This is a genomic window from Streptococcus sp. HMSC057G03, from assembly GCF_001808745.1.
Lineage (GTDB): Bacteria > Bacillota > Bacilli > Lactobacillales > Streptococcaceae > Streptococcus > Streptococcus parasanguinis_Z.
The window spans coordinates 126,212-183,882 of record NZ_KV794418.1 but is presented as its reverse complement, the minus strand read 5'-3'; the positions used below and the strand labels follow the sequence as shown (position 1 = coordinate 183,882).

Sequence of the window (57,671 nt, the reverse complement as noted above, 5' to 3'; positions counted from 1 at the left end):
AGAAGGATAGAGGATCGGTCTAAGTCTTGCTGGATCTTCTGCTGGATAGCCTTTAGGAAGTCTGCACACTCTGCGGTCTGATTCTTTTTGAAGAGGCAGAGGTAGCGATCGGTCTGGCTTTCGATTTTACTGAGGGCGCAGTAGTTGACAGGGAAATCTAGGGAGAGATCCTTGATACAATGGCGGAGCTGCAAGCGCCAAGAAGGTACGCTGGGGTGAAAGTCTTCTTCACCTAAGTGGAGAGTGATGAGGACTAAGAGGTAGTCTTCATGCGGTTTGGGGCTATAGCCTCGTTTTGTTACTTCTTGAAGGAGCAGTTCTGCTTGAGATGGACGCGGTTTTCTCAAGTAGTCATGCCAAAATTCAGCTTCTTTTTGCCCTTGCTGGGCTAATTGGGTCGCACTCTTGTGGCGCTTGATCTTATTGAGGGCTTTTTGAATGATAAATTCTAAGCGATCTGGGTCAATCGGCTTGAGGTAGTATTCAAAACTTTGGAGTTCAATGGCTTTTTGGGCATAATTGAAATCAGCATAATTGGTGAGGAAGATCGTTTGAATGTCATATTTTTCTGACCGGACCCAGGCTAGGAGATCTAACCCACTGCCTTGTGGCATCTCGATATCACTGATCATGAGGGCAATCGGGTGACTTTGAATGATGGCTTGGGCTTGGCTCAGACTGGAGGCAGTATATACCTGCTCAATGCCCAAGGCTTCCCAATGGATGGTTTCCTGTAGGGCTTTAATGATAAAACGATCATCGTCAACGAGTAGGATATTCATGTGTGTCTCCTTTGTAGGGTTCGTAAGGAAGGCTCAGTTGGATGCGGGCCCCTCCTTGGGATCCATTTGAAAATTGAAGGGTGTAGTGATCTGGATAGAGGAGATCTAGTCGCTCCCGTGCATTGGTCAAACCAATGTGGTGGCCATCTTCTGTGACTAAGGATTTTTTCTCTGCTAGATCTTGTAAGATAGCGGAGCTAAAACCAGGACCATTATCCTGAAGGGAAATGGCAAGGTGTTGGTTTGCTTCTTCATGAATGGAAAGCTGGACGTGGAAGGAATCTTGGAAAGAAAAGCCGTGTTTGATGGCATTTTCCACAAAGGTTTGTAAAAGCAGAGGGGGAATAGCCGCATCTTTCAGACCAGGATCCCAGTCCAGGTCAAAGTGGATGCTGTCCCCATAGCGGATTTTCTGGATTTCTAGGTAATTTCGGATATGTTGGATTTCATCTGCTAAGCGATTGAAATCTTGATTGGCTTGAAAGAGGTGGCGCAAGTAGTTGGAAGTCACCTTGGTCAATTCCTCGATTTCCTTATAGTCCTTGGTCTGGAGCATGCTGTGAATCATGGAAAGCATGTTGAGGTAAAAATGGGGTCGGACTTGATTTTTGAGGTAATTGAGTTCGACTTTTTTGAGGTTGAGTTGCGCGTGGTAGGCTCGAATTTGAAGGTCTTTCATATGGATCAGAACCTGATTGAGTTTGTGATTGGCCTGATCGATCTCTAAAATCCCTTGGTCTTCGATCACATCTAGCTTGGTAGAAGCAGCATCTAGCTGAGAAAGACGCTGGGTGAGTCGTTTCATCGGTTGGATCATCCGTTGACGAATATAAAGGATCAGAATGGTAGAGAGAACGGCGATGATCAAAGGGACCAAGGAGAGAAGGGTTTCAAGTACGATATTTGTACGGAAAACGTCCCCGTAATCGACCGTCACATACAGATCAAAAGGCAGGTGGGTTTGATTGCTATCGGCTTGAATGACGGAATCTGTAGCATGGATCTGGTTGGGGCGTTCGATGGATAAGCGCCCTTTTTTTCCAATATTGAGCTTTTGCAAGGGTTTTAAAATATCCTGGGTAGAAATGATAGCATAGATAGCCTTGCCTTTGTAATGGAGGGATTTTAAGAGATAATCATGCTGGTTCAGGCTGATTCGTTGCCATTTTTGACTAGTCTTGTCTGTTTCTTTGTCATAGGTTTTAAGATGATCTTTCAATTGTACATAGTCCAGGTAGGGCAGTTGAAGACTGGAGGCATTGAAAAAATGGGGGATATCTCTTGTCTCTATGAAAAAGGTAATGGGGCTATCCATCTGGTACTGAAACTCCGTAAAATCGATCCGCAATTTTTTTAGATTTTCATGAAAATCCGTGAAATCAAGCGGGGTATTGAGCTCTGTCAAGTAGTCATTGTGACTAATAGTACTGTACATAAAACGCTCAACGGAGTGAAGCTCTGTGTTTAAGGAATCCGCATAGATATGAATCGAGTCCTCTAAATGGAGCATATTTTGGTGTTTAATAAAATTTCGGCTAATCCCACCAATCAAAAGGTTGATCAAGGTATTGACGACTAAGAGGAGAAAGAGTAGGCGCGAAAAAAATTGGATCGAGTGATCTCGTGTACTTCTGTGAATAGCTTTCATAATGAGCACCTCACATATATTATAGCACTATTTGAAAACGGATTCATGAACAAAACCGATAATAAAGTAAAAAAAATCGGGAAAGTGCATGTTTTTGTGTGGAGAAAACGGAAAAGTGGATGAAGATGCACGAAAAAGTTCTATAAAGATGGAAAGGATTCCTATAAAATAGAGGAGAAAGAAAAGGAGGGCCTTATGAAAAGCGAAGTAAATGCGAAGCAGAGCAAATTTAAGAAAAATATTCCTTTATATGTGCTGCTCCTGCCATCGATTATTTTATTGATTTTATTTGCCTATATCCCTATGGCGGGTCTAGTCATCGCTTTTAAAGATTACTCTCCCGCTACTGGGATATTTGGAAGTCCTTGGGCTGGTCTCAAGTATTTTAACCAGTTCTTCTCATCCTTCCAATTTGCAACAACCATGAAGAATACCTTGAAAATTTCTATTTACAGTATTCTGGTTGGTTTTCCCTTGCCGATTGTTCTAGCCATCATTTGCAACCAGATTCGTGTGGGCAAGTTCAAAAAAATCTTTCAAGTAACAACTTATTTGCCTCATTTTATCTCGACCATGGTCATGTGTGGGATGATTATTCTCTTTCTCTCTCCAAGTAGTGGATTGTTAGCCAATGTCCTCAAATTGGTCGGTTTAAAGATGCCTGCCCTCTTATCTAAACCAGGTAGCTTTGCGGGTGTCTATGTCTGGAGCGATGTTTGGCAACATATCGGTTGGGATAGTATCATCTATCTAGCCGCTCTATCGGCCATTGATCCGACCTTTTATGAAGCTGCGACCATGGACGGGGCGAGTCGATTGCAAAAGATTCGTCATATTGACTTACCCTTACTGTTACCAACGGCGATGATTCTCTTGATTCTCAGAGCGGGCAGTCTACTCAGTGTTGGTTTTGAAAAGGTCTTGCTCTTGCAAAATCCACTCAATCTAGCTGGAAGTGAAATCATTTCGACTTATGTCTACAAAGTGGGGATGATTAATTTTCAATATAGTTACTCGACAGCGATCGGTCTCTTTAATACCTTGGTTAACTTGATCATCTTACTGTCGGTCAACTGGTTTGCGAAACACTATACCAAGACAGGATTGTTCTAGGAAGGAGGAGAAATTGTGAAATTGTTTCAACATGCGAGAAAGACCAAGTCAGAAATCCTCTTTGATATTTTTATCTATGGTCTAGCGATTTGCTTGATTCTGTTGATTGTCTACCCTTTGTGGTTTGTCATTATAGCCTCCTTCAGTAATCCGTCTGATGTGGCAACTGGTAAGGTTTGGTTTATCCCGAGGGAATGGCGACTAGATGGCTATCAACGCTTGATTGAGCAACCTTTGTTTCTAAAGAGCTATCTCAACACCATCCTCTACACGGTTGTAGGGACCATCGTTGCCCTGGTCATTAATATCCCGGCTGGTTACGCCTTGTCGCGAAAGGACCTCTTTGCTAAGAAATGGGTCAGTGTCTTCTTTATCGTTCCCATGTTTGTCTCTGGGGGCTTGATTCCCATTTATTTGACAGTGAAACAATTGGGCTTGGTCGACACCTTCTGGGTAATGGTCGTACCATTTGCAGTATCTCCTTACAATATCGTTGTAGCTCGGACTTTCTTTAACAATAGTATTCCAGAAGGGATGTGGGAAGCCGCCCAGATCGATGGTTGCGGAACCATTCATTACTTCAGAAAGATCGTGCTCCCCTTGTCCAAGGCTATTATTGCCGTTATTGGACTTTGGACAGCAGTAGGGATCTGGAATTCTTGGTTCAATGCCCTGATTTATTTGACCAATGAAAATCTCCAACCCCTACAACTGATCCTGCGCCGTCTCTTAATTAGTAATCAAATGTTGCAATCGCAAGCAACAGGGGAGGTAGCTTCTGACCTCCGTATTAAGGCTGATATGATGAAATATGCAGCCATCGTTATCTCAACAGCACCGATTATGATGCTGTATCCATTCGTCCAAAAATACTTTAATCAAGGTGTCATGATAGGGGCCTTGAAAGAATAGGAGAAGATCATGAAAAACAGGAAATTTGCCTATCTGCTCCTGGGAGCAGCTGCATTAGCTGGCTTGACGGCTTGTGGAGCTTCCACAAATAAATCAAGCAATGACAAGAATGATGGAAATACCTTCAAGATCACGACCGTTCGTTGGTCGGATTGGGGGGAAGACTATCACAAAGGTTTTCTAGATGATTCAGCCAAGGAATCAGGTATCAAGATCAAATGGGATACCATGGTGGCTGCAGACTGGTCGGATAAGAAATCTGTCCTTGTTGCCAGTGGGGATTTACCAGACGCTTTCTTGGGATCCAATGCCTTCACGGATTCTGAAATCGCTCAGAACCAAAACATGTTCATTCCATTGGAAGACTTGATCAAGGATAATATGCCAAACTTGAACAAGGCCTTTGAAAAAGAACCAAAATTAAAAGCCATGGTGACCAACCCAGATGGTCATATTTACAGTCTGCCTAAGAAATTGCCAATGCGGCCAATCGTCGGCAACCAGCTCTTTATTAATAAGAAATGGTTGGATAACCTTGGCTTGAAGATGCCGGAAACCTATGATGAATTGGTGACTGTTTTACAAGCCTTCAAGGATAAGGATGCCAATGGCAATGGCGATGTCAATGATGAAATTCCATTTGGTTCTGGTAACTTTGATCCGACCTTCTCTTATATCTTGCCATTCAACAACCGTCTGGGTGGAGATAATACCTATGAAATGTCCGTCAAAGATGGCAAACCGGTCTACCTCCGGACGGAAGAAAGTTATAAACAAGGGATAGCGGCGATGCATGAAGCCTACAAGAAAGGCTTGATCGACCCTGAACTCTTTACAGAAGATACTTCTATGTCTGTTGCTAAACGGATGGACAAGGGCGTGGCGCGTGTCGGTGTGTCAAGTGGTTGGACAGCAGATGCAACCTTTGGCCAACATGCCAGCGAATATGCTCCTCTTCCAGCATTGAAAGGCCCTGATGGCAAACAATATGTCATTTCTGATCCAGATCATTTGAACTATGGACGCAATGAAATCTTGATCACGAATAAGTGCAAGGACCCTGCAAAATTGCTCAAATGGTTGGATAAATTCTACACGGATGATGCCAGCATCCAAAACTTCTATGGCTCCTTTGGCATTGCGACTGAAAAAGATGGTGACAAGTACAAGGTTTTGGCTCCAAAAGATGGTAAATCAGCCGATGAATGGGCTTGGATTAATTCCCTTCGTGACTTTGGACCAAAATATGTGTCAGATGATATCAATAGCCATGTCGACATCGACCAAACACAGGGTGATGGCCTCAAATTGAAGATGGACAAAGAATTAAAACAATACGCTTTGCCAGCATATCCAAATGTCATCTACTCTCAAGAAGAATTGAACAAATTGTCCTCTATTTATGTCGATATCAACTCCTATGTTACCCAACAAGCTTCTAAATGGGTAGTCGAAGGGGGCGTCGAAAAGGATTGGGACGATTACAAAGCAACATTGAAGAAGATGGGCATTGATGACTTTATGAAGATTCAACAGGATGCCTATGATCGTTACCAAAAAGAAGTGAAGTAACAGGAGTCTAAATGGATTCAAGTAAGTAACTCAGGGGCCTAAAGCCCCTGAGTGCTTCCTTGGAGGAAGTGGAAGAAAATAGAGATGAAGAACAAGGAGAAGAAGATGCAAAAATTATTTTCATTGGATGGACGCTTGGTCAAGACCTTGACCCGGTTGACAGACATCATTATCTTGAACACCTTGTTTATCGTTTGCTGCCTTCCGATTTTCACGATCGGTGCATCGCTTACCGCTTTAGCAACCATGTGGCACCGCTTGTTGAAAGGGGTAGATACGGATCTCGTCTTTCATTTTTTCCGAATCTTTCGAGCTAATTTCAAGCAAGCGACGGTGATTTGGTTGACTTGCCTAGGACTATCAGCCCTTCTTTATTTGGATTACTGTCTTTTTTCAAATACGGCGCTCTTAAGTGAGTATGGGATTTGGATTTTGCTTCCCTTTATCGTTCTTCTATGTGGAGGGATGACCTTGATCTTCCCTTATATCGGCCTCTTTGAAGACCCTACAAGAAAGGTCTGTCTGAATAGTTTCCTCATTGCTCTTTTAAATCCAATTCAAACCATCTTTCTTATCTTCTTCAATCTGGCAGTAGTTTATATCAGTCTTAGTAGTCCTGAACGGTTACTGACAGCTATTTATCTCTTTACCTTTGGTGGTTTCGCCTTGTGGAGCTTCTTAAATGTTCGACTGACCAATCAGATCTTTTCAAAGATCCAAGAAGGAGGAGTCTTTGAAAAATAAGGTCAAGCAAGTGGGACGCATATTTTCCTAATATTATTTAAATCGAATAAAGTTTCCTAGAAAATCTAGGAAATTTTTTCTATTTCATAAACATTTCACATTTCTTTTCTATAATAACTATAACAAATGATGAAAGCGCCCATATTGCATTGCTGTGGGCTTTGAAATGGAGGGTGAGTTCATGCTCTTACAACAGGCAATCGCCTATATTTCTCGAAAAAGAACGAGGAATCTGGTTCTCTTTCTGATTCTCCTCTTGATCCTCTCTTGCTTGTATTTCTGTTTTTCACTGATGCAAGTGGGAGGAAGACTGGAGGAACATATCAAGCAGTCGGCTGGGACCAGCTTTGCCCTGACCAGTAAGCAGGGGGATAGGCCCTTTGCTCTAAAGGAAGCTGAAAAGGTGCAGCAGCTAGCTGGGGTGGGAGCCATGGTTCCCCAATATGAAAGTCCCGTTCGTATTCTTGGTAAAGAAGCGGTGACGGGACAGCAGTCGGTAGAACGGGATGATCTGGGGCAGGAAGCCAAGCAAGCGCTAGGCGCTGTCTTTACCCAGAAGACAAACCAGCACCTGGATTTCCGCAGTGGCAGTTTTCAACTGGTGCAAGGCAAGCACTTATCCGACAAGGCTCGCGGCCAGATCTTGATCCACGAAGAGTTGGCTAAGAAGAATAAGCTAAAGGTCGGAGATTCCTTGACCTTATCCAGCTTTCAGATGGGAGAGACTCCTGCCAAAGAGCAAACCTTTAAAATCGTTGGGATCTTTTCGGGTAAGAAACAGGAAAAATTCACAGGAATGACCTCTGATCTGAGTGAGAATCAAGTCTACCTCCCTTATGAGGATGCGACCAAGCTTCTTGGTCTCAGTCAGCAAGAAGTGACCCAGGTCACCTTTGGCGTCAAAGATCCTGAGAAAATCGATGCCCTCTTGAAGCAAGTCAAAAGCTTGGATCTGGATTGGCAATCGCTACGCGTGGTCGAAGATCGCAAGGCCTTTGACCAGATGAAGGAATCCTCTCAGACCCTAGAAGGCCTGGTGCGGATCATGATGATCGTCCTCCTAGTGACGGGAGCCGGTGCCCTATCGCTCTTACTCAGTCTTTGGACACGGGAGCGGATCCACGAAATCGGGGTCCTCTTATCCATTGGGAAGAGCAAGGGCCGGATCTTTAGACAGTTCCTCTTGGAAGTGGTGCTGGTATCCTTACTAGCGGTGATCCCAGCCTTTCTCATCGGGCGGATGGTCAGCCATCGTTTCTTAGAGCAGTTTGTCGGACAGACCGGTCAACAGCAGACCCTAGAATTACTCAACCAAATCCCTCAAGGCCTTTCCTTAGGAATCGCTTATGCTAGCCTCTTGTGCTTGATCCTTCTGTCGCTCGGTGTAACGACCAGCATGATCTGGCGCAAGAGTCCAAAAGAAATATTAACAAAAATGAGTTAAGGAGAAATGACACCTATGTTAGAACTCAAACATGTATCCTATAGTTACCAAAGCTACCAAGAAGAGATCTTCTCAGACGTGAACTATCAGTTCGCAAATGGGACTTTTTACAGCATTATCGGTCAATCTGGAGCAGGGAAATCAACCCTCCTCTCCCTCTTGGCCGGACTGGATAATCCTAAGAAGGGGCAGGTTCTCTTTGATGGGGAGGACATCCAAACCAAAGGTTCTAGCTACCACCGCAAGCACCATGTCTCCCTAGTCTTTCAGAATTACAATTTGATTGATTATTTGACGCCACTGGAAAATGTCCGCCTGGTCAACAAACAAGCTGGGAAAGACATTCTCTTGGAATTGGGGCTGGACGAAACGCAAATCAAACGCAATGTTCTTCAATTGTCTGGAGGGCAACAGCAACGGGTGGCTATTGCGCGTGCGCTCGTTTCAGAAGCACCAGTCATCTTGGCAGATGAGCCGACAGGAAACTTAGATGAACAGACAGCGGGTGACATCATTGCCATTTTGAAGAAGTTGGCCAAGGAACGCCAAAAATGTGTCATCGTCGTCACCCACAGTAAGGAAGTGGCAGAGGCCTCCGATGTGGTCTTGGAATTGAGTCGCCGTAGCCTCGTTGAGAAGAGCAAGTAAGGAGGGAATGCTATGTTGCGAAATGCTTTTGCTTATATCACACGTAAATGGCCCAAGTCTCTCTTGCTCTTTGCCATCATTCTCCTCATGGGGACCTTGAGCTTGATCGGACTCTCGATGAAGGGTGCAACCCAAAAAGCTTCATCGGAAAGCTTGGGATCCATCACCAATAGCTTCTCCATGCAGATCAACCGCCGGACCAATCCAGGAACCCCTCGGGGAGCTGGGAATCTCAGAGGAGAAGATATCGAAAAAATCAGCCAGGTAGAGGGGATCACCTCCTCCATCAAGCGGATCAATGCTATCGCGGATATCCTAGACCACGAGATTATTGAGACCGAAGAAACCTTACAAAACCAATCTCCAGAGCGGGCTAAACACTTCAAGAATACCTTGATGGTGACAGGGGTCAATGACTCTTCAAAAGAAGATAAGTTTGTCTCTGGAGCCTACAAACTGGTCCAAGGGGAGCATTTGACGGATAAAGACAAAAACCAAATCCTCATGCATGAAGATTTGGCGAAAAAGAATGGTCTCAAGGTAGGCGATAAGGTGCGCCTCAAGTCCAACCTCTATGATGCTGACAATGAAAAAGGGGCCAATGAAACCGTTGAAGTGACCATCAAGGGTCTGTTCTCAGGAAAAAACCAAGCTCCTCTAACTTACGCCCAAGAATTGTACGAAGATACACTCATTTCTGACTTGGATACAGCTGCCAAACTCTATGGCAATACTGTTCAAACAGCTACCTATGAGGACGCAACCTTCTTTGCCAAAGGGGATCAGGATCTGGATGCCTTGATCGAAAAAATCAAAGCCTTGGATATCCCATGGAATTACTTTGACTTGGTTAAGAGCTCTTCCAACTACCCAGCCTTGCAAAAATCCATCAGCAGTATGTTCCAAGTGGCGGACTACTTGTTTATCGGCAGCCTCGTCTTTGCTAGCTTGCTTCTCACCCTTCTCCTTGTCTTGTGGCTCAATGCCCGTCGCAGAGAAGTGGGTATCTTGCTGGCTCTAGGGCTTTCCAAAGTGCAGATTGCAGGGCAATTTGTGGCAGAATTGGTCATGATTTCCATTCCAGCCTTCCTCCTCTCCTATGGAGTCGCAGGTCTTCTTGCCAAAGCCGTGGGAGATACGGTGCTTAAAAACGTCACCAGTGGCATTGCCAAACAAATGGCTCAAGAATCCTCTGCAGCCAACCTTGGTGGAGGAGCTGAGGCGGAAAGCTTCAGTAAGACCCTGACAGATCTCCATATGGACATCCAACCGAGCCAATTGCTGGTGATTGTTTTGGTCGGTGGGCTTCTCTTGATTTTGGTATCCATCCTTTCTTCACAATGGCTCTTGCATAAGAAACCAAAGGAACTTTTGGTGGATGTCGAATAAGAGATTGTTTCCTAAAATAGAAATAGGGTATAATAGGAGGTAGAAGTTTCTTAGATAAAAAGGAAAGTGTATGAAGATACTAATCGTAGAAGATGAAGTCCTGATTCGAGAAGGGATGAGCGACTATCTCATGGAATGTGGCTATGAGGTCTTTGAAGCAGGCGATGGACAGGAGGCCCTGGACCTCTTTCACAGAGAAGCGCCAGATCTAGTCTTACTGGATATCCAACTCCCCATTCTCAATGGCTTGGAAGTCCTCAAGACCATTCGCAAGACCAGCTCAGTCCCTGTCCTCATGTTGACGGCCTTCCATGACGAGGACTATAAGTTGACGGCTTTTGGAGAGTTGGCAGATGGCTACCTGGAAAAACCCTTTTCCTTGTCCCTCTTGAAGGTCCGTATCGAAGCTATTTTTAAAAAGCTCCAGCCTTCCCGAGTCTTCACCTATGGAGAGGCACGGGTGGATTTTGAGAGCTACACAGCCAGCCTAGCAGGGCAAGCCATCTCCATGAATGCCAAGGAGTTGGAAATCTTGGAATACTTGCTCCAGCATGAAGGCAAAGCCCGGACCCGCTCTCAGATCCTCGATGCCGTCTGGAAGGAGACAGAGGAGATTCCTTTTGACCGGGTGATCGATGTCTATATCAAGGAACTACGAAAAAAACTAGAGCTAGACTGTATCGTCACGGTACGCAATGTCGGCTATAAATTGGAGAGACCATGACCAAACGGAGTATCTTTGCAAAGATCTTTCTGATCACCTTTGCCCTTTTCAGTAGCTTAGTCATCCTTCTACATGCTTCGGTTTACTTTATTTTTCCATCGACCTATATCGAGTCTCAGCGCCAGACGATTTTGAAGAAATCACAGGCCTTGGCTAAGAGTTTTCAAGGCCAGGAAGAAGGAGCCATTGAGTCGGTCATCGACCTATATTCCAAGACCAATGATATCAAGGTCTCAATCAAGGGCAAGGAAAAACAAAATGCCCTAGAGGTCAAGGATGACTTGCTCCTAAACCCTGACAGCCAGAACAATTCTCTGGTTATTGAAGAGCGAAAAATTCAGACCAAAGAGGGGAAGGACTTGACCTTGCAATTCTTAGCAACTGTCGATTCCCAAAAGGAAGCGCGGGACATCAGTCTGGGCTTTCTTCCCTATAGTCTCCTCGCTTCCTTTGTTCTGTCATTGCTTGCCTCCTATCTCTATGCCCGCATGATTTCCGCTCCGATCCTTGAGATCAAGCAGATGACCAAGCGGATGAAACGGCTGGATCGGACAGCTAGTCTTCCCATTCATTCGCAGGATGAGATTGGCGTTCTCAAGCAACAGATCAACGACCTCTATCACCATCTCCTAGAGGTAATCGACAATCTAGAGCAGCAGAAACAGGAAAATCTGAAGTTGGAGCAGATGAAGGTGGAATTCCTACGTGGGGCTTCGCATGAGCTCAAGACGCCTCTGGCCAGCTTGAAGATTATCCTAGAAAATATGCGGGATAAGATTGGCCGCTACAAGGACCGGGACCGCTACCTGGCGGTCTCCCTCGATATCGTCGATGAGATGAACCAGATCGTCCTAGAAATCCTGTCCCTGTCCTCTGTCCAAGAATTGGCGGGTGACAAGGAGTGGATCCAGTTGGATCAAGTTTTAGAGCAGATCCTCGACCAGTACAAGGTCTTGGCTCAATCCCGCGCGCTCACGATTGACAATCAAATCCCTGATAAAGCAGTTTATATGGACCCAGCCATTCTGAAATTGGTCCTCTCAAATGTCATCAGCAATGCCGTTAAGCATTCGGATGAAGGTGGAGAGATCCAGCTCCGGCTCGAAGAGGAAGGGACGCACTTGGCGGTTGAAAATACCAGCCAGGAAATGGTAGAGACCGCTGAGCTGCCAATGACCGCTAGTCGCCAGAAGAAGGAAGGTGGTCTGGGACTCTTTGTGGTCCAACACTTGTTAGACCATGAAGAACTGGCCTACCAATTTGATAAAACGGCTATGGGCCTACGCTTCCGTATGGAACTGCCCAAAGATCCATAAGAATAAAAAGAGGCTGGGACATAAGTCCTAGCCTCTCAATTATTTTTGAATTGTCGAGCAAGACGCAGCGGTTGAGTGGGCTCTACTACGCTGATTTCATCAGCTGTTACAGCCCTACACAACTGTGCGGAGGTGGGGCGACGAAATCGAATTCTAACGAATTACCGATTTCTGTCCCACTCTCTTGTATTTAATCAACCTTTTCTACCTTTAGCAGTTGGCCGTGTTTTAATTCATAAATGGTATCCACATAGGTCAGGATGGAGCGGTCATGGGTCACCATAATGGCGCTCTTGTTTTTGGATTTGACTTCTTTCCGGATCAATTGGGCGATTTCTTGCCCTCGATCTGGGTCTAGACTAGCCGTTGGTTCATCAGCTAAGATGACCTGCGGATTTCCGATGAAGGCGCGAGCGATGGCTGCCCGTTGTTTTTGCCCACCGGACATCTGATTTGGGTATTGGTGGTAGCAAGCTTCAATACCCAGATCTGCCAACAAGGCTTTGACTTCCTCTTGGCGTTTTTTCTTGTCCTTTTCCCCCTTCAATTTGGCCACCAGCTCTAACTGGTCACCGATTTTCATATAGGAGAGGAGCTGGTGATCTTGAAAGATAAAGCCGAGTAATTCCAGCCGTTTTTGTGTCCACTGGCCTTGGTTGAGTCCAGTCAAGTCTTGGCCGGCGATGCGAATCTGCCCCTCATCCGCTGATAAAAGCAAGCCAGCGATTGCTAAAAGCGTGGACTTACCAGATCCTGAAGGGCCCAAGATGGCGACGAATTCGTTGGGTTCGACGCTTAAATTAAGCTTGTTGAGGACATGGTGCATCTGGCTACCATCGGCGTAGGATTTTTTGATATTTTCTAATGCAATAATGGCCATCTTATTCTCCATTTCCACCAATGACTTCGATTGGATCTACTTTTTTGATTTTAACAAGGGATAAGGCACCACACAAGATAGAGGTCAGGATAAAGCTAACCGAGATGGTGAGATTGTCTTTCAGGGTCATAAAGGAAGGGACGCTATTAGGTAAAAATGGTGCCATTATGGTTGCAAAGCCAAGTCCCAGCAGCACTCCGATGAGGGAGATGATGGTGAGCTGGGATAGTTGGACATAGGTAATCTGGCTCATGGACATGCCAATGGCCTTCAAGACGCCGAACTGTTTCAACTTCTGCAAGGTGAGGATATAGAAGAAAACCCCAAGGATAGCTGAAGAAGCGAGTAAGAGCACCCACGTGATCATCCGTAGCGTCAGGTTTTGAGCCTTGTAGCCAGGGATTTTATCGATTACTTGCTTCTTATCCGCCACCATTAAGTTGCTGGCTAGATCACTAGAAGGGATGCTTTTCTTGGTCACAAGGGTTTGGGCTTGCCATTGATAGCTTGGATCTGTTTTTTGCCGCATGCCTGTGTAGGTCTCCGAGCTGATAAAGCCAATCTCGCTATAGCCGTATTTGGCATTTTTCGCGAAGGCCACGACCTTGAGTTTTTGCTTAGAGGTTTTATCGATCACTTGATCGCCGACTTGGATCCCTTCATCCTCTTTGAAAGAACTGTCCAAAATGACCTCGTTTTTCTTTAAGTCGGAGATCTTGAGGTCGGTATCTTCTATGATTGGATTGAGGATTTCCTCTTCATTGTGATCGGTCGCGAAGTAGGTGATATCCAGAGTGTTGGAATCCTCTGTTTTTGAGACGGTTGCTCGCTGGATGGACAAGCCCGAATAGTCCATCCCCTCTATCTTTTGGACCTCATCTAAATCCTTCACCTTAATAGTTGAAAAGGGGATAATCCCTTCTGAATCCGTCGAAAGGATGTAGTGCAGCGACCCATAGTTATCGATTTGGGCCGATACCGACCGGCCCAGTCCATTTGTCAGACCGGACAAGAATACCACCATAAACATGAGGATGGTAATGAGGAGTTCAATCAGGATAAACTTCTTGGGTTGGTATTTCATTTCATTCCATGCGATTTTCATATTCGTTCTCCTTTTAGCACGGAGGTACTCAAGTAGCTTGGCACCTAAACATACTCTACTATCATACCACAAGTGGGGGGATAATAGGGGGATGGTGTTTGGTAGAGTATGAAGGTATCAAAAATTATTGAATGATAAATAATGAAATTATATTTTTCTAAAAAAAGAAACGATTTCCGAAAAGTTGAGAGTTTGTTATGATGAATATTCAAGACTTAATTTAAGATTTTTAAAATTTTATTATTTTTCAAATTACTAGTTTTAGGGAATTTCGCAATCGATAAATAAACAATTGATAGATAAGTCAGATTGTATTTGACATTAAATGGACATTGGCAATGTTTTGGAAGAAAATAAGTAGAGGAGTAAGTGCCTCTGTTGTTATAAAAAAATGTGAGAATTTTTTTAGTTTGTCCTTAAATTCATTGATAGTAGCTCTCCTTATATTCACACATTATTTGATTTAGAGAAATAAACATGCTACAATGAAAGCGTATACAAAAATCATAAGGAGGAAATGAAAATGAAAAAAACAACTAAGTTTTTGCTAGGTGGTTCATTAGTAATATTGTTTTTAACTCCAGTATCTCAAGTTAAGGCTGATTGGCATCAAGATAATGTTGGTTGGTGGTATTCACTAAACGATGGTTCTTATTATAAAAACACGGAAGCTAAGATTAACGAGAAGTGGTATAAATTTGATGATAGAGGCTATATGATGACCGGCTGGCAGCTAATATGGGAGCGTAATGATAGTAATTATGGGATTATCAAAAACTGGTCTTATTTTGATCCAGTAAATGGTGATAAAAAACTAGGCTGGCAAAATATAGATGGAAAGTGGTATTATCTTACTAAAGACGGGGCACTTATGGGTGATCAAAACATAGATGGGAAAAAATATTATTTTGATCCTGTTAATGGTGATATGAAAACGGGTTGGCGATCCGAACAACAAAATTCAAATACAATTTGGAATTATTTTGACCCTGAAAGTGGAGCCAAAGTAGAAGGTTGGAAAAATATAGATGGTAAATGGTATTACTTTCCTAAATATTACCATGCAGTAACTGGTTTCTGGAGTATAGATGGAAAAGATTATTATTTCGACCCGATTAATTGTGATATGCAAACAGGATGGGTATCTAAACAATACCATTATGGGACAGAAAAGTTGTATTTCGACCCTGTAAGTGGAGCCAAAGTAGAAGGTTGGCAAGAAATAGATGGGAAAAAGTATTACTTTGGTTGGAATGGGGCATTGAGAAATCATAGAAAAATAGATGGAAAAGATTATTATTTTGATCCAGATACTTGTGAATTGAAGATAGGCTGGTTTGAGGCGTTGGGAAACAAATATTATGCAGATCCTAACGATGGTGGGGCACTTGCATCAAATAAAACTTTAATTATAGATGGTATTTCATACACATTCGATTACAATTGCATTCTTATCAATAATGCGCCTTAAATGGTCAACACCTCAAAAGTCAATTTTTTCTAACTTTTGAGGTGTTTTTAACTATGAAAAAGAATTACGTTATACAATAGAGTGAGTTATTTGGTAGTTAAGAAGCTTCATTTAGATCCTTACTTATAGCTAGTTTTTGATAAAACTAGTTGCTAAACTTTTGATAATTTCTAAATACGTAGGGAACGTTATTTTTTAAACTAACTTTTGAGTTCTATTCCAGATGACATTTTCTCTTGTTTTATTTAAAAACGTACAGTGACAGACTTTATATTTTATTTTGGTGATTATGACCTCACTCTATCCACACATTATTTGATTTAAAGTAATAAAGATGCTACAATGAAAGCGTATACATCTGGTGATATAAGGAGGAAAAAAATGAAAAAAATAACTAAGCTTTTGTTAGGTGGTGCATTAGTAATATTGCTTTTAGCTCTACCATCTCAAGTTAAGGCTGATTGGCATCAAGATAATATTGGTTGGTGGTATTCAACAAATAATGGATCTTATTATAAAGATACATTAGCTTATATTGACAACAATATTTATAGATTTGATGAAAGAGGTTATATGATAACCGGCTGGTATTTAGAGGAGCATAGGAATACTAATGGTAGTCTATACAAAGAATGGTCTTATTTTGATCCAGTGAGTGGAGCCCGATTAGAGGGGTGGCAACAGATAGATGGAAAATGGTATTATTTTAATTCAGGTTGGATGGCTCAAGGTAAGCAAAATATTGATGGAAAAGATTATTATTTTGACCTAGTTAATGGTGATATGAAAACAGGTTGGATATCTACGCCAGGACTTAATGGTACAGATTGGTCTTATTACGATCCTGTAAGTGGAGCCCGATTAAAGGGGTGGCAACAGATAGATGGTAAATGGTATTACTTTATAGACTATTCTACTTATAATTATGCATTAAAAGGTTTCAATAAGATAGATGGAAAAGAATATTATTTCGACCCAGTTAATGCCGATATGAAGACAGGTTGGATATCCCAACAAGTTGATGTTAAAAAATGGTATTATTATGATCCAAAAAGTGGAGAACGACTGTTAGGTTGGCAAGACATAGATGGGAAGAAGTATTACCTTACATCAGAAGGGGCATATTGTGGTTATACTTATACTATAGATGGAAAAGAATATTATTTCGATCCAGTTACTTGTGAATTAATAACAGGATGGTTTGAATATAACGGAACAAAACGTTATGCAGACCCAAATGATGGTGGAGCACTTGCATTAAATAAAACTTTAATAATAAACGGTGTTTCATACTCTTTCTCTGATAATGGGGCACTTATTACTAATAAGCCTTAATATATCAACACCCCAAAAGCTAAATTTTTCTAACTTTTGGGGTGTTTTTAATTATGATAATAACAGACCACCCTCGCGGTGGTTTGTTCTATACTAGACATACATCGAAGCGGAGCTAGAAAAGAAGTGAGGAAAGGAGGATGTCTGTGCTAAAAAAAGGATTGATCTTTCTATTATTAGGAATGACTGTGTTAGTAGCTTGGCTTCTCTTTGTTCCGGATGAACAACCAACTCCAAATTTTTCATCTAAAAATAAAATTGAATTGCTGGCAAGAATACTTGATCATCGTAATGCCAATACCATTAGAGAAGCTGGCTATGGGATTCCTTCAGACGCAGAGATCAGACGTGTGGGTGGCATAGACCAACTGGAAATGGATGGGGATTTGAAATGGATGGTACGAGTTCCTAGTCCAGATGACAATAAAATCTTGATTACCTCTTCAACGATCATTGAGGGTGAAAAAATAGATGTAGCCTTTTCATTAGATAAAAAGTGGGTATTACTACATGCTAGTTATTTCCATACGGAGAAAGATGGGATCACTAACCAAGTTGAGGTCAGTGATTCTCAGCAAACAGAGCACCTAGAAAAAGTGCAAACAGCATTAAATCGCTTTGTAGAAAAAATGGAGCAAGAGCTAAAGACGTAACAAGTTTTGGATATCTTAAAAAGAATGAAGTTCCGTAGTCTTTGGTTAGAAGGAGCTTTCAAAATAGATCAAAAAAACCACCTTCGGGTGGCTTTTTTCTATACTCGTTCTCACCATTTCGTCAAAGAGATTTCGCCGCTATTGAGCCAGATTTCTTCTTGATTGTCTAATTGGACCAAGAGTTGGCCGGTATCAGAGATATCTTTGGCGAGGCCCTGATAGGTTTGCTGATTCTGCTCAAAAGTGACAGTTCTTCCTAGGACCAGGGAGCGTTCTTTATAGAGATAGACCAGTTCATCGACATCCGTTTGGAGAAATTCTTTCCAGATCTCGCTGATGAGGTCATTGCGGGTGATGGGACAAGGTCCTTCAAATAAGGAACCAGCCTTGCTTTCTAGCTCTTCTGGGAAAGTAGGGATAGCCAAATTGAGACCGACTCCGATAATAACATCCGTGACGAGACCAGTCTCGATGGACGTGATAGCTTCGGTAAGGATTCCCCCAATTTTTTTATGGCGGTAGTAAATATCATTGACCCACTTGATATCGATATTGATCAGGGTCAGGTTTTTAATAGCCTTGTAGATGGCTCCAGCGACCATGAGGGTATATGGGGGGAGCTCCGCAGGGGGCAGTTGAGGCTTGAGATGAAGGGACATGTAGATGCCCCCTTGATCAGGGCAGTAGTAGTCCCGACCGAAGCGGCCCTTTCCAGCGGATTGCGAATTGGCTAGGTAGAGCGCCTTGCCTTCTTGATGGGCTTCTATGCCTAATTTGGCATCCAATTGGGTGGAGCTACATTGTTCATTTAAGGAAACGGTCAATTGGGTATTTTTTGCGATGACCTCAGGTAGCAGAATATCGCCTGAGACCAGTTTGTAGCCCTTCTTTTTGAGGGATTCGATAACGACCCCATCTTTTTCTAGACGTTGGATAGCCTTCCAGATAGAGGTGCGGGAAACACCTAGTTCTTGCGCCAGCTGCTCCCCGTTGACATAATCATCTGCCTGAGAAAGGGTTTGAAAGAGGATTTCGTGTGTTTTCATAAGACCTCCTAGCGACTGCTGTCTCGAATCGTGAGTTTGGTGGCTAATTTGACCATATAGGGAACACTTGGTTGACTCCCTTGAAAGGTCTGCCGCAACATTTGAATGGCTTGCTTACCCATTTCTTCTGTGTAGACGGTCACTGTGGAAAGGGCAGGAAAGACGTACTTGGCGATGGAAGTATCATTGAAGGAAATGAGGCTGACGCGCTCAGGAACTGCGATTTGATGCTCCTGAAGGGACCGAAGAGCTCCGACAGCTAAGGCATCACTGGCCATGAAAAAGGCAGTTGGCAATTCGTCGCCCAATGCTTGAATCAGTTGCTCCATCATCTGATAACCCGACTCGGTCGAGAATTGCCCAACAGAGACAAAGCGCTCCTCATAAAGTCCTTTTTCCGTGAGAAACTGTTGAAAGGTCCGTTGACGGGGATCCATCTGTAACGGTGTCGCATCTGCCGTCTCTTCCTGCCCGACCAAGAGCCCGATCTCCTTGTGGCCATGCTCAAGGAAATACTCGAGAGCGGTGATGACAGAATCTTCTAGATCGGTCGTCACACAGGAATGCCCTAAATAGAGGGTATTGCTATCGACAAAGATCAGGGGTTTGCCGTAGCTTTCTAGATCTCGAATGGTCTTGGGACTGAATTTCCCAAGAGCGATAATGCCGTCTGCCTCTTGAATCAAGGACCAATCGTCATTATTGAAGATACGAAAGATCTCATAGCCTAATTCCTGGGCTTGTTTTTCCAACCCCATCCGAATGGCATAGTAGTAGAGGTCATCTAATTCTTCTTCACGCGTGTACCATTCAAAGATGACGATTTTATGAAAATCCTCAACTGGTTGAGGCCCTGTTTTGCGGTTTTTCTTTTGGTAATGCAAGTCTTCAGCGATGCGAAGAATCCGACTGCGCGTGTCTTCCCCAACAGATAAGGTCGCATCCTGGTTGAGGACGCGAGAGACCGTTGCCTGAGAAACGCCTGCTTTTTCCGCAATGTCTTTAATCGTTGTCATAGTTCATCCTTTATTGATTTCTACTTCCAGTATACTCTAAAAACTAGTAAAAAGAAATAAAATTTTACTAAATTTTATGTTTATTGCGATATTGGCTAGGAGTCAGCTGGCTATAGGCCTTAAAAGCCTTTGAAAAATAGAGGGGATCTGAAAAGCCCACTGAGTAAGCTACAATCTTGATGCTCTCGTCTGTGTTGGTCAGTAACTGCTGGGCACGCTGCATGCGGACCGAGTGTAAGAATTCCTTGGGAGAGATCTGGTGAAACTCCTTAAAGACAGTTGTCAGATAGGAGCGATGGACATTGAGGTCATCAGCGATCTCTTGAATACTCAAGTGCTCTTTATTGTAATGCGTCTCAATCACATGCTTGCAGGTCAGGTAGAGTTGATAGGTTGGAGATGGATGGCTCCGATGGATATCGGGAGCCACTTCACTGATAAGAAATAGCAGTTCATAGATCTGCGAGAGAAGGTGGAGTTGGTAGTGAGAAGTCATTTTTGAAGCCTCTGCTTTGTGGACGAGTCGCTCCATGAACAGGCCAATCCGCTCTGTGTCCACCTCTGTTTTCTTTAAAAAGCCTTTTTCTTGTAGGGTTGAAAAGCGCATGAAATCACTTACCTTGGTGCCACTGATGCCAATCCAGTAGTAGGACCAAGGTTCTTCTGAGTCTGCCTGGTAGTAGGTCACCTTATTTTTTGGAAGAAGAAAGAGATCCCCGGCCTCTAGGTGGATTTCTTTTTTTTCAAAGTGAAAGACTCCCTTTCCCTTGGTAACAAAATGAAGGACAAAATTATCTCGGACGCTAGGACCAAATTCATAATTCTTCGGACAATCTTCGTAGCCATAAAAATCAAGGGCTAGGTCAATGGTATCGGTTTGGTATTCAGAAAAGACTGACATGATTGAACCTCCTACCTAACATTTTACCATATAAGTGCAACAAAATTCTATTTTCGGAATCGTTTACATCAAGTAAAATAAAGACATGTAAAAAAAGAAAAATATTGGAACTGAATTTAAAAATACATAGTGATATTTTATAGGATCCAATGGAGGAAGATATGGCAATTCGTATCGAACAGAATTTGTTCTATGTAGAAAGTAAGGGACTGAGCCTGATCCTTGAAAATCGAGATGGCTACCTAATGCTCAAGCATCTGGGGCGTCCGATCCCGTCTTATCATTTTTCCAATACCGTACATGAGAAGGATCATGCTTTCTCTGGAAATCCAACACCTGACAATCGCATCTTTAGTCTAGATACCCAGCGTCAGGTTTTGGGACAGCATGGGCTTGGAGATTTTCGAAAGCCGTCGATTCAGATCCAGCACGGCGTTACAGAGGTGACGGATTTCCTCTATGTCGGAGCCAATATCTACTCTGGTAGTATCGAGGCAACTGGTCTTCCCAATCCTCACTCGGTAGACAAAGCTGAAACCTTGGCCCTGATCTTTGAAGATGATCAAGCGGCCCTGCGTTTGACCCTCTACTACACCGCCTACGAGGATCGTGCAACGATCACTACTTTCTCGAAGATTGAAAACTGTAGTGATGAAACTGTCGTGATCCACAAGGCTCTCAGTGTTATGGCAGATGTTCCGGCAGGTGATTATGATGTCATTACCCTTCAAGGGGCTTATGCGAGAGAAAAAACAGTCCGTCGGCAACAAGTTGAGCAAGGAATCTTCTCCATCAGTTCTAACCGTGGTGCTTCTGGACACGCCCAGACCCCGGCCCTTATTCTTGCTGATCATGAAGTGACGGAAGATTCGGGCTCTGCTCTTGCCTTCCAACTGCTCTACAGTGGAAATTTTGAAGGATTTGTTCAAAAGAATCAACTCAATGAAGTTCGGGTTGGCTTGGGAATCAATCCAGAAAACTTCTCCTGGGAGTTGGCGCCGAATCAGAGCTTTGATACGCCGGTAGCCATGATTAGCTATTCACATGAGGGATTGACCGGTCTCAGTCAAGAGAGCCAAGCATTTGTCCAAGACCATATCATTCCTAGTCCCTTTGCCCATAAAGAACGTCCAATTCTTATCAACAACTGGGAAGCCACCTACTTTGATTTCAAGAAAGACAAATTATTGGAGCTGGCAGACGAGGCTCAAAAAGTGGGAATCGAGCTCTTTGTTCTTGATGATGGCTGGTTTGGCAATCGCTATGATGACAATCGGGCCCTCGGTGACTGGACTGTCAATGAAGAAAAATTAGGAGGCACTCTAGCAGAATTGATTCAAGGTATCCACGACAAGGGGCTTCAATTTGGCCTTTGGGTGGAGCCAGAAATGATTTCTGTTGATAGCGACCTCTATCGGGCTCATCCGGACTGGGCTATTCAAGTCCCAGGCTATGAACACACCTATTCACGGAATCAACTGGTGCTTGATTTCTCCAATAAAGAAGTAGTGGCTTATATCAAGCAGGTCTTGGATGACTTACTTGGAAATCATGAGATCGACTATATCAAATGGGACATGAACCGCAATATCACTAAGCTTGGGAATGGGCAAACCTACCTTGAAACCAAGATGCAATCCCATGCTTATATCTTGGGTCTCTATGAAGTGGTTTCTTACTTGACAGAGAAGTACGAGAACATCCTCTTTGAGTCTTGCTCCGGTGGTGGTGGCCGCAATGACCTCGGTATGATGCGTTACTTCCCTCAGGTATGGGCAAGTGACAATACGGATGCCATTGCCAGACTTCCGATCCAGTACGGTTCTAGCTACCTCTATCCTACCATTTCTATGGGGGCTCACGTATCAGCTGTTCCAAATCACCAGATGGGACGGATGACACCACTTGAAACGCTAGGTCATGTAGCTATGATGGGAAATCTGGGCTATGAATTGGATCTAACCAGTCTTCCGCAAGAAGAGTTGGATAGGATTGCAGCTCAAGTCGCTCATTACAAAACGATTCGACCACTTGTTCAGTTCGGAAAACACTACCGCTTGATCAATCCAAGCCAAGGTAGCAATCAAGCAGCCGTCCAGTTCACTTATCAAGACCGCACGGTTGTAACCTATGTACGGGTCTTATCAACGGTTGAGGAGATCGAGCCGACCCTATACCTCAAAGGATTGGAAGAAGATGCGCTCTATCGCTTAGAAGGGACGGACCAAGTCTATTCAGGAGCTGAGCTCATGTATGCCGGCTTAACCGTCGTTCTTCCTCAGGGAGATTTCCTCAGCAAACAATATGTTTTTGTCAAAAAATAAAAGGAGACAGCCAAATGAAATGGTATAAAAAAATCGGACTTCTTGCGACAACAGGCCTAGCCTTGTTTGGGCTCGGTGCTTGCTCCAACGATGGAAAATCTGCGGATGGCACAGTGACCATCGAGTATTTCAACCAGAAAAAAGAAATGACCAAAACCTTGGAAGAAATCGCGCGTGATTTTGAAAAGGAAAATCCAAAGGTTAAGGTCAAAGTTGTCAATGTACCAAATGCTGGTGAAGTATTGAAAACACGTGTTCTCGCAGGAGATGTGCCAGATGTAGTCAATATTTACCCACAGTCCATCGAATTGCAAGAATGGGCAAAAGCGGGTGTCTTCGAAGATTTAAGCAATAAAGACTATCTCAAACGCGTGAAAAACGGCTACGCTGAAAAATATGCCGTAAATGGAAAAGTCTACAACGTTCCTTTCACAGCCAATGCTTACGGAATCTACTACAACAAAGATAAATTCGAAGAATTGGGCTTGAAGGTTCCTGAAACTTGGGACGAATTTAAACAGTTGGTAAAAGACATCGTTGCCAAAGGACAAACCCCATTTGGGATTGCAGGAGCAGAAGCTTGGACCCTCAATGGTTACAATCAATTGGCCTTTGCGACAGCAGCAGGTGGAGGAAAAGAAGCCAACCAATACCTTCGTTATTCTCAGCCAAATTCCATTAAATTGTCTGATCCGATTATGAAAGATGACATCAAGGTCATGGATATCCTTCGCATTAAAGGTTCGAAGCAAAAGAACTGGGAAGGTGCAGGTTATACAGACGTTATCGGAGCCTTCGCGCGTGGGGATGTCCTCATGACACCAAATGGATCTTGGGCTATCACCGCGATCAATGAACAAAAACCGAAATTTAAGATTGGGACTTTCATGATACCAGGGAAAGAAAAAGGACAAAGCTTAACCGTTGGTGCGGGAGACTTAGCATGGTCTATCTCCGCTACTACCAAACATCCAAAAGAAGCCAATGCCTTTGTGGAATACATGACCCGTCCAGAAGTCATGCAAAAGTACTATGATGTGGACGGATCTCCAACAGCGATCGAAGGGGTCAAACAAGCAGGAGAGGATTCACCACTTGCTGGGATGACCAAATATGCCTTTACAGATCGTCACTTGGTGTGGTTGCAACAATACTGGACCAGTGAAGCAGACTTCCATACCTTGACGATGAACTATGTCTTGACAGGTGATAAACAAGGAATGGTCAATGATTTGAATGCCTTCTTTAACCCGATGAAAGCGGATGTGGATTAGGAGTAGAGAGACGATGAAAAAAGTATTACAAAAATATTGGGCATGGGCTTTTGTGGTCATTCCCCTCTTATTACAAGCAATTTTCTTCTATGTGCCAATGTTCCAAGGAGCCTTTTACAGTTTTACCAACTGGACAGGTTTGACCTATAACTACAAATTTGTTGGCTTGAACAACTTTAAGCTCCTCTTTATGGATCCAAAATTCATGAATGCCATTGGCTTTACTGCGATCATCACGATTGCCATGGTGGTTGGTGAAATTGCTCTTGGGATCTTCATTGCGCGTGTCTTGAACTCTAAAATCAAAGGCCAAACCTTCTTCCGTGCTTGGTTCTTCTTCCCAGCTGTTTTGTCTGGCTTGACAGTGGCGTTGATCTTCAAACAAGTCTTCAACTACGGTCTACCAGCGATTGGGAATGCCCTTCATATTGAGTTTCTCCAAACTAGTCTTTTAGGGACTAAGTGGGGAGCAATCTTTGCGGCTGTCTTTGTCCTTCTTTGGCAAGGGGTGGCTATGCCTATCATTATCTTCCTAGCTGGTCTGCAATCCATTCCAACTGAGATTACAGAAGCAGCCAGAATCGATGGTGCGACTAGCAAGCAAGTCTTCTGGAATGTTGAATTGCCTTACTTACTACCAAGTGTCTCTATGGTCTTTATCCTAGCCCTAAAAGGTGGGCTTACCGCCTTTGACCAAGTCTTTGCCATGACTGGTGGTGGTCCAAACAATGCCACAACCTCACTTGGACTCTTGGTTTATAACTACGCCTTTAAAAACAACCAATTCGGTTATGCCAATGCCATTGCCGTAATCTTGTTCTTCTTGATTGTAGTGATTTCGATCATCCAATTGAGAGTATCTAAGAAATTTGAAATTTAAGAGGAGAAGCACGATGAAACAAGATGAAAGAAAAGCCTTGATTGGCAAATACATTCTATTGATTCTAGGATCGGTTCTGATTTTAGTGCCACTCCTTGCCACCCTCTTTAGTTCCTTCAAACCAACCAAGGATATCGTAGACAATTTCTTTGGATTTCCAACCAACTTCACATGGGACAACTTTAGCCGTCTCTTGGCTGATGGGATCGGAGGCTATTATTGGAACTCTGTCGTCATCACTGTCTTGTCTTTACTTGCAGTAATGATCTTTATCCCCATGGCAGCCTACTCCATCGCACGTAATATGAGTAAGAGAAAAGCCTTTACCATCATGTACACCCTCTTGATTCTTGGGATTTTCGTACCTTTCCAAGTTATCATGATTCCGATTACGGTTATGATGAGTAAACTCGGCTTAGCTAACACCTTTGGTTTGATCTTGCTCTACTTGACCTATGCGATTCCACAGACCCTCTTCCTCTATGTCGGCTATATCAAAATCTCTATCCCAGAAAGTCTGGATGAAGCAGCAGAAATCGATGGGGCTAATAAATTTACAACCTATTTCCGCATCATCTTCCCAATGATGAAACCCATGCATGCGACAACCATGATCATCAATGCCCTTTGGTTCTGGAATGACTTCATGTTGCCACTCCTTGTCTTGAACCGGGATTCCAAAATGTGGACCCTGCCTTTGTTCCAATACAACTACGCAGGCCAATATTTCAACGACTACGGACCAAGCTTTGCCTCTTACGTGGTCGGCATTATCAGTATCACCATTGTTTATCTCTTCTTCCAACGCCATATCATCGCAGGAATGAGCAACGGCGCAGTGAAATAACAAGATACAAAGGGACGATTTAGCTTGCTGATTTCAATCGTATCCTAGGAAGCAATTCTAAAATAGAAAAACTCAAGAAAGCCAGGTCTCCTAAGACTTGGCTTTCAAAAAAGAAAAGGAAACCATTATGCCAATTCAAAATAAAACCATGTTAATTACTTACTCAGATAGCTTAGGAAATAACCTTAAAGATCTCTATGAAAATCTGGAGAAGCACTTTGGGGATGCAGTAGGTGGAGTACATCTCTTGCCATTTTTTCCATCAACTGGTGATCGTGGCTTTGCGCCTGTCGACTATGACCAAGTGGATCCAGCCTTTGGAGATTGGGAAGATGTCAAACGCTTGGGGGACAAGTACTATCTTATGTTTGACTTTATGATCAATCATATTTCCCGCCAGTCTAAGTATTATAAAGACTACCAAGAAAAGCACGACCAAAGTGCCTACAAGGATCTCTTTCTCAACTGGGACAAGTTCTGGCCGGAGAATCGTCCGACTCAAGCAGATGTAGATTTGATTTATAAGCGCAAGGACCGGGCTCCTAAACAAGCCATCACTTTTGCGGATGGGACGACTGAGCATCTCTGGAATACTTTCGGGGAAGAGCAAATTGACCTAGACGTGACCAAGGAAGTGACCATGGACTTTATTCGCAAGACCATCGAACACCTGGCGAGCAATGGCTGTGACCTCATTCGTTTGGACGCCTTTGCCTATGCAGTCAAGAAATTGGACACCAATGATTTCTTCGTGGAGCCAGACATTTGGGATTTGTTGGATAAGGTGCGCGATATGGCGGCAGGCTACGGTGCTGAGCTTCTTCCAGAGATTCATGAGCACTATTCCATCCAATTTAAGATTGCCGATCACGACTATTATGTCTATGACTTCGCCCTTCCAATGGTAACCCTCTATACCCTCTATAGTTCAAAAGTGGAGCGCCTTGCCAAGTGGTTGAAGATGAGTCCAATGAAGCAATTCACGACGCTGGACACCCATGATGGAATTGGGGTGGTCGATGTCAAGGATATCTTGACAGATGAAGAGATTGACTATGCTTCAAATGAGCTCTATAAGGTAGGGGCAAATGTTAAACGCAAATATTCCACAGCAGAATACAATAACTTGGACATCTACCAAATCAATTCGACCTATTATTCAGCACTTGGAGATGACGATCGTAAGTACTTCCTAGCCCGCCTAATTCAAGCCTTTGCACCAGGTATTCCACAGGTTTATTATGTTGGATTCCTAGCTGGGAAGAATGATTTGGAACTCTTAGAAAACACCAAGGAAGGCCGCAATATCAACCGTCATTACTATAGCAATGAAGAAATTGCTCAAGAAGTAGAGCGTCCAGTCGTGAAATCCCTTCTCAAGCTCTTTAGTTTCCGGAACAACTCGCAAGCTTTTGACCTAGAAGGAAGCATTGAAGTGGAAACACCAGATGAACATACCATTGTCATCACGCGCCAAAACAAGGACCAGACCGCCACAGCAGTAGCCCGAATCAATCTTGCAGACGGGACTTACAAAGTGACAGAAAACGGTCAAGAAATGGTGTTTTAAAAAAATATGAACGAACTAAAGGATAAGTAAAAAATGCTTATCCTTTTTCTGTTTTAGATGTTGCAACCGTTTACAAAACTATAAAACAATGGTACAATATCTATTGAAAGAAAGGAGGTCGCTTTATGAAAAAAATCATTTATCCATCTGCGGCCCTATTAGCTGCTTTTGCTCTATTATCCGTTCAAACAGCAAAGGCAGACACAGCTCAAGCGTCGGATCAAGCCAATGAACCGGCAGCAACAGTAGAAGAGGTGGTTGCTTCTCCAACGCCAGAAAGTACCACAGAAAATCAGGGAGAAGTGGCTGAAATACCGACGACAACAGACCGTGCAGCTGTCCCTGCTACCTCCCCAACGGTAACATCGACAGAGACGGCATCTCCTGAAGTGGAAAAACTGATTGAAAACATGCCACTCAAACAGAAGGTGACTCAAATGATCATGCCGGACTTCCGTAAATGGCAGGAGGCTAATCAGGAGTCGCCACAGGATCTCACCAAGGTCAATGCTGAAGTAGCAGATGCGATCGATAAATATGATTTTGGAGGCGTTATTCTTTTTGCTGAAAACGTCAAAGAGACCAAGCAGACCCTAGCTCTGACGCAAGATATGCAAAAGGCAGCGATTGAAAACAAGGCCAACAATGGGAAGATTCCGCTATTGTTAGCCATCGACCAAGAAGGGGGGATCGTCTACCGCTTGGGTACGGGTACTGCCCTTCCTGGTAATATGGCCATTGGAGCTACCAATGATCCCAAACTAGCGAAAGAAGCCGGTCAAATCATCGGACGTGAACTTTCTGCACTAGGCTTGAATGTGGACTTCGCTCCGGTTTTGGATACCAATAATAATCCTCAAAACCCTGTGATTGGGCTTCGTTCCTTCTCATCTGACCCAAACCGAGTTGCTTACTTGGGTATTCCGATGATGAAAGGCATTCAGGACTACAATGTGGCTGTAGCAGCCAAGCATTTCCCAGGTCATGGAGATACAGCGGTCGATTCCCATACAGGTCTGCCATTGGTGGATAAATCACTTGCCGAGCTTGAAAAATTAGAACTCCTTCCATTCAAAAAAGCTATGGATGGAGGGGTCGACCTCTTGATGACGGCTCATATCCAATACCCGCAGATTGAAAAAGATCAGGTCGTTTCAAAAGAAACAGGCGAGAAGATTTATGTTCCAGCGACTCTTTCTGATGATATTTTAACGGGCTTGGTAAGGAAGAAATACGGCTATAAGGGCGTGATTGTCTCCGATGCCATGGGGATGGATGCCATCGCCAAGAACTTCGGTGAGGTGGAAGCTGTGAAAATGGCCATCAAAGCAGGAGTTGACCTGGTCTTGATGCCAACGACCCTTCGCAGTAAAGCCGATTTGAGCAAGATTGATACCATTGTCGATGCAGTGGTAGATGCCGTGAAAACCGGTGACATTTCAGAAGAACGCTTAAATGAGTCGGTTCGCCGGATTCTGACCCTCAAAGAAAAACGTGGGGTCTTGAATTTTGATCCAAGTGCTCGGACGGCTGAAAAAGCAGAAGAAGCAGTCGGATCAACCCTCAACCGTGACTTGGAACGCAAGATTGCAGCAGCAGCGGTGACGGTTGTAAAAAATGAAGAAAATACTCTGCCATTTAAGGTGCAAACAGGGGACCATGTCTTACTCTTAGGAGCTTTTGAAAACGAAGTTCCTGGACTAAATTTGGGCATGCGTCGCTTAATCGCGGATGGAGTGCTTCCAAAAGATACTTCCTATGTAGCCAAGAACTTCACCAAAGAATCTACCCTTGATAGTCTAAAAGAAGACCTAGAGAAAGCCACTCACATCGTAGTGATTTCAGAGATCGGTTATGAAGGGCAACTGGATAAAGATTTCTGGCGGACCAAGATCCCAACAGAAATCGTCAATTATGCCAATACCAACCATAAGAAGGCAGCTGTCCTTTCTATCTCTAAACCTTATGATGTAGCCAACTATCCAGCAGCCAAAGCCATTTTGGCAGTCTATGGAAATAAGGGAATGGATCCAACGGAATCCCTCAAACCAGACAATGCATTTGGTCCTAATATTCCTGCAGGAGTGGAAGTCATCTTCAATGGCAAGGAACATCTAGGTACCTTACCGGTTGATATTCCAAAAATTGTAGACGGAAAAATGTCGGAAACAGAGTACGCCTACCGCATTGGTCATGGTCTCTTCTATCCAGCACCTGCTTCATTGCCAACACCAGAAACCCAAGTTCCAACTTCACCAGTTCAAGATCCAACCCATCAGACACAACCAGTAGAGGTTGGTCACACTGGAACACAGGTTCTTGTTAGCAAGCAAAAAAAAGCTAGCACTCTTGATCGTCCACAAGTTACTCCGATCGCTGTGAAACAAGCCACTGATCAGGCTCCTGTCAGCGTGTCAGCAAGTCCTGCATCATCTGTATTGCCAAAAACTGGTCAAACAGAGAATCTCCTAGCTCTCATGGGCATCAGCCTCTTAACCTTCCTTGGATCTTTTGTCTATCCAAGAAAGAAACACTAAAGGATTCAGAATCTCAATTGGGTCACTCCCAATTGAGATTTTTTGGTAAAGTTTTACTAAAATTAACTCAAGTCGGCAATTATCGAATAGAAGTTTTAATCGGAGGAAAACCCTTTGTTATAGCCTTCTTTGGCATAAAATAAAAAATTAATAAAATTTTACTAAAAATACTTGAAGTTTTACTTGCGATCAGATATAATACAAGTATAAAAACGTTTACAAAACTAAAGGAGTTTCTCATGACGACAACAATCACATCTCAAGATTTACAAGCAAAATTCCAGGCTGTCTTTGGGGAAAAGGCTGACCACACTTTCTTTTCACCAGGACGGATTAATCTGATCGGTGAACACACTGACTATAATGGTGGGCATGTCTTCCCAGCAGCCATCACACTTGGTACCTACGGAGCAGCCAGAAAGCGCGAGGATAAGGTCTTGCGTTTCTTCTCAGGAAACTTTGAAGACAAGGGGATCATTGAAGTTCCACTTGAAAATCTCCACTTTGAAAAGGAGCACAACTGGACCAACTATCCAAAAGGCGTGCTCCACTTCTTGCAAGAAGCGGGTCATGTCATTGATAGCGGTATGGATGTCTATGTTTATGGCAATATTCCAAATGGATCCGGTCTTTCTTCTTCAGCTTCGCTTGAGCTCTTGATTGGTGTCATCGCTGAGAAACTATATGATCTTCAGTTAGATCGTCTAGATCTGGTCAAGATCGGAAAACAAACCGAAAATCACTTCATCGGAGTCAACTCTGGGATCATGGACCAATTTGCCATCGGTATGGGAGCTGATCAACGGGCTATTTATCTCGATACCAACACCCTAGAGTATGATCTGGTACCGCTGGACCTCAAAGACAATGTCGTAGTCATCATGAATACCAACAAACGCCGGGAATTAGCGGATTCAAAATACAATGAACGCCGTGCAGAATGTGAAACAGCCGTCTCTGAACTTCAAGAAAAACTAGCTATCCAAACCTTAGGGGAATTAGACCTCTGGTCCTTTGATGCCTATAGCTACCTGATCAAAGATGACAATCGCATCAAACGGGCTCGCCATGCGGTACTCGAAAACCAACGGACTTTACAAGCTCGTAAGGCACTTGAGGCAGGTGATTTGGAAGGTTTTGGTCGTCTCATGAATGCTTCCCACGTATCTTTGGAGCATGACTACCAAGTGACTGGTTTAGAATTGGATACTTTGGTCCATACAGCTTGGGAACAAGACGGCGTCCTGGGAGCTCGGATGACCGGAGCAGGCTTTGGTGGTTGCGCCATCGCCCTCGTAAACAAAGATAAGGTTGAGGCTTTTGAAGAAGCTGTCGGCAAACGTTATGAGGAAGTCGTTGGCTATGCACCAAGCTTCTATATTGCAGAGGTTGCTGCAGGAACACGGGTGCTTGATTAAAAAGGAGATAGGATGACAGAACAGGTATTAGATGCATTTGTTACAGCCGTTATTGCGGCAAGTGACTACCAAGAGATGGATCGGATCTATCTAAAAAATCGTGTCATGAGTCGCATCGGAGAAGAAGGGCTAGACGCGCCAGCTCATAACTCAGATGTGATCGCACTCAAAGAGCAGCTGGTGGAGATCGCTGTTGCGAATGGCAAGATCCCAGATAGCATGGCCGCAAAGGACAGCTTGGGTGCGGAGTTGATGGATTGGATCACCCCTAGTCCGAGTCAGGTCAATCATCATTTCTGGGAGACTTATCGTCAGTCCAAGGAGGACGCGATTGCTGATTTCTATGCCCTCTCGAAGCGCAACGACTACATCAAAGTAGAGGCCATTGCGCAAAATATCGCCTTTGAGGCAGAAACTCCCTACGGTTCTCTTGAAATCACCATCAATCTGTCAAAACCTGAAAAAGATCCTAAAGACATTGCAGTGGCTAAACTTGCGAAAGCCAGTCATTATCCAGCCTGCCAATTGTGCTTTGAAAATGAAGGCTATCAAGGTCGGCTAGACCATCCTGCCCGTGCCAATCATCGGATCATTCGTTTTGATATGGACGGTCATGACTGGGGCTTCCAGTATTCCCCTTATGCCTACTTCAATGAACACTGCATCTTCCTCGATAGCCAACACGTTCCTATGGCCATTAGTCGCAAAACCTTTGAGCGACTTTTGACTATTGTCGAGACTTTTCCAGGCTATTTTGCAGGCTCCAATGCAGATCTACCCATTGTAGGGGGATCCATCCTGACTCATGACCATTACCAAGGGGGACGCCACACCTTCCCTATGGAGCTGGCACCTGTAGAGGATAGCTTTAGCATTGAGGGATTTGAAGCAGTGTCACTAGGAATTGTTAACTGGCCCACGTCAGTTCTTCGTTTGAATTCAGTTGACAAGGAGCAATTGATTGCCCTGGCAGACCATATCTTAGAAAGTTGGCGAGGTTACTCGGATCCAGCTGTGCAAGTCTTAGCCACATCTAACGGTCAACCCCACCATACCATTACCCCCATTGCACGAATCCGCGATGGGCGTTATGAACTGGACTTGGTGCTCCGTGACAACCAAACCTCACCAGAGCATCCAGATGGCATTTACCACCCACATGCAGATGTGCAACACATCAAAAAAGAAAATATCGGCCTGATCGAAGTGATGGGCTTGGCTATTTTGCCACCTCGTCTCAAAGAAGAGCTCAAGCAGGTCCAAGATTATCTGCTTGGACGTGAAAGCAGTGTGGCTCGTTACCACCAAGACTGGGCTGCTGACTTGAAAGCCACTCACCCAGCCATCACAGAAGAAGCAGAGACAGAAGCTATTGTTCGTGAATCAGTCGGTCAGATCTTTGCGCGCGTGCTGGAAGATGCCGGTGTCTACAAGCGAACAGCTGAAGGCCAAGCAGCCTTTAGACGCTTTGTCGCGACACTTTAAGTGTGGAGAAGAGGCAGAAATTTGGTACAATAAGAGAGAAGATAAAGAAGCGAAAGGAAAACAAATGGCAATACTCGTACTCGGAGGAGCTGGCTATATCGGTTCCCACATGGTAGACCGTTTGGTCAATGAAGGACAGGAAAAAGTCGTCGTGGTCGATAGCCTGGTCACAGGCCACCGTGCAGCGGTGCATCCAGATGCCGTCTTTTACCAAGGAGACTTAGCGGATCAAGACTTTATGCGCACTGTTTTTAAGGAACATGCAGATATCGATGCGGTCATCCACTTTGCGGCCTATTCACTGGTTGCTGAGTCCATGGCCGATCCATTGAAATATTTTGACAACAATACAGCAGGCATGGTCAAGCTCTTGGAAGTCATGCATGAATGTGGGGTGCACTACATCGTCTTTTCTTCAACTGCTGCCACCTACGGTATTCCAGAAGAGATTCCGATTCTTGAAACCACTCCACAAAAACCGATTAATCCTTATGGCGAAAGCAAGCTCATGATGGAAACCATTATGCGCTGGGCCGATCAAGCCTATGGCATCAAGTATGTGCCCCTTCGTTACTTTAATGTAGCGGGTGCTAAGCCTGACGGCTCGATTGGAGAAGACCATGGACCAGAGACCCATCTCTTGCCAATCGTCTTGCAAGTAGCCCAAGGCAAACGCGAGAAGATCGCAATTTTTGGAGATGACTACAATACACCAGATGGCACCAATGTTCGGGACTATGTCCATCCATTTGACTTGGCAGATGCCCATCTGCTTGCGGTTGAGTATCTCAGAAAAGGGAATGAATCGACTGCCTTTAATCTGGGCTCATCGACCGGATTCTCTAATCTTCAAATCGTTGAAGCAGCCCGCAAGGTGACGGGACATCCGATTCCACTTGAGATTGCAGATCGTAGACCAGGAGATCCAGATACCCTGATCGCATCCTCTGAGAAGGCGCGTGCCATTCTCGGCTGGCAACCAAAATTTGATAATATCGAAACCATCATCCAAACAGCCTGGGCTTGGCATTCCAGCCACCCAGATGGCTACAATGATCGATAAGGAGGGACTGCGGACATCATTTTTGAGACTTTTCTAATAACATTTAAAACGACAGTTGATCTTGCTAAATGACTCGTTTCAAACGTCAGTCATTTCCTTAACCATCATAAAAAGTGAGGTATTCAAAATGAATAAAACCACAAAAATGTTAGCCGTCTTCTTGACAGCGGGTCTTCTTTTAGCTGGTTGCGCACAAAAAGAGAGTACGAAATCTACTAGTCCATCGTCTACTAAAGCAACTAGTAAAGCAACAAGCAAATCATCCGCTAAAGAGAAGACAAAAGAGTCATCAACTGATGAAAGCAAAAAAGAAGATGCGCTAGCAGGTGCACAAAAAACTGTTCTCGAAACGAGTGATGAAGCAGGTAAGTCAACTATCACCTTGTATTACAAGGGAGATACCTTGTTATTACAAGAAAAAGTTGATGATTACGACGTCTCAAAAGTTCCTGGTGAGAACCCTCTTGAAACCATGAAAGAAGCCGTCGCAAAAAGCCAAGAAAAATTCAAAGATCTGATGGGCCATGGATTTGAACTGACATCAGAATACAAAGACGGAATCTTTTATATCCGCAATACCATTGATTACACAAAAATCGATTTTAATAAATTAAAAGAAATCGTCCCAGGCTTTAATCCGCTAGATGACAAAACAGTTAGTTATTCAGTAACGAAAGACAGTCTTATCAAGGGCGGAATGGTCGAAAAATAAACCAAATGGAGAGCAGCTCAGTTTGCTGCTCTTTTTTTTGTTTTGGTATGAATTCATGGGCATATTTTGGTAAAATAGGATTTAAGGAAAAGAGTATTTAAATGAGTGATATCTTTTTAGAGAGTGCAAATCATGATTTGCATTTGTATGAATAAAATCCTTAGTTGAGTGATTACAGTTAAGAAGTCCACTGACGAGTAGGAAGTATTGAGAAGATCAATCCAGTATACTTATGCACTGATCAAACGATTCATCTCTTTTGAAATTAAAGATGTAATAGAAGGGGTTGGAAGAAATACAATTAAATATAAAAATGAGGCTGGGACAAAAGTCCTAGCCTCTCAGTTGTTTTTGGATTGTCGAGCAAGACGCAGCGGTTGACTGGGCTCTACTACGCTGATTTCATCAGCTTTTACAGCCCTACACAACTGTGCGGAGGTGGGGCGACGAAATCGAATTCTAACGAATTACCGATTTCTGTCCCACTCTCTTTTTGAGGTTAAGATGACCTCAATCTATCTGTGCCTGATGATGTATTGATCATGGTAAAACAAATCTTCGTGAGAAAGCAAGTCTACTCATTTTTTTGAATGATTAGTTCTCCAGATCTAATTTCCCAGACTTGGTCAAAGTTCTTCAGTGCTTCATTCTGTCGGTGTAAAGTAATGATGACAGCACACGGTAAGTCTAGTACTTTTTTCAATTCTGCCTCGAACTGATGAGCATCCAAGGCTGAAAAAGGTTCATCCATAATAACTAATGGACTCTGGCGGTTTTTTTCTCGATTGAGGTACATGCGTTGTTGTTGTCCAGCTGACAGGGATTGAGGAGGTGTTGCTTCAAATTCCTCATCCTTAAACTCTGCGGGGAAAGTATTGAATAGCGTAACATTATTTTCATAACTAGAGATGAAGCTATGCTCTTGTTGCAAGATCAGGCCAAATCTCCCCCAAAGCTGATTTAGGGGAAGATCGTTCAGCAAGATCTCGCCTTGGAAATCCTCATCCGTACCATTTAAAATATTGAGCAGGCTACTCTTACCTGATCCGTTCTCTCCTATGAGGGCAATCTTATCTCCTTTGTGAATGGTGGCAAAAGAAATCTTCAATGTTGATTCCCCAAGTTGTTTAGAAAGATTTTTCAATGTGATCGTTTCAAAAGAATGCTGTGGTGCCTGAATTGAAGATGGATGTTTAACGATAGTTTGAAAGCTTTTAATTACAGGTTTTACCGACTCTAACATTTGCAGATCGTAAAGGATTTCTTGAATTGGTTCTGAGAAGGCTGTAATATAACCAAAACTTGCAACCACCTCAGGGATACCAATTTGATGATGATATAGAGAATAAGCTAGATAGGAAAAGAGAATAAGGCTAATGAATTCAAAAGAAATACCCGTCAAGAGAATACCTGTAATTTTAGTCAAACCATACCCAAGATACTTATCCTGCAAATTTTTGAGAGAACTTCTTTGTTGCTCTATAAAATGAGGTAGAGTAAGTTTGTTAACTAGGTGATGTCCTCGGAATAGATCCTCCAAGGTCCGATAATAATCACCTTGCTTTTCAAGATAGGTTTGTCTACGCTTCGCAGTCAATTGACCAACGATCTTTGGAATTTGAATACTGATGGCTGTTGAAATCAGTAGGATCAGTGCCACTATAGGATTGATCGTTCTGGTAATAATGATGGTATAAATCAAAATTCGTAGAATCTGCTTAAAAAAACTCATCAGTGGAGGTAGATAATCTTTTTCCAGTGAATCAAGATCATTAGATTGATAAGAAATGTATTCTGCGACTGTTTTCTGCTTGAAATCATGGTGGGCAAGTCCTAAAAGAGATTGAAACCAATCGTTCTTTAGATTTGTCGAAAAGAGAATGGCCTGTTTCCAGTCAAGTCGCATTTGGATGTAGTTGCAAGTCAAGTAACCTATAACTGCGATACAATAACCTGACAAAGCTATTTGATAGTGGCCACGAATTAATTCTTGTGTAAAGTATGGAAGAAGAGCCGTACAAATATTGGACAGTCCACTAAAGAGAAAATTAAAGAAAAGATACCAGCGCAAAGGCTTAAGGTATTGAAACATAGACGAAACTCCTTGATAAAGCTATAACATAAAACTGATAATGACATAACAGCCCAGTTACATTAATGAGCAAATAGGGGCATTAGTTAGAAACTTTCATTTTTGTAAAATATAACTAAATTATAGCATATGATGAAGTCAGTTTATTAATTTGAAAGAAGTTTGTCCATGTATTTCTCAAAAAAATTTGATATTAGGATGATTCTGTAGGCGTGTTAATTTAAACAAAAGAATTGCTGGCGACAGAAGATGCTGCGAGTGGAACCTACTTGCCTCCAAGTAGTGGATCTGATCTATCGTGGAAGCAAACAGTCTCTTTAGGGTGGCAAAAACGTCAAGCCATTCTGAACAAAGTGAAGAATCCGAAAGTTGAAACATTAGAAGAAAAACTCTCAAAAATGTCACGTGCTGAACTGGAGGAAGAGTATGGAGATGTGATTCAAGCCTATAAAAGGTATACGAATATGGGGCAAGGTGATGCGATCCTTGCCAAATGGGATATGAACGATCTCAAATTGTTATGGAAGCGGTATAATGAAGTAAAGGATGATCACTTAGGATTATTACCTTCAGAATTAGCCAAGGTGGACCCGAAATTTAAGAAACGTATCGATGCAATGGATCAAGAAGCGTTAGAAGAGGCCTACCCAGAACTTAAAACATTGATCTCCATGGCTCATGTGAATCCATATGCACAACTATTTAAATCTGAAACAGAACGAGCTAATTATGATTACCTACTAGACCGCTATTTCCTTTTAGATAGTCAAAAAATGCTTAGTTGGCGAGATCCTGCTTTTCAAACTAAATATGATTATTATATAATTGAAGAAGGTATTGATCCTTTTACAGGCAAACCTGCTACACAGGAAGAAATCAATCGGGCAAAAAATATCAAAAAGGTGAGAACTGTTACTGAGAGCTTCCAACTGGCAAGTACCCTGTATACCTCTTATGTAGGATACAATCAGTACTACAATAAACCCTATACAACGTTCTCGGATGTATTTAGTAAGGTAAAAGGGAAGATTCCTGTCTTCAATAGGAAACCAGTAATTCCTGTTTTTTCAAATAGATATTCAAAAATAGATTTTACTCAAACTGACTTTGATGTTGAGTTAATAAGAGGTAGATTGAAAACTGATCCAGATACGGCTTTTTTCTGGTCAGGACGAACAGATGGCATTGGAGGAATGGATGTTGCGAAAAAAATAGCAAAAAATAAAGGAGGAGTTACATTAGAATCTACGATTGATGATACGAACATTGTAATGCCTGAATGGGATTTTAATACTCCTTCAAGTGTAACAGCTTGGGAGGAAGCTTCGAATGTTTACGCAGAGCAAGTATCTGGTGAAATAAGAGCTGTAGTTGGTAGCGAACTACGACCAGGAAATATTTGGGAAAACATCGAACTACCAAGATTGAAGGCCAATCCAAATGTTACTAAGGTTACAACAATAGATCCTAAAACAGGGGTAGAAAAAATTATATTCGAGAGGTAGAAATGAAAATTACAGGAACAAGATCAACAATTACTTTTGATTTAGAGAATGGTTTCCTCTTAAAAGCACAAGGAGAATTGCTGATCAATAAAAAATTTGTTGTTTATAAAGATAGTATGACACAATGGGAGCCTCCTCATGAGAATCTTCCGATAACTCAAAGAGAAATAGAAAATATTATTAATACAGCTAAAAAAATGGAGAGCAATCAAACTATTCAATTAGACTTTGTATAATTATATTGTATTCTAAGAGAAATAAATCTCTATACAGGTGGTCAGGTTGTCTATCATGGGACCAAACTCCTAGGTGGAAGCGAAGAAGATGTTCAAACCGCAAACTTTATCGGGAACATCGTAGGAGGTTATGTGGCCTCCTCAGCAACCAGCAAGTTTAGTTTGAATCAACCTATTTTTTCAAATCGATATTCAAAAATAGATTTTACTCAAAACAGAAGACCATTATAAAACATTTTAAAAAAATAGAATAGAGGTTTGAAATCCTGAAAAATAGAATTCATTACATTACGAAACTTGAAATGCAAGATCGATTGCCTTTCAGTGGCTTTGTAGCAAATTTTGATGGGAAGCAGATCCAAAACAAAGAAGAACTATTTCGTTTTCTTGAAAAAAATGTCGGACTTCCTGATGCCAATAATTGGTCATCTATTACAGATTGGCTGACAGACTTATCATGGATAAAAGCTGAAGAATACAACTTTATTCTTGAAAATTATGATAGCTTCTTAAAAGATGACTTATCATCTAAAGACTTATTTTTAGAAATTTTGGAAGAAGATATTCTTCCTTGGTGGGAATGCGATGTTGAAAAGCATGTTGTTGGCAGTAAGGTCAAGAGTTTTCAAGTTTACATAGTAGAAAATTAAAAATAGGACAAAGTTTTAAGGAGCTACCTTAAGGTAACCACTTATGTTGGATATAATCAGTACTACAATAAACCCTACACAACTTTCTCGGATGGATATAGTAAGGTAAAAGGGAAGATTCCTGTCTTCAATAGGAATCCAGTAATTCCTGAGGTTAACCTTAAGGTAGATATCAATGGTAAAACTATAACAGAAACCACAAAACCTTATGATCGCGAACATATTTTACGAAATATAGAAGAAAGCAGGCTTGCGAGGGAGAATTCAGGGTTTAAAGACTTTTCAACCACGAGGCTTCAGCCGGTAGTCAAGCCTCAGCCTGCACCTAAGAATTTAGATGTTGAGGGACCAGTAGTAAATAATATTCAATCTAAATATCCCGATTTGCAAACTTATGAATATAATTCATATACAAATCCTGGTCCACTAAATGATTTAAGAGGTCAGCCTAATGTTAATTTTTATGGGGGACGGTATGATGTTGAAGTTTTGAAGTCTCCTAAAATATTATATCGAGCTGGCGACCAAAGCAATCCGCTAGGGCAATGGTTTACAGAATCAGCCCCACATTCTGAGATAGAAGTTAGAATAAATACGGCAGTAAAACCAATTTGGACAGATCGTTCAGGAAACTACACTGGCAGCTCTCCTTTAAATACAGTTTACGAAATAAAAATACCAGCTGGCACAACAATATACAGAGGACCTGTTGCGAGTCAAGGAGGCATCTATCAAGGTGGTTTGGAATATGAACAAATTTTTATTGAAACTCCGTGGAAAATAGAAGGTGTAGAGGTTATTAGCTCAAAACCATTAAATTAGTGAGGAAAGAAATGAAACGAAAAGAATTATTAGATAATATCAAATTAATATTACCACTATTAAATCAATACAATGATGGGACAATTCATGTACAAATTTCATTTTTACAAGGATTAGAATGTGCATTGGAAAATGGTGACTCACTCCCTACAATAAGAGAAATTAAAGATATCCTTTATCCTCCAAGAGGAGGTCTATCAGACTTTTTTGTTTGGAAGAATGATTATTTGGAACGACTAAAAATTAATGAAGAAATTGAAGCCTACAATAATAGATTATGGGAGCTTTTAAATCAAATAGAAAACTTGGAATCATAGTAAATGCATCAAATTTTAAAATTAGAAGCATTTCATCAATCTCATACAAGAATTCCAAGCGAAAATGAAGCATCTGCTTTTGAAGATTTTTGGAAACCAGGAGGACAAACCTTCCCAGGAAATATGCCAGAAGGCATCATGAAAGATATTAGTACCCAAAGAGGAGAACATACATGAAATATAGTAAACTAGGCTGGGAAGAAGTTAGTAAGTTTGAGGAAATAAAAGGTTATGGACAACATATTTGGCGACATCATGAGAAATATTTTTTTGTTACTGATGAAGGAGGAATAGCTGAACAGAGGGTAGTCTATGAATTACCATTAGAACTATTTCAATCACCCTACCAAGTTTTTCTGAGTTACTTGAAAAGTCTAACTTAATTTGACAATTTAGGCAATAAAGAAATCCTAGACAAGCTTTTGAGCTATTCAGAAGACTTGAAATACCACTATAATCTCTATCAGCTCTTGCTTTTTCACCTTCAGAATAAGGAACCAGAGAAATTTTTTGGACTCATTGAAGACAATATAAAGAAGGTTCATTCTCTTTTTCAGACTGTCTTTAAAACATTTCTAAAGGACAAAGGGAAAATCATCAATGACCTTCAGTTATCCTATTCCAACGCAAAATTGGAAGCGACTAATAATCTCATCAAACTTATCAAACGCAATGCCTTTGGTTTTCGGAACTTTGAAAACTTCAAGAAGCGAATTTTCATCGCTCTGAATATCAAAAAAGAAAGGACGAAATTTGTCCTTTCTCGAGCTTAGCTTTTCTTCAACCCACTAAAGTTGACAAAAAGCCGTAGATTTTAGGTATTTACCTTGTCTACTTAAGAGGTATCATATCATCGAGATAAAGGTGATTTGTTTGTTCCTAAGAATTAGGTTTTAGGTTTGACTTGTGGCAACTTCTGGAAAAAGCTTGTCTAGAATTTTTGGAGTGATAGCTTGTCCAGGACCTTCAGCACAATAGGTGTGAATATACATAGCGGGATTGAAGTTGAGCTCGATACAAGTGAAATGAGGTTTTTCCTTGCTAGCAGGCTGAGTTTTATCTGGAATGATGAGGTCAACCCCGCAAGCCCAGGCCCCCATGCTAGTTGCCATAGCTGCTGCCAATTCTTGGTAAGAGGAATCTATTGTCTCAGTGACATCAATAGAGTCACCACCCGTAGAAATGTTGGAGTTACGGCGGAGATTGACCTTTTTCCCTTCTGGGAGAATATCATCAGGTGCATAACCTTGCTGAGTCAACATCAATTGTTCGATGTCTCCTAGCTTAATGATTTCCAGAGGTGAGCGGTGGTCACGGCCTCGCAATGGATTGGCATTTTTCTGAGCGACTAATTCACGAATGGTGTGTTTGCCATCACCGACAACATTAGCAGCGACACGAAGGAGGACAGACTCACAACGCCCGTCCAGAATGAAGAAACGGTATTCGGTTCCTGGGATAAATTCTTCAACAAGAACAGCTGTATCTTCTTCAAAGGCAATCTCGAGAGCTTTCTTATAGTTATCAAGGCTGGCAGGCTCTTGGAAAATGGAAATGCCCAGACCGAAGTTGGTTGATTTTGGTTTAACCACAATTTGCTTGCCCTTGATAAGAGGATAGTAGGCTAGACCTTGTTCTAGACTGGTAAATTCGTCGCCGGCAGGGACAGGGAAGCCAGCATCAGCCAGGATTTTTTTGGTCACGGTTTTATTAGCCATGGCAAGAGGAACTACATAGTTGTCTTTTGAGGTCATGTTACCATTTTTGACGTACTCAACATGATCTTTATGCCAGAGTTTAAGGAATTGATCCTGCTCATCTAGGATTTCAAAATGAAGCCCTTTTTGAATGGCATCAAAGAGCAGCATCTGGGTAGAAAGTTCCATCTCCTCATAACCCTTAAGGGCATAGTGGGCAGTCCAGTCGTAATCATGATAGGCAAGCGCCTTGTCAAGGGCAAAGTCAGAAAGGGACTTGTCTTTGATATGAGGAAGAAGTTGAGCAGCTAGTGTCTGACTGGAATCTGCAAAGGCATCTTTAACTTGTTTGACCAGCCCTTGATGATAGTCACCAAGCCCAAAATGTTGCACCAGTTGGTCTAGAGCTGTCGTAATGTTCTGAGTTTCAGCTTCAGAAGGTAGAGGTTCTAAAGGATGAGAGAGGGCAATTTTTTCATTCAGCGCGTGACCTTGAGCCAGAGCCTGATCAACATTTTCAGGGGCATCCAGCCAGAGGAAGGCTAGAAGGAGTAGGTGTACGGTATCCATGGTAGTTTGGCTAATACCGATACGCTCAAAGGGGTTGAGGTCGAAGTTACGGAATTCTAGGTAGGTGATTCCCTTGTCAAGGAAGGAGCGATTAACCTTTTGTCCACGGAAACGAACAGCCGAGTAAAATTCCTTTTCCGCAATCAAATCACCTTGTTCGATATAGTTTTCGATGGCAGAGACATAGTCTTCTAGGCTTGCAAAAGATACTTGTATTTCTTCCTTATTGACATAGCCGTGGTCACTGTTACGGAAGGAACGCACAGGTTCTGGAACTTCTTGGTCGAAGAATCCTTGCTCAGCAATAGGTGCAGCCCCAAAAAGATAGGTAATCACCCAACGATAGCGCAAGTAGTTTTGAGCCAGCTTAAGATAGAGGGCGTTTTTGAAAGCAATTATATCAATCTGGTCACTTTCTTGGAATAGGGCTTCAACCAAATCTTTCCCTAGTTCCATATTATAGTGGATACCTGAGATAGCTTGTAGTTTAGTTCCGTATTTTTCGGCCAGGTAGTTACGATAATGGCGTTCAAATTCATTTTCCAGTTGGGCAACTTGGATTTCTTGGGCGTTGATACGAGGAGGCATGGACAAGGGCCAGAGAAGTTCATCTTTACTGATGGAACGTCCAGCTACATCGGTAATGGCTCCAAGAAATCGACGAGCCTCAGTGGTAGATTTAGCAACTGGTGTGATGAGTTCCATCTGAAACTCACAAAAATCTGTTTGAATATAAGGGTGGAAACTTCGAGCTCCTAGGCAGGAAGGGTGAGGCGTATGTGCTAATTTTCCCTGTCTATCGACACGAAGACTTTCGCGTTCAATTCCAAAGTTAGCTTGAAGGATAGGGCTAGTAGGCTCCAGCTTTTGAAGCAGTTGATTTATAGTCATAGAGTCACCTTTTCATCTAATGTTAGTGATAGTCTATTATAAATAGGAGAAGAAAACAACTTTCCGCTACGGTTAAGGGAAATTTCCGAATGTTTCAGATAAGAATTCTTAAAACCAGTTGTTTTTTAGCTATATTATATGGAAAAATTGTAAAATACCCACTGATTTTTATGTAAAATGTTATTTCTCTTGGAATTTAAATCAAATTAGCCTATACTAATGACGTATATATGAGAACGAAAGAATCCCTAGGGTCGGCACTGCACCCATAAAATGAGACACAAGAAAACACTCCTGTTGAAATCTGGTAAACTAGAAACAGGAGTGTTTTGTTATGGTCAAAAAAGCATATTCGGTAGAAACTAAGTTAGCCTGTATCGAAATGAAGAAGGCAGGCAAATCAAATAAAGTTATCATGGATACCCTCAGTATCAAAAATGCTAGTCAGGCCAAGAACTGGTTGCGATGGTATCAGAATGATGAATTGTACCGTTTCCACCAACCCGTGGGGAAACAATATACTTATGGTAATGGGATGAAACAGTTATCTGAAGTGGAACAGTTACGTTTGCAGGTAGAATTACTAAAAAAGTATCAGAGCTTGATAAGAGAATCGACAAAGTAAGTCTTATCAAGCTAGTAGAAGAGTATAAGAAAACGTGCCCTGTATCGATTATTTTAGAATGTTTCGGCGTCAAACGCTCCACCTTTATCGCTGGAAACAGGAGTGTAAGAATTCTCAGAAAAGAGGCGAAATAGCAGATAATGGCTGTATCGAATGGTTTCACTCTGTTCTCAAGTCTGAAACCTTCTATCTCCATAAGTGGAGAAACATAACTGAAGATAGTCTAACAGATATTGTCAAAAATTACATCATATTTTATCCTGATAATTATGTATCACCATTGAAATAGCCTGCGTGGAACTTGTTTAGACACCGTTAGTTGTGGACAAGTTTCTTTTTTTATTTTAGGTGCACTAGATGAATCTCTCCCAAAATGTGTTGAAAATATAAATAGAACTCTGGCTTTCTCCTAATGCAAGTACGGGAAGAGTTGAAAAACGCTAACCTGGAATCTCTCCTCTAGCTATTCCACCTATTTCATGCTAGAATAAAGAAAAACACATTTGGAGGCATTATGAATCAGACAGTGACTTATTTGCAGGAATTGACAGCCATTCCTTCACCGACCGGTTTTACACGTGAGATCGCAGACTATTTGGTCAAAACCATTGAAGGCTTTGGGTACGAAGTAACTCGGACTGCTAAGGGAGGCGTGAATGTGACCGTTCCTGGTGTGATCACAGACAAGCAACGCTACGTCACAGCCCATGTGGACACCTTGGGGGCTATTGTCCGCGCTGTGAAAGCAGATGGTCGGCTCAAGCTAGACCGTATCGGTGGTTTCCCTTGGAATATGATTGAAGGGGAAAATTGTACAGTCCATGTAGCCAATACAGGAAAGACCCATTCGGGGACAATTTTGGTCCATCAGACTTCTTGCCACGTCTACAAGGATGCGGGAACTGTCGAGCGGACCCAGGATAATATGGAAGTCCGTTTGGATGAAAAAGTGACCAACGAAAAAGAAACCCGTGCCCTTGGTATTGAAGTGGGGGACTTTGTCAGCTTTGATCCACGGACAATTGTAACAGACACCGGCTTTATCAAATCTCGTCACTTAGATGACAAGGTGAGTGCAGCGATTCTCTTGAATCTTCTGCGCGTGTACAAGGAAGAGCAGATCCAACTGCCAGTAACGACCACCTTTGCCTTTTCAGTCTTTGAAGAAGTGGGGCATGGGGCTAATTCTAGTATTCCAGCTGAAGTGGTCGAATACTTGGCAGTGGACATGGGAGCTATGGGAGATGACCAAGCGACAGATGAATACACGGTATCCATCTGTGTCAAAGACGCTTCTGGACCGTATCACTACGAATTCCGTCAGCATTTGGTAGCTCTTGCAAAAGCCCAAGAAATCCCTTATAAGTTGGATATCTATCCTTTCTATGGATCAGATGCCTCTGCAGCCATGAGTGCTGGAGCAGAAGTCAAACACGCTCTTCTCGGGGCAGGAATCGAATCTAGCCACTCATATGAGCGGACCCACTTGGATTCTGTAGTCGCAACAGAGCGCATGGTCGATGCCTACCTCAAGAGCGACTTGGTAGATTAAAAATTGGATCTACTTTTGTGAACTATTTTTAGAAAGAAAACAATGTTTTTTCTTAGAAAATAACATAAGAAATTTTTTTATAAAATATCTAGTCCTTATAGTTTTTCAAATCAAAACTGAGACTTTCTGCTGTGAGAAAAGTGCTTGAAATAGAATCATTTCAAGCACTCGGGAGTTTTGGAACTTTAGGTTCAAAACTAAGTCATGGAACTTCTTCGAAGTTCGCTGACGTCCGTACTCACCTAAGGAAAGTCTCAAATAAGTCTTAAAGTTAAATTGATAACTACTCTCCGGAGTAGTTTTTTTATAAACTAAAATTTTCTGAAAATTCTTTTCTTCTGAAAATCTTTGTGGTATAATCTTAAAATAAACTTAAAATTTCTTAAGGAGTTTTACATGAAAAAAAGAAATGTCATTGCACTTGCGGGAGTTGCCCTCCTTTCAGCAGGTATCCTAGCAGCTTGTTCGGGTGGTTCTAAATCATCTAGCTCAAGCAACGGTCAAAAATTCTCATATGTCTATGAGACTGAGCCAGAAAACCTAAACTATATCACATCTGGTAAAGCAGCAACCCACGATATCACTGGAAACTTGATTGATGGTTTGTTTGAAAATGATAAATACGGGAACTTGATTCCATCTCTTGCAAAAGATTGGACAGTTTCGCAAGATGGCTTGACTTATACTTATAAACTTCGTGATGATGCCAAATGGTATGATTCAGAAGGCGAAGAGTATGCAGATGTAACAGCTAAAGATTTCGTCACAGGAATCAAATATGCGGCTGATAACAAATCAGAAATGCTCTACATCATCCAAGATTCTATCAAAGGCTTGAATGACTACGTCAGTGGCAAAAATAAAGATTTCTCAGCTGTAGGAGTAAAAGCAGTTGATGATCATACCCTTCAAATCACTTTGAACCAACCAGAATCTTACTGGAACTCTAAATTGACACTTGGGATCACTTTCCCTGTCAACGAAAAATTCGTAAAATCAAAAGGGGATAAATTCGCTCAAGCAAGTGATACTAGCTCCCTTCTTTACAATGGTCCTTACATCTTGAAGAGCTTTACTTCAAAATCTTCTATCGAAATGACTAAGAATGAAAACTACTGGGATAAAGACAAGGTCTACGTCTCAGATGTAAAATTGGAATTCTACGATGGACAAGACCAAAGTAAATTGGCCAAATCATTCGGTGAAAATGCTCTTAGCTTGGCAAAACTTTTCCCAACTGGATCTGGTTACTCAGAGCAAGCCAAAGAATTTAAAGACGAAATCACCTACACTCCTCAAGATGCTGCTTCTTATGTCATTGGTACCAACATCGACCGTCAATCTTACAAACACACAGCTAAGAAGACCGATGAAGAAAAACAATCTACTAAGAAAGCCCTCTTGAACAAGGACTTCCGTCAAGCGATCAGCTTTGCCTTCAATCGTGAAGCTTATGCTGCTCAATTGAACGGAAAAGACGGAGCAAGCAAGATCATCCGTAACCTCTACATTCCACCAACATTTGTCCAAGCTGATGGCAAGACCTTCGGTGAAATGGTGAAAACACAATTGGATACCTATGGAGATGAGTGGAAATCTACTAAACTAGATGATGGTCAAAACGGTCTCTTCGATGCGAAGAAAGCGAAGGAAGAGTTTGCAAAAGCGAAGACTGCCTTGGAAGCAGATGGTGTGAAATTCCCAATTCACATCGATATGCCTGTGGACCAAACCACTCCATCAAGAGTTCAACGGGTGCAATCTTTCAAACAATCAGTTGAAGAAGCGCTTGGTAAAGAAAATGTCGTCATCGATATCCAAATGCTTTCGAAAGAAGACCTTCAAAATGTGACCCTCTTTGCACCAAATGCGGCTGGCGAAGACTGGGATCTCTCTGATAATGTTGGATGGAGCCCTGACTACCAAGACCCATCAACTTACATGGATATCTTGAAAGCTTCATCTGGTGAAAATACTAAGACTTTCCTTGGATTTGACCCAAGTGAAAACAATGAAGCAGCTAAAAAAGTTGGTCTGTACGACTTTGAAAAGATGATCAAAGATGCTGGTGCAGAAACACAAGACGTCAACAAACGCTATGAAAAATATGCGGCTGCGCAAGCTTGGTTGACTGATAGCGCCCTTGTTATGCCAACTTCTTCATCAACTGGACGTCCATTCTTGACACGTATCGAACCATTCTCAGCTCCATTTGCATGGACTGGTGGTAAAGGAAAAGACCACGTGATCTACAAAGGAATGAAACTCCAAGACAAAGCTGTGACAAGTGCTGATTACAACAAAGCCCTTGAAAAATGGCAAAAAGAACAAGCAGAGTCAAATAAAAAAGCACAAGAAGATCTTAAGAAACACGTTAAATAAGGATCGATAACCGAGGCTGATGCCTCGGTTTTTTTGTGGATCAGATGAATATCTGTTTGATCTTAAAACGCTTACATAGTATAATGGGAGTGTTGATTACAAAAAGTTAGGAGACTGACATGAAAAAGAAAACAATGGTTTCCATTGTCGCATCAAGTTTATTGATCGCACCGATGGTCTTGCATCAAGTAGCAGCAGCAGATGAGCAGACAGAAGAGTTAGCTCCATCGACAGAAGTGGTCCATGCTCCATCTACTGAAGCAACACCGACAGCACGTGACACAAGTACTAGCTCTAGTGAAGAAGGAGCGAGCTTGAGTGAGGCATCGCTGGATCGGACGGCAGTTGCAAATCAAGTAGCCCCTGCTACAGAAGAACACACAAGACAAAGTGAGCCTACGGTCCCAGTAGCAAGTCCAGCAACAACCAACAGGGAAGCTGCACCTCAATCTGCTCCCAGTTCAGAAGCTCCGGCAACAAGTAATGATTTAGCAAAGGTTACAGGTAGCACCCTTGCAGCTGATCAGGCCCCTAAAGAGTTGACGGTCCAAGATGCTGTTAATGGCTTGCTTCAATGGGCAGCAACAGATCCTAGCCAATTGGGCCAAAGCCAAGCAGATCGCGAACGCTTTGCCAAGAGTTTAGGCTTGATTGAAAAATCAGAAGATTTGACTCGTAAGGTTAGTCAGCCAGAATTGGCCAAGATGTATGAAACAGCTAAGAAACTCTACGATGCCTACCGGGCTGAAAAGAAAAGCCCGCTCTTTTTAAATGGTCGTGCCCAGCCGATTTTCCCTTATACGACGGGAGAAAAAGCAGACCAAGACTACAAATATGAAGACAGCCAAATTGTACGCTTCCCTGTCTATGTCGAAACGGACTACGACACCGACGCAGATGGCAAGCCTGACTTAGTCAAAGCCATTGTTCAACTACCAAAAGCAGTAGCGCAAGGTGATTTTAAGGCAGCCACTATTCTGGAAGCGCGCCCTTACGTAGCGGGGACGCTTGATGAAAACTACGTGACCCTCGAAAGTTTGGGGCTTCCAACGGACGGTAGCTATGACATGAAGAAACTGCACAGCCAACCTGCAAAGAGACAGCCAGTAAGCAGTGAAACAACAGTAGAAGCAGCCAAAAAAGCCAAGGCATCGGATTGGTATTACTACAGTCCCTACGAGTATATCTATGACTACGAAGATCTGAACTGGTACGACTATTTCTTGGTCAGAGGCTATGCCTTTATCTCGAGTGCGGGACTTGGTACCAAGGGATCAGAAGGATTTAACACCACAGGTTCTGATCTCGAAATCAATGCCTTCAAGAATATCATCGAGTGGGTCAATGGCAAACGCAAGGCCTACACCGATAAGACTAGCAATGTTGAAATCAAGGCAGACTGGGCAACAGGCAATGTCGCTATGACCGGTCTCTCCTGGGCTGGAACCACGACCTTTGGTGTGGCAGCGACAGGCGTAGAAGGCCTAAAGACCATCGTTCCAGCAGCAGGGATTGCCTCTTGGTATGATTATTTCAATAGCCAAGGAACCCAGTTTGGCAATGCGCCTTATAGTGATCTTTCATGGCTATCCCTCTACGTTAGCACGCGGATGCTGGACCAAGACGACTGGGCAGGGATTTGGCAAAACTATTCCAACTACATCAACCAATTGAACAAGGACCAGTACGCCCATGATCGTAACTACAGTGATGTCTGGAAGGAGCGGGATTATACCCTTCATCCGGAAAATCTCAAGACCAGCGCCCTGATCGTCCATGGCTTGAATGATGACAATGTCAAGACCAAACACTTTGAACTCATGTACGATGCCCTCAAGAAAGCAGGCCAAGATGTCAAGCTCTATCTCCACCAAGGAGATCACGTCTATCCAGCGGCTATGTCACGGGGATACGGCATCACCGCCAATGGTCAGGACTTTTATGACCTGCTCAATACCTGGCTGACCCATTACCTCTACGGAGTGGACAATCACGTCGAAAGCTTGCCAGCGGTCCTAGCTCAAAACAACTATGATCCAAGCAAGTGGACCAGCTATGATAACTGGAAGAGCAGTCAACGTCTCTTCTTGAATGCAAGCTCGAAACGTCTAGAAGAAACCATTTCTAGTGATTATGCGGCTGCAGGTGTTGAGATCGCTAACCGTAATGAAACTGTCAGCAAAGCCTCCTCTAAGGCCAATCTGACCTTCGTTTCTGATGTTACTGAGGACACTACGATCAAGGGCCACATCCCTGTTCATTTCAAGGCAGCTCTTGCCAAGGGTCAAGGAAAGAATTTCCAAATCAACGCCCTCTTGGTAGATGTGGCAGATGAGGACTTTGACGTGGTAGGAAATGGTAGCGTCAAGCAAGATAAAACGGCAGACGCTTTCTGGATGGGAAGCAATTTAAGCAACCTATCTGTTGCCGAATACGAAACCATCAAGACCAAGTACAAGGTGATTGCGAAAGGCTGGATCAACCTTGCGAACCCTGAGTCTGGCTACGATTCAGCAAGCTCTCGCGCTAGCATCGAGCCAAAAGTTGGTGAATACCACGATTACACCGTTTATCTCCAACCAAATCTTTATACGGTTAAGAAAGGTCACAAGTTAGCCCTAGTCTTTAACACCTATGACCCGTCTGATTTAACGGTGGAGCATCCCTATGAAGTAACCTTTAAGACAGATTCTATCCAGGCAGCGATTCCAATTGTCGAAAAGACCCGCGCCCAAAAAGCAGCCTATGTACCGAGTGCAACAGATACAAACTATGCGAATTTACCAGAAGTTGAAGGTGCTACTCTAGTCGCTCCAGAAGTGCACTACAAAGAAGAATATAGGCTTCCAACTCCAGAACACCGTGTCCAATCAAGCCAAACTCTTCCTGAAAAAGAACAACAGATGCAAACAGGATCAGCAAGACAAGAGAAACCTCATCATACACTAGCTGTATCCTATGGCCCTAAATTTGTTTCATATGGATTGGCAGAAGATACTCAAGAAGTGACACCTGCAGTAGGAGGAGAGCAGGTAGACCATACGCTTCCTCAAACAGGGAGCAAAGACCATTCTCTGGGTCTCTTAGGGGTGATCAGCCTAACAGCTTCTAGCTTCATCTTTTGGCGCAAAAAGAGAGAAGATGCCTAAGGACTCCCCGTAGCAAATATTTCTAAAATGGCATCTTTTAGTGTAAAATAAAAGTAGAAATGCAGAATCAGTAGTCACTACTGAAAAAGGAGGAAATATGGCACACATAATCACAGATGCAACTTTTGAACAAGAAACCAGCCAAGGCCTTGTCTTGATTGACTTTTGGGCAATTTGGTGCGGTCCATGCCGCATGCAAGCTCCAATCTTGGATCAGTTGGCAGAAGAAGTACATGAAGATGATTTGAAAATCTGTAAGATGGATGTCGATGAAAATCCAAATACAGCGCGTCAATTCGGTATCATGTCGATTCCAACTCTTCTCTTTAAAAAAGATGGACAAGTTGTCAAACAAGTGGCTGGAGTTCATACGAAAGCCCAATTGAAAGAAATCATTGCAGAATTGAGCTAAAAAGAAGACTCGTTTTCCAAACCGGAAAACGAGTTTTTTTGATGCTCTTTATTTCTTTCAAATAGACGCGATACCCATTGACAGCGCTTTCTTATAGTGCTAAAATGAAGCTGTATTTCCTATAAAATTTTTACAGGAAAAAATTCTCCTAGGAAGGTGTAGATCCTAGGAGAAAATTACATATAAAGGTTATTGCCCCTCTGTATCTTGGGCTACCCAGACACTGACGGAACGTTCTGCCACTGGGAATTCAGCAGTACCGTCTTCTTGGACTTGGACGGTTTCGCTACAATTTTCTAGTACATCATAGTAGGTGAGGCCTGCGTAGGATGAGCCGATCTCCATGACTTTTGTAGCAGCTTGGTTATTGGAAATCAAGCAGGCGATTGGTGCTGATTCTTCTGAACCTGAACGTGTCCAACCGATGCAATTAGGATCATCGAAGTAGTCCGTTTCTTCCCCATAGGCCAGATCTTTACGAACCCATAAGAGTCGATCGAGGACCCCTTGGAAACTTTCTTGCGCAAATTGGCCCTCGATACCGTAGTAGTCTCCATAGAAGACACAAGGCAAACCAGCTTCACGAAGTAAGATCAAGGCATAGGCTGCAGGCTTAAACCATTCTTGGATGGTAGATTCCAAGGCTTGCCCTCGTTGGGTATCATGGTTGTCCACAAAGGTTACGGCCTGTTCAGGATGATTGAGCGCTAGTGTTCCGTCAAAAATAGTTCGAAGGTCGAAATTTTCACCTTCTTGACTAGCTCGGAAGAGATTTTGGTGGAGGGCCACATCGATCAAGTCGTATAAGTAGTCAATGCTTTCCAAGTACTCATCGTTGGTTTCTGTGTCCCCGTTCCAAAATTCACCAAAGACGTAGAAATCTTCACCATATTTTTTGGTGATATTGTGGATGAAATTCTTCATAAAGAAGGAGTCAATGTGTTTGACTGCATCCAGACGGAATCCCTCAACCCCTGTTGTTTCGATAAACCATTCAGCCCATTGGTCGAGATTTTCTACAACCTCGGGATGTTTGAAATCGATATCGGCGTACATGAGGTAATCGTAGTTTCCGTTTTCCTTGTCAACCAGATCTCCATGGGCCCAACCTTTGTTGTCCCCTTGGATCTGGTAGATCCCACTTTTATTACGTGAAGCATCGTAGTCCGTACCGGTGAAATGGTACCAATGCCAGTGGAAGTCATTATAGGCGCCATTTCGGCCATCAAAGGTGAATTTGGTCCATCCTTGAATGGTGAAAGGTTCGGTAAGGATCTTGTTTCGATCCATCGGATCGACCTCAACGACCTCGAATTCTTCTAAACCATCTGCAGCAGCTTTGTGGTTAAGAACGACATCGGCCATTGGTTGAATCCCTGCATCTTTGAGGGCTTGAATGGCTTGAAGATAATCGTCTTTGAAACCGTATTTGGTACGAACCGTTCCTTTTTGATCGAACTCGCCCAAATCAAAGAGGTCATAGACTCCGTACCCAACGTCATTGTTAGATGTAGCTTTAAAGGCAGGTGGCATCCAGACTTTACGAATACCCAAGTCTGCTAAGTGTTGCGCATCTTCAGCAAGACGCGTCCAGTGGTTCCCATCAGCGGGCAAATACCACTCAAAATATTGCATTAAGGTTTGATTTTCCATTGTTATTTCTTCTTTCATGTGAATGTTCCTATTTTACCAAAAATAGTTGGATGCGACAAACTTTTGCGCTGGAAGCAAGCCCTTTCTAGAAAAGAAATCGCATACATGAAAGAAATGAAGTGAGAATATAAAAAGTAGCATTTTATTTACGTAGAAATATCAGTCTGATACATATATTTCTATTCATTTTATAGTTTGATCATATCAAAGGAGGATTGGTTTGAAAGTGAAAACCACCAATAGAGAGAGCATCGAAACGATTTTTACCGAAGCCTTGGCGATTCCAAGCTTTACCAACACTGAGACCGAGCAAGGGATCGAAGCCTACCTGGATCAACGGATTGCCCAGATCCCTTATTTCAAGGAACATCCGGACCATTTTGGGCGCTACCAGGTGCCACAGGATCACTTGCATCGGTCGGTCAATTGGGCCTTGGTTGATAAGGGCAAGAAAAAAACAGTGATCCTTTTCCACCACCATGATACAGTCGATTTAGAAGACTATGGAAACTTGTCGGAAATCGCACTCGATTCTGATAAAGTAGCAGAAGCCTTGAAAACACTGGATAGACGTCCAGATATGCAGGAAGATTTAGCTTCTGGGGATTGGAAATTTGGCAGAGGATCTTGCGATATGAAAGCAGCCCTAGCCCTTCAATTGGGGGTTCTGGAAGCCTATGCAGCAGACCCCTCAGAAGGTCAGGTCAATCTGCTCTATCTTTCTGTTGGAGACGAGGAATCCTATTCACGTGGGATGCGGGGAGCTTTGGGCCTCCTCACAGATTTGCAGGAAACCTTTGATCTGAATTATGTATTAGCAGTAGATTCGGAGCCCTTTGAATCGGATCTAGAAAAAGAAAAAGTCCTTCACATTGGCACAGTGGGTAAGCTCATGCCAGTCGTTGTGGCGCAAGGTGTCTTATCCCATATGAAGGAGCCTCTTAAAGGGATCAATGCCTTGTCGCTCTTAGTGGCCATCGCAAGCCAGCTAGATCTTCATCCCGATCTGACAGATCAGGCGCTGGGGGAAACGTCTCCCCTTCCTTCTTGGTCCTATCTCAGAGATATGAAGGACCAGTACGATGTATCGACCGTGCTCTATGCGGCTGGTTATTTCAGTGTGCTGCATTTGAAGAAAACACCCAAAGAGCTCCTACAGCGGATTTATGAGCTTAGTCAGGAGGCCTTGGATACCTTTTACAAGAAGTATGAACACTTGCAGGATCAGGCTGGGCAAGACCATATGATTGCAAGGCCAAGAGTCATCACCTATCAAGAACTAGAGGAACAATGCCAAGCTTTAGAGGGCTACCAAGCCTTTAGAGAAGCTTCTAATCAAAAAGCGGAGCACGATTTTCGTAATGGGACCAGTTACCAGAGCCTTGCAATCCAGCAAATCCAGCGACTCCTTGAGTTTCTCGGAGATAAAGATCCCATGGTGGTCATCGGTTTTGCGCCCCCATATTATCCTTCCATGAATTGCCGCTTTTTAGACAATACCGATTTCAATATCGTGTCCCTCATCACTGATTACCGCGAGTATCTGGACACAAGAGGTTACCGCTTAAAAGTCGAAGAATACTTTATGGGGATTAACGACACCAGTTATTGTGCCTTGGAAAAGGATGTGGCTTCTTATCAAGTCGTCCTAGATAGCCTAGCCACACCAGCCCAGGTCTATGATCTGGATCTGGAAAAAATTGCCCAAATTCAGGTTCCGGCAGTTAATCTAGGACCATGGGGTAAAGAATTGCATAAGCGAGGAGAGCGGGTCTACAAAGAAGACTTCTTGGAGACCATTCCAAACTATCTGCTAGAATTGCTCTACCATTTCGATGATCGCTTATCAACAGAATAAGAAAAAACGGTCCCAATGAGGATCAATTAGGGAGTTAGCATGATTACATTTCACGGAGTTACCAAAGATTACGATGGGCATATTGCCCTCAACCACTTGGATCTGACCATCGAGGATGGGCAAATTGTCGGCTTGATTGGCCACAACGGAGCCGGTAAGTCAACGACGATTAAGAGCCTGGTCAGTGTCATCACCCCAACCACTGGATCGATTGAAGTGGATGGTCAGGACCTCTATAGCAATCGGCTTGCGATCAAAAAGAAGATCGGTTATGTGGCAGATTCGCCAGATCTTTTCTTGCGTCTCACAGCCAATGAATTCTGGGAGTTGGTTGCGACTTCTTATGATATGAGTCAAAAAGACTGTGACCATCGCTTAGAGGAGCTTCTAAGGATCTTTGATTTTCAGAGCCACCGCTATGAAGTGATTGAATCCTTTTCACATGGGATGCGCCAGAAGGTCTTCGTCATTGCAGCCCTTTTGTCAGATCCAGATATCTGGGTCTTGGACGAACCGATGACTGGTTTGGACCCGCAGGCTTCTTACGATTTAAAACAAATGATGCGCCAGCATGCGGATCGGGGCAAGACAGTTATTTTCTCTACCCACGTCTTAGAAGTAGCTGAACAACTCTGTGATAAAATCGCCATTCTCAAAAAAGGAAATCTCATTTTCTATGGGACGATCGAGGAATTAAAGGGCCAGCACCCCGAACAAAGTCTGGAAAGTATCTATCTCAGCTTAGCGGGGCGGAAGGAAGAAGGTGGCGGTCATGCGTCTTAAGATCATCCAGCAGCTGGTCAATGTTAATATCATCTATGCCAGTCAGCCTGCTCAGATCGCAAAATTACGTGCCAAACAGGCCAAAAAACCGGACGTCAAACTCAATGTTGCCCGTAAATCGGTGCTCAACTACCTCTTTTTAGGATTGGTCTATTTTGTCATATTTGGCTTGCTCTTTAGTATCTATGATTTTGTCCATCAACCAGCCTTCTTTGTCAATATGGTCGCCCTCTTTTCCTTGATGACCATTTCCCAAGGCTTTATGAGCTTTTACAATGTCTTTTATGAAAGCAAGGACCTCCAGTTTTATAGGCCCTATGCCTTCTCAGATGCGGAAGTCATTGCTGGAAAGAGTATCTCGGTCATCCTGACTCTTCTCATGGCTATCCTTCCCTTGGTCAGCTATTTTCTGATCCTGCCTGTCCAAGCAGGCGGCTTCAATCCGTTAGGGATCCTGCTAGGCCTCTTTTGTGCCTTAATTCTCTTAGGCGTTCTCTTTTTAGCGACGATCTTACTAGCTCATTTGATCACCAAGACCTTGTTTTTCAAAAAACACACGACCCTGGTCTCCAACATCATGGTCGGAATTGGTTCTCTTCTGAGTCTAGGAGCTTATCTCTATCTGAATCTAGTCCAAACCCATCGGGTAGAAGTGTCGGGTGGCGCAGATATTCCCATTCTATTTCCACCTTTTACGGCCTTTCATCAGTTCATCCTCCATCCTTTTGATGGAGAAGCGATCCTTGGCCTTCTGGGCTGGATCCTGGTCCTTCTGGTCTTGATCGGCCTGGTTCGTAAAATCGTGATCCCGCAGTTTTATGATGCGGCCCTTGCAGTAGCGACTAACCAAACCGTTAAAGAGCGCGTGAAAGTGCTCCATGTTGGTCAGAAAGACTCCTTTAGACGATTTGTCATTCAGTATCATCGCAGACTCTTGAGCGATGGAACCCTTATGGTGCAAGTCCTCTTGATGATGAGTATTCTGCCTTACATTTTCTTACTTAGTGGAGCAGCAGGAGCATCGAAAAATATCGGCGGCCTCAGTCCTTACTTGACACCCCAGTATCTGGTGCCACTGGCCCTTGTTGCCTTCTTGATCGGTGTTTTCAATAGTTTTGGAGGCTTGACCAGTATCGGTATTTCGCTGGAGCGTGAAAACTTTGAGTACTTGAGATCGCTCCCTATTGATTTCAAGCGCTATCTCTTTATGAAGTTTTGGTTGCTCTATCTGGTGCAATCCATCCTTCCTGTCCTTCTTCTGGTTGGTGTTTGTCTCTATTTTGGCGTGCATCCCTTGGCCATCCTTGCCATGTTGCTGATCTGGGTTGTAACGACCATTCCGATCTGCATTGGAGACTATGTCAAAGATTTTCAAAATTTTAGTACCAATTGGACCAATATTACAGAGTTGATGACCCGTCATCGTGGGAATGCAGTTCTTCAGTCTATCCTATTGATTGTCTTTATCTTTGTGATGTTTCTCTTGATCATTGTTAGCTTCATTTGGACCTATCATTCCGTCAGCACCCTACTTGCTGTGATCCTTTATAGTATCATCCTGTTAATCGGAGCAGGAATCAGCTACACCATCTACCGCAAAAAAATCCGCATTCTCTACCAAGAGATCGGAGAATAAAAAGAGAGAGTGGGACAGAAATCGGTCATTCG

45 protein-coding genes and 3 pseudogenes (1 of these 48 cut by a window edge) are annotated in these 57,671 nt (G+C 42.9%); 38 read left to right on the top strand and 10 right to left on the bottom strand.

Annotated features, from left to right (window positions below):
* Positions 1-782, bottom strand: the 5' portion of a protein-coding gene (locus tag HMPREF2686_RS02885; protein WP_049506184.1) for a helix-turn-helix domain-containing protein. Its footprint begins 763 nt before the window's first position; the window shows 782 of its 1,545 coding nt (coding positions 1-782); its start codon is at positions 780-782; the stop codon falls past the left edge of the window.
* Positions 763-2,430, bottom strand: coding sequence for a sensor histidine kinase (locus tag HMPREF2686_RS02880; RefSeq protein WP_049506182.1), 1,668 nt, complete (start codon positions 2,428-2,430; stop codon positions 763-765). Before HMPREF2686_RS02880 ends, HMPREF2686_RS02885 begins: the two co-directional genes overlap by 20 nt.
* A gap of 195 nt (positions 2,431-2,625) precedes the next feature.
* Here HMPREF2686_RS02880 and HMPREF2686_RS02875 point away from each other — a divergent pair, with 195 nt between their 5' ends.
* From HMPREF2686_RS02875 to HMPREF2686_RS02835, 9 genes are all read left to right on the top strand, one after another.
* Positions 2,626-3,543 carry an ABC transporter permease gene (locus HMPREF2686_RS02875; protein ID WP_070449138.1) on the top strand — a complete coding sequence of 306 codons (918 nt, stop codon included), beginning with the start codon at positions 2,626-2,628 and terminating at the stop codon, positions 3,541-3,543.
* A 15-nt stretch (positions 3,544-3,558) separates the two neighbouring features.
* Positions 3,559-4,455, top strand: a complete 897-nt coding sequence (locus HMPREF2686_RS02870; RefSeq protein WP_014713543.1) for a carbohydrate ABC transporter permease — start codon at positions 3,559-3,561, stop codon at positions 4,453-4,455.
* Positions 4,456-4,464: 9 nt separating this feature from the next.
* The gene (locus tag HMPREF2686_RS02865) at positions 4,465-6,027 is read left to right on the top strand and encodes a type 2 periplasmic-binding domain-containing protein (protein WP_031575601.1); all 1,563 of its coding nucleotides are present in this window, start codon (positions 4,465-4,467) and stop codon (positions 6,025-6,027) included.
* 105 nt (positions 6,028-6,132) lie between these two features.
* Positions 6,133-6,771 (top strand): YesL family protein, encoded by a 639-nt coding sequence (locus HMPREF2686_RS02860; RefSeq protein ID WP_070449136.1) that lies wholly within the window; start codon positions 6,133-6,135, stop codon positions 6,769-6,771.
* Positions 6,772-6,952: 181 nt separating this feature from the next.
* The gene (locus HMPREF2686_RS02855) at positions 6,953-8,215 is read left to right on the top strand and encodes an ABC transporter permease (RefSeq protein ID WP_070449134.1); all 1,263 of its coding nucleotides are present in this window, start codon (positions 6,953-6,955) and stop codon (positions 8,213-8,215) included.
* 6 nt (positions 8,216-8,221) lie between these two features.
* The gene (locus tag HMPREF2686_RS02850; protein WP_061591156.1) at positions 8,222-8,863 is read left to right on the top strand and encodes an ABC transporter ATP-binding protein; all 642 of its coding nucleotides are present in this window, start codon (positions 8,222-8,224) and stop codon (positions 8,861-8,863) included.
* Between the two features lie 12 nt (positions 8,864-8,875).
* Entirely contained in the window at positions 8,876-10,252 is a 1,377-nt protein-coding gene (locus HMPREF2686_RS02845; protein WP_049475284.1) for an ABC transporter permease, read from the top strand.
* 70 nt (positions 10,253-10,322) lie between these two features.
* Entirely contained in the window at positions 10,323-10,976 is a 654-nt protein-coding gene (locus HMPREF2686_RS02840) for a response regulator transcription factor (RefSeq protein ID WP_009731294.1), read from the top strand.
* Positions 10,973-12,292, top strand: a complete 1,320-nt coding sequence (locus HMPREF2686_RS02835; protein WP_070449132.1) for a sensor histidine kinase — start codon at positions 10,973-10,975, stop codon at positions 12,290-12,292. The genes HMPREF2686_RS02840 and HMPREF2686_RS02835 overlap by 4 nt, the downstream gene beginning before the upstream one ends.
* Before the next feature lie 190 nt (positions 12,293-12,482).
* Here the strand turns inward: HMPREF2686_RS02835 and HMPREF2686_RS02830 are convergent, their stop codons facing one another.
* Both HMPREF2686_RS02830 and HMPREF2686_RS02825 read right to left on the bottom strand, forming a co-directional pair.
* Entirely contained in the window at positions 12,483-13,172 is a 690-nt protein-coding gene (locus HMPREF2686_RS02830) for an ABC transporter ATP-binding protein (RefSeq protein ID WP_070449130.1), read from the bottom strand.
* Position 13,173: 1 nt separating this feature from the next.
* Positions 13,174-14,277 carry an ABC transporter permease gene (locus tag HMPREF2686_RS02825; RefSeq protein ID WP_070449128.1) on the bottom strand — a complete coding sequence of 368 codons (1,104 nt, stop codon included), beginning with the start codon at positions 14,275-14,277 and terminating at the stop codon, positions 13,174-13,176.
* 523 nt (positions 14,278-14,800) lie between these two features.
* Here HMPREF2686_RS02825 and HMPREF2686_RS02820 point away from each other — a divergent pair.
* From HMPREF2686_RS02820 to HMPREF2686_RS02810, 3 genes are all read left to right on the top strand, one after another.
* A complete protein-coding gene (locus HMPREF2686_RS02820; protein ID WP_070449127.1) occupies positions 14,801-15,748 on the top strand; it encodes an N-acetylmuramoyl-L-alanine amidase family protein in 948 nt (315 codons plus the stop codon).
* Positions 15,749-16,129: 381 nt separating this feature from the next.
* The gene (locus tag HMPREF2686_RS02815) at positions 16,130-17,083 is read left to right on the top strand and encodes a PspC-like choline-binding domain-containing protein (RefSeq protein ID WP_070449126.1); all 954 of its coding nucleotides are present in this window, start codon (positions 16,130-16,132) and stop codon (positions 17,081-17,083) included.
* A 140-nt stretch (positions 17,084-17,223) separates the two neighbouring features.
* Entirely contained in the window at positions 17,224-17,736 is a 513-nt protein-coding gene (locus tag HMPREF2686_RS02810) for a hypothetical protein (protein ID WP_070449124.1), read from the top strand.
* Positions 17,737-17,846: 110 nt separating this feature from the next.
* Here HMPREF2686_RS02810 and birA read toward each other — a convergent pair whose 3' ends face one another.
* The 3 genes from birA to HMPREF2686_RS02795 form a co-directional block, all read right to left on the bottom strand.
* Positions 17,847-18,782 (bottom strand): bifunctional biotin--[acetyl-CoA-carboxylase] ligase/biotin operon repressor BirA, encoded by a 936-nt coding sequence (gene birA / locus HMPREF2686_RS02805; protein ID WP_070449122.1) that lies wholly within the window; start codon positions 18,780-18,782, stop codon positions 17,847-17,849.
* 8 nt (positions 18,783-18,790) lie between these two features.
* Positions 18,791-19,798 (bottom strand): LacI family DNA-binding transcriptional regulator, encoded by a 1,008-nt coding sequence (locus HMPREF2686_RS02800; protein ID WP_049506585.1) that lies wholly within the window; start codon positions 19,796-19,798, stop codon positions 18,791-18,793.
* Between the two features lie 67 nt (positions 19,799-19,865).
* Positions 19,866-20,699, bottom strand: coding sequence for an AraC family transcriptional regulator (locus HMPREF2686_RS02795; protein WP_049506586.1), 834 nt, complete (start codon positions 20,697-20,699; stop codon positions 19,866-19,868).
* A 161-nt stretch (positions 20,700-20,860) separates the two neighbouring features.
* Here HMPREF2686_RS02795 and HMPREF2686_RS02790 point away from each other — a divergent pair, with 161 nt between their 5' ends.
* The 10 genes from HMPREF2686_RS02790 to HMPREF2686_RS02745 all read left to right on the top strand — a co-directional run bounded on the left by HMPREF2686_RS02790 (position 20,861) and on the right by HMPREF2686_RS02745 (position 34,809).
* Complete coding sequence (locus HMPREF2686_RS02790) at positions 20,861-23,023, top strand: alpha-galactosidase (protein WP_070449120.1); 2,163 nt, start codon at positions 20,861-20,863, stop codon at positions 23,021-23,023.
* A 14-nt stretch (positions 23,024-23,037) separates the two neighbouring features.
* Complete coding sequence (locus HMPREF2686_RS02785) at positions 23,038-24,297, top strand: extracellular solute-binding protein (protein ID WP_049506588.1); 1,260 nt, start codon at positions 23,038-23,040, stop codon at positions 24,295-24,297.
* A 13-nt stretch (positions 24,298-24,310) separates the two neighbouring features.
* Positions 24,311-25,177 (top strand): carbohydrate ABC transporter permease, encoded by an 867-nt coding sequence (locus HMPREF2686_RS02780; RefSeq protein WP_023022883.1) that lies wholly within the window; start codon positions 24,311-24,313, stop codon positions 25,175-25,177.
* A gap of 13 nt (positions 25,178-25,190) precedes the next feature.
* A complete protein-coding gene (locus tag HMPREF2686_RS02775; protein WP_021153463.1) occupies positions 25,191-26,024 on the top strand; it encodes a carbohydrate ABC transporter permease in 834 nt (277 codons plus the stop codon).
* 127 nt (positions 26,025-26,151) lie between these two features.
* Positions 26,152-27,594, top strand: coding sequence for a sucrose phosphorylase (gtfA, locus tag HMPREF2686_RS02770; protein ID WP_070449118.1), 1,443 nt, complete (start codon positions 26,152-26,154; stop codon positions 27,592-27,594).
* A 125-nt stretch (positions 27,595-27,719) separates the two neighbouring features.
* Complete coding sequence (locus HMPREF2686_RS02765; RefSeq protein ID WP_070449116.1) at positions 27,720-30,131, top strand: glycoside hydrolase family 3 N-terminal domain-containing protein; 2,412 nt, start codon at positions 27,720-27,722, stop codon at positions 30,129-30,131.
* Between the two features lie 239 nt (positions 30,132-30,370).
* Positions 30,371-31,549, top strand: a complete 1,179-nt coding sequence (locus tag HMPREF2686_RS02760) for a galactokinase (RefSeq protein ID WP_398578131.1) — start codon at positions 30,371-30,373, stop codon at positions 31,547-31,549.
* 12 nt (positions 31,550-31,561) lie between these two features.
* Positions 31,562-33,034, top strand: a complete 1,473-nt coding sequence (galT, locus tag HMPREF2686_RS02755) for a UDP-glucose--hexose-1-phosphate uridylyltransferase (protein WP_070449114.1) — start codon at positions 31,562-31,564, stop codon at positions 33,032-33,034.
* Positions 33,035-33,098: 64 nt separating this feature from the next.
* On the top strand, positions 33,099-34,097 hold the full coding sequence (gene galE / locus HMPREF2686_RS02750; RefSeq protein WP_070449112.1) for a UDP-glucose 4-epimerase GalE: 999 nt from the start codon (positions 33,099-33,101) through the stop codon (positions 34,095-34,097).
* 127 nt (positions 34,098-34,224) lie between these two features.
* Positions 34,225-34,809 carry a DUF1307 domain-containing protein gene (locus HMPREF2686_RS02745; RefSeq protein WP_003007820.1) on the top strand — a complete coding sequence of 195 codons (585 nt, stop codon included), beginning with the start codon at positions 34,225-34,227 and terminating at the stop codon, positions 34,807-34,809.
* A 574-nt stretch (positions 34,810-35,383) separates the two neighbouring features.
* Here the strand turns inward: HMPREF2686_RS02745 and HMPREF2686_RS02740 are convergent.
* Positions 35,384-36,901, bottom strand: a complete 1,518-nt coding sequence (locus HMPREF2686_RS02740; RefSeq protein ID WP_021153454.1) for an ATP-binding cassette domain-containing protein — start codon at positions 36,899-36,901, stop codon at positions 35,384-35,386.
* Positions 36,902-37,149: 248 nt separating this feature from the next.
* On the opposite strand from HMPREF2686_RS02740, the pseudogene HMPREF2686_RS10600 reads away from it, so the two are divergent.
* From HMPREF2686_RS10600 to HMPREF2686_RS02705, 8 genes and pseudogenes are all read left to right on the top strand, one after another.
* Positions 37,150-38,406, top strand: a pseudogene (locus tag HMPREF2686_RS10600) (hypothetical protein); the annotation flags it as partial.
* Positions 38,407-38,408: 2 nt separating this feature from the next.
* Positions 38,409-38,642, top strand: a complete 234-nt coding sequence (locus tag HMPREF2686_RS02730) for an Imm74 family immunity protein (RefSeq protein WP_003007814.1) — start codon at positions 38,409-38,411, stop codon at positions 38,640-38,642.
* A gap of 302 nt (positions 38,643-38,944) precedes the next feature.
* Positions 38,945-39,292: a barstar family protein gene (locus tag HMPREF2686_RS02725; RefSeq protein ID WP_003007812.1), complete on the top strand. Its 348-nt coding sequence runs from the start codon at positions 38,945-38,947 to the stop codon at positions 39,290-39,292.
* Positions 39,293-39,676: 384 nt separating this feature from the next.
* Positions 39,677-40,114: a hypothetical protein gene (locus HMPREF2686_RS02720; protein WP_070449111.1), complete on the top strand. Its 438-nt coding sequence runs from the start codon at positions 39,677-39,679 to the stop codon at positions 40,112-40,114.
* An 11-nt stretch (positions 40,115-40,125) separates the two neighbouring features.
* A complete protein-coding gene (locus HMPREF2686_RS02715) occupies positions 40,126-40,431 on the top strand; it encodes a hypothetical protein (protein ID WP_003007809.1) in 306 nt (101 codons plus the stop codon).
* A gap of 3 nt (positions 40,432-40,434) precedes the next feature.
* Positions 40,435-40,608, top strand: a complete 174-nt coding sequence (locus HMPREF2686_RS10510) for a hypothetical protein (RefSeq protein ID WP_158000719.1) — start codon at positions 40,435-40,437, stop codon at positions 40,606-40,608.
* On the top strand, positions 40,605-40,814 hold the full coding sequence (locus HMPREF2686_RS02710) for a hypothetical protein (protein WP_031573799.1): 210 nt from the start codon (positions 40,605-40,607) through the stop codon (positions 40,812-40,814). The genes HMPREF2686_RS10510 and HMPREF2686_RS02710 overlap by 4 nt, the downstream gene beginning before the upstream one ends.
* 6 nt (positions 40,815-40,820) lie before the next feature.
* Positions 40,821-41,204 (top strand): annotated as a pseudogene (locus HMPREF2686_RS02705) (ISL3 family transposase); the annotation flags it as partial.
* A 120-nt stretch (positions 41,205-41,324) separates the two neighbouring features.
* On the opposite strand, the gene gshAB reads toward HMPREF2686_RS02705, so the two are convergent.
* Complete coding sequence (gene gshAB / locus HMPREF2686_RS02700; protein ID WP_070449109.1) at positions 41,325-43,589, bottom strand: bifunctional glutamate--cysteine ligase GshA/glutathione synthetase GshB; 2,265 nt, start codon at positions 43,587-43,589, stop codon at positions 41,325-41,327.
* Between the two features lie 334 nt (positions 43,590-43,923).
* On the opposite strand from gshAB, the pseudogene HMPREF2686_RS02695 reads away from it, so the two are divergent.
* From HMPREF2686_RS02695 to trxA, 5 genes and pseudogenes are all read left to right on the top strand, one after another.
* Positions 43,924-44,178, top strand: a pseudogene (locus tag HMPREF2686_RS02695) (IS3 family transposase); the annotation flags it as partial.
* Between the two features lie 550 nt (positions 44,179-44,728).
* Complete coding sequence (locus HMPREF2686_RS02690; RefSeq protein ID WP_049506597.1) at positions 44,729-45,766, top strand: M42 family metallopeptidase; 1,038 nt, start codon at positions 44,729-44,731, stop codon at positions 45,764-45,766.
* A gap of 396 nt (positions 45,767-46,162) precedes the next feature.
* Positions 46,163-48,148 (top strand): peptide ABC transporter substrate-binding protein, encoded by a 1,986-nt coding sequence (locus tag HMPREF2686_RS02685; RefSeq protein ID WP_070449107.1) that lies wholly within the window; start codon positions 46,163-46,165, stop codon positions 48,146-48,148.
* A gap of 119 nt (positions 48,149-48,267) precedes the next feature.
* Positions 48,268-51,297, top strand: a complete 3,030-nt coding sequence (locus HMPREF2686_RS02680; RefSeq protein WP_070449105.1) for a CocE/NonD family hydrolase — start codon at positions 48,268-48,270, stop codon at positions 51,295-51,297.
* 97 nt (positions 51,298-51,394) lie between these two features.
* The gene (gene trxA, locus HMPREF2686_RS02675) at positions 51,395-51,709 is read left to right on the top strand and encodes a thioredoxin (protein WP_070449103.1); all 315 of its coding nucleotides are present in this window, start codon (positions 51,395-51,397) and stop codon (positions 51,707-51,709) included.
* A gap of 189 nt (positions 51,710-51,898) precedes the next feature.
* Here trxA and HMPREF2686_RS02670 read toward each other — a convergent pair whose 3' ends face one another.
* Positions 51,899-53,380: an alpha-amylase gene (locus HMPREF2686_RS02670; RefSeq protein ID WP_070449101.1), complete on the bottom strand. Its 1,482-nt coding sequence runs from the start codon at positions 53,378-53,380 to the stop codon at positions 51,899-51,901.
* 208 nt (positions 53,381-53,588) lie between these two features.
* Between HMPREF2686_RS02670 and HMPREF2686_RS02665 the strand changes: the two genes are divergently transcribed.
* From HMPREF2686_RS02665 to HMPREF2686_RS02655, 3 genes are read left to right on the top strand one after another with little or no spacing between them, the layout of a single operon-like run.
* On the top strand, positions 53,589-55,220 hold the full coding sequence (locus HMPREF2686_RS02665; protein ID WP_070449161.1) for a M20/M25/M40 family metallo-hydrolase: 1,632 nt from the start codon (positions 53,589-53,591) through the stop codon (positions 55,218-55,220).
* A gap of 39 nt (positions 55,221-55,259) precedes the next feature.
* A complete protein-coding gene (locus HMPREF2686_RS02660) occupies positions 55,260-56,003 on the top strand; it encodes an ABC transporter ATP-binding protein (RefSeq protein ID WP_070449100.1) in 744 nt (247 codons plus the stop codon).
* Positions 55,993-57,639 (top strand): hypothetical protein, encoded by a 1,647-nt coding sequence (locus HMPREF2686_RS02655; protein ID WP_070449098.1) that lies wholly within the window; start codon positions 55,993-55,995, stop codon positions 57,637-57,639. Before HMPREF2686_RS02660 ends, HMPREF2686_RS02655 begins: the two co-directional genes overlap by 11 nt.
* The last annotated feature ends 32 nt before the right edge of the window (positions 57,640-57,671 follow it).

Excerpts from the sequence above, each read along its gene's own strand:
- HMPREF2686_RS02730 (WP_003007814.1), top strand. The coding sequence starts at position 38,409 with ATGAAAATTACAGGAACAAGATCAACAATTACTTTTGATTTAGAGAAT.
- HMPREF2686_RS02690 (WP_049506597.1), top strand. The coding sequence starts at position 44,729 with ATGAATCAGACAGTGACTTATTTGCAGGAATTGACAGCCATTCCTTCA.
- HMPREF2686_RS02710 (WP_031573799.1), top strand. The coding sequence starts at position 40,605 with ATGAAATATAGTAAACTAGGCTGGGAAGAAGTTAGTAAGTTTGAGGAA.
- HMPREF2686_RS02850 (WP_061591156.1), top strand. The coding sequence starts at position 8,222 with ATGACACCTATGTTAGAACTCAAACATGTATCCTATAGTTACCAAAGC.
- HMPREF2686_RS02680 (WP_070449105.1), top strand. The coding sequence starts at position 48,268 with ATGAAAAAGAAAACAATGGTTTCCATTGTCGCATCAAGTTTATTGATC.
- HMPREF2686_RS02740 (WP_021153454.1), bottom strand. The coding sequence starts at position 36,901 with ATGTTTCAATACCTTAAGCCTTTGCGCTGGTATCTTTTCTTTAATTTT.
- HMPREF2686_RS02785 (WP_049506588.1), top strand. The coding sequence starts at position 23,038 with ATGAAATGGTATAAAAAAATCGGACTTCTTGCGACAACAGGCCTAGCC.
- HMPREF2686_RS02670 (WP_070449101.1), bottom strand. The coding sequence starts at position 53,380 with ATGAAAGAAGAAATAACAATGGAAAATCAAACCTTAATGCAATATTTT.
- HMPREF2686_RS02655 (WP_070449098.1), top strand. The coding sequence starts at position 55,993 with ATGCGTCTTAAGATCATCCAGCAGCTGGTCAATGTTAATATCATCTAT.
- HMPREF2686_RS02795 (WP_049506586.1), bottom strand. The coding sequence starts at position 20,699 with ATGTCAGTCTTTTCTGAATACCAAACCGATACCATTGACCTAGCCCTT.
- HMPREF2686_RS02660 (WP_070449100.1), top strand. The coding sequence starts at position 55,260 with ATGATTACATTTCACGGAGTTACCAAAGATTACGATGGGCATATTGCC.
- HMPREF2686_RS02815 (WP_070449126.1), top strand. The coding sequence starts at position 16,130 with ATGAAAAAAATAACTAAGCTTTTGTTAGGTGGTGCATTAGTAATATTG.
- HMPREF2686_RS02810 (WP_070449124.1), top strand. The coding sequence starts at position 17,224 with ATGTCTGTGCTAAAAAAAGGATTGATCTTTCTATTATTAGGAATGACT.
- HMPREF2686_RS02780 (WP_023022883.1), top strand. The coding sequence starts at position 24,311 with ATGAAAAAAGTATTACAAAAATATTGGGCATGGGCTTTTGTGGTCATT.
- HMPREF2686_RS02875 (WP_070449138.1), top strand. The coding sequence starts at position 2,626 with ATGAAAAGCGAAGTAAATGCGAAGCAGAGCAAATTTAAGAAAAATATT.
- HMPREF2686_RS02725 (WP_003007812.1), top strand. The coding sequence starts at position 38,945 with ATGCAAGATCGATTGCCTTTCAGTGGCTTTGTAGCAAATTTTGATGGG.
- HMPREF2686_RS02830 (WP_070449130.1), bottom strand. The coding sequence starts at position 13,172 with ATGGCCATTATTGCATTAGAAAATATCAAAAAATCCTACGCCGATGGT.
- HMPREF2686_RS02715 (WP_003007809.1), top strand. The coding sequence starts at position 40,126 with ATGAAACGAAAAGAATTATTAGATAATATCAAATTAATATTACCACTA.
- HMPREF2686_RS02835 (WP_070449132.1), top strand. The coding sequence starts at position 10,973 with ATGACCAAACGGAGTATCTTTGCAAAGATCTTTCTGATCACCTTTGCC.
- HMPREF2686_RS10510 (WP_158000719.1), top strand. The coding sequence starts at position 40,435 with ATGCATCAAATTTTAAAATTAGAAGCATTTCATCAATCTCATACAAGA.
- gtfA (WP_070449118.1), top strand. The coding sequence starts at position 26,152 with ATGCCAATTCAAAATAAAACCATGTTAATTACTTACTCAGATAGCTTA.
- HMPREF2686_RS02745 (WP_003007820.1), top strand. The coding sequence starts at position 34,225 with ATGAATAAAACCACAAAAATGTTAGCCGTCTTCTTGACAGCGGGTCTT.
- HMPREF2686_RS02860 (WP_070449136.1), top strand. The coding sequence starts at position 6,133 with ATGCAAAAATTATTTTCATTGGATGGACGCTTGGTCAAGACCTTGACC.
- HMPREF2686_RS02765 (WP_070449116.1), top strand. The coding sequence starts at position 27,720 with ATGAAAAAAATCATTTATCCATCTGCGGCCCTATTAGCTGCTTTTGCT.
- gshAB (WP_070449109.1), bottom strand. The coding sequence starts at position 43,589 with ATGACTATAAATCAACTGCTTCAAAAGCTGGAGCCTACTAGCCCTATC.
- galT (WP_070449114.1), top strand. The coding sequence starts at position 31,562 with ATGACAGAACAGGTATTAGATGCATTTGTTACAGCCGTTATTGCGGCA.
- HMPREF2686_RS02790 (WP_070449120.1), top strand. The coding sequence starts at position 20,861 with ATGGCAATTCGTATCGAACAGAATTTGTTCTATGTAGAAAGTAAGGGA.
- HMPREF2686_RS02865 (WP_031575601.1), top strand. The coding sequence starts at position 4,465 with ATGAAAAACAGGAAATTTGCCTATCTGCTCCTGGGAGCAGCTGCATTA.
- HMPREF2686_RS02685 (WP_070449107.1), top strand. The coding sequence starts at position 46,163 with ATGAAAAAAAGAAATGTCATTGCACTTGCGGGAGTTGCCCTCCTTTCA.
- galE (WP_070449112.1), top strand. The coding sequence starts at position 33,099 with ATGGCAATACTCGTACTCGGAGGAGCTGGCTATATCGGTTCCCACATG.
- HMPREF2686_RS02855 (WP_070449134.1), top strand. The coding sequence starts at position 6,953 with ATGCTCTTACAACAGGCAATCGCCTATATTTCTCGAAAAAGAACGAGG.
- HMPREF2686_RS02840 (WP_009731294.1), top strand. The coding sequence starts at position 10,323 with ATGAAGATACTAATCGTAGAAGATGAAGTCCTGATTCGAGAAGGGATG.
- HMPREF2686_RS02880 (WP_049506182.1), bottom strand. The coding sequence starts at position 2,430 with ATGAAAGCTATTCACAGAAGTACACGAGATCACTCGATCCAATTTTTT.
- trxA (WP_070449103.1), top strand. The coding sequence starts at position 51,395 with ATGGCACACATAATCACAGATGCAACTTTTGAACAAGAAACCAGCCAA.
- HMPREF2686_RS02775 (WP_021153463.1), top strand. The coding sequence starts at position 25,191 with ATGAAACAAGATGAAAGAAAAGCCTTGATTGGCAAATACATTCTATTG.
- HMPREF2686_RS02800 (WP_049506585.1), bottom strand. The coding sequence starts at position 19,798 with ATGACAACGATTAAAGACATTGCGGAAAAAGCAGGCGTTTCTCAGGCA.
- HMPREF2686_RS02845 (WP_049475284.1), top strand. The coding sequence starts at position 8,876 with ATGTTGCGAAATGCTTTTGCTTATATCACACGTAAATGGCCCAAGTCT.
- HMPREF2686_RS02825 (WP_070449128.1), bottom strand. The coding sequence starts at position 14,277 with ATGAAAATCGCATGGAATGAAATGAAATACCAACCCAAGAAGTTTATC.
- HMPREF2686_RS02760 (WP_398578131.1), top strand. The coding sequence starts at position 30,371 with ATGACGACAACAATCACATCTCAAGATTTACAAGCAAAATTCCAGGCT.
- birA (WP_070449122.1), bottom strand. The coding sequence starts at position 18,782 with ATGAAAACACACGAAATCCTCTTTCAAACCCTTTCTCAGGCAGATGAT.
- HMPREF2686_RS02820 (WP_070449127.1), top strand. The coding sequence starts at position 14,801 with ATGAAAAAAACAACTAAGTTTTTGCTAGGTGGTTCATTAGTAATATTG.